General features: G+C 61.1%; 55 protein-coding genes (2 of these 55 running past the window's edge). 36 read left to right on the top strand and 19 right to left on the bottom strand.

The genetic code is table 11. The features are described 5' to 3' along the window. From BK665_RS00465 to BK665_RS00475, 3 genes are all read right to left on the bottom strand, one after another. Positions 1-164, bottom strand: the 5' portion of a protein-coding gene (locus BK665_RS00465) for a precorrin-8X methylmutase (RefSeq protein WP_123402356.1). It extends 463 nt beyond the left edge of the window; only the first 164 of its 627 coding nucleotides appear in the window; its start codon is at positions 162-164; the stop codon falls past the left edge of the window. Continuing rightward, complete coding sequence (cobG, locus tag BK665_RS00470; protein WP_123402357.1) at positions 157-1,458, bottom strand: precorrin-3B synthase; 1,302 nt, start codon at positions 1,456-1,458, stop codon at positions 157-159. Before cobG ends, BK665_RS00465 begins: the two co-directional genes overlap by 8 nt. A 194-nt stretch (positions 1,459-1,652) precedes the next feature. Continuing rightward, the gene (locus BK665_RS00475; protein ID WP_123402358.1) at positions 1,653-2,414 is read right to left on the bottom strand and encodes a hypothetical protein; all 762 of its coding nucleotides are present in this window, start codon (positions 2,412-2,414) and stop codon (positions 1,653-1,655) included. A gap of 233 nt (positions 2,415-2,647) precedes the next feature. Here BK665_RS00475 and cbiE point away from each other — a divergent pair, with 233 nt between their 5' ends. The 13 genes from cbiE (at position 2,648) to BK665_RS00545 (ending at position 16,556) form a co-directional block, all read left to right on the top strand. After that, a complete protein-coding gene (gene cbiE / locus BK665_RS00480; protein WP_123402359.1) occupies positions 2,648-3,859 on the top strand; it encodes a precorrin-6y C5,15-methyltransferase (decarboxylating) subunit CbiE in 1,212 nt (403 codons plus the stop codon). Beyond that, positions 3,852-4,949, top strand: a complete 1,098-nt coding sequence (locus tag BK665_RS00485; RefSeq protein ID WP_123402360.1) for a cobalt-precorrin-5B (C(1))-methyltransferase — start codon at positions 3,852-3,854, stop codon at positions 4,947-4,949. Before cbiE ends, BK665_RS00485 begins: the two co-directional genes overlap by 8 nt. Next, positions 4,946-5,674: a cobalt-precorrin-6A reductase gene (locus tag BK665_RS00490; protein ID WP_123402361.1), complete on the top strand. Its 729-nt coding sequence runs from the start codon at positions 4,946-4,948 to the stop codon at positions 5,672-5,674. The genes BK665_RS00485 and BK665_RS00490 overlap by 4 nt, the downstream gene beginning before the upstream one ends. Before the next feature lie 241 nt (positions 5,675-5,915). Beyond that, a complete protein-coding gene (locus BK665_RS00495) occupies positions 5,916-6,227 on the top strand; it encodes a hypothetical protein (protein WP_123402362.1) in 312 nt (103 codons plus the stop codon). Positions 6,228-6,274: 47 nt separating this feature from the next. After that, positions 6,275-6,673 (top strand): DUF2946 domain-containing protein, encoded by a 399-nt coding sequence (locus BK665_RS00500; protein ID WP_123402363.1) that lies wholly within the window; start codon positions 6,275-6,277, stop codon positions 6,671-6,673. A 48-nt stretch (positions 6,674-6,721) separates the two neighbouring features. Continuing rightward, the gene (locus BK665_RS00505) at positions 6,722-7,201 is read left to right on the top strand and encodes a copper chaperone PCu(A)C (RefSeq protein WP_123402364.1); all 480 of its coding nucleotides are present in this window, start codon (positions 6,722-6,724) and stop codon (positions 7,199-7,201) included. 20 nt (positions 7,202-7,221) lie between these two features. Then, positions 7,222-7,656, top strand: coding sequence for a DUF2946 domain-containing protein (locus tag BK665_RS00510; RefSeq protein ID WP_123402365.1), 435 nt, complete (start codon positions 7,222-7,224; stop codon positions 7,654-7,656). 190 nt (positions 7,657-7,846) lie between these two features. Beyond that, positions 7,847-9,922, top strand: a complete 2,076-nt coding sequence (locus BK665_RS00520) for a TonB-dependent copper receptor (RefSeq protein WP_375538917.1) — start codon at positions 7,847-7,849, stop codon at positions 9,920-9,922. Between the two features lie 128 nt (positions 9,923-10,050). Continuing rightward, complete coding sequence (locus tag BK665_RS00525; RefSeq protein WP_123402367.1) at positions 10,051-11,430, top strand: PepSY-associated TM helix domain-containing protein; 1,380 nt, start codon at positions 10,051-10,053, stop codon at positions 11,428-11,430. Positions 11,431-11,580: 150 nt separating this feature from the next. Next, positions 11,581-13,701 carry a TonB-dependent receptor gene (locus BK665_RS00530; RefSeq protein WP_123402368.1) on the top strand — a complete coding sequence of 707 codons (2,121 nt, stop codon included), beginning with the start codon at positions 11,581-11,583 and terminating at the stop codon, positions 13,699-13,701. 115 nt (positions 13,702-13,816) lie between these two features. Then, positions 13,817-14,605, top strand: coding sequence for an ABC transporter ATP-binding protein (locus BK665_RS00535; protein WP_123402369.1), 789 nt, complete (start codon positions 13,817-13,819; stop codon positions 14,603-14,605). Further along, on the top strand, positions 14,602-15,549 hold the full coding sequence (locus BK665_RS00540) for an ABC transporter substrate-binding protein (protein ID WP_123402370.1): 948 nt from the start codon (positions 14,602-14,604) through the stop codon (positions 15,547-15,549). Before BK665_RS00535 ends, BK665_RS00540 begins: the two co-directional genes overlap by 4 nt. Beyond that, positions 15,546-16,556 (top strand): FecCD family ABC transporter permease, encoded by a 1,011-nt coding sequence (locus BK665_RS00545; RefSeq protein WP_123402371.1) that lies wholly within the window; start codon positions 15,546-15,548, stop codon positions 16,554-16,556. Before BK665_RS00540 ends, BK665_RS00545 begins: the two co-directional genes overlap by 4 nt. 30 nt (positions 16,557-16,586) lie before the next feature. Here the strand turns inward: BK665_RS00545 and BK665_RS00550 are convergent, their stop codons facing one another. Then, on the bottom strand, positions 16,587-21,077 hold the full coding sequence (locus BK665_RS00550) for a hypothetical protein (protein ID WP_123402372.1): 4,491 nt from the start codon (positions 21,075-21,077) through the stop codon (positions 16,587-16,589). Positions 21,078-21,345: 268 nt separating this feature from the next. Between BK665_RS00550 and urtA the strand changes: the two genes are divergently transcribed. From urtA to BK665_RS00620, 12 genes are all read left to right on the top strand, one after another. Then, positions 21,346-22,611 carry an urea ABC transporter substrate-binding protein gene (gene urtA / locus BK665_RS00555; protein WP_123402373.1) on the top strand — a complete coding sequence of 422 codons (1,266 nt, stop codon included), beginning with the start codon at positions 21,346-21,348 and terminating at the stop codon, positions 22,609-22,611. Positions 22,612-22,774: 163 nt separating this feature from the next. Next, on the top strand, positions 22,775-24,277 hold the full coding sequence (gene urtB / locus BK665_RS00560) for an urea ABC transporter permease subunit UrtB (protein ID WP_123402374.1): 1,503 nt from the start codon (positions 22,775-22,777) through the stop codon (positions 24,275-24,277). Continuing rightward, the gene (gene urtC / locus BK665_RS00565; RefSeq protein ID WP_123402375.1) at positions 24,277-25,356 is read left to right on the top strand and encodes an urea ABC transporter permease subunit UrtC; all 1,080 of its coding nucleotides are present in this window, start codon (positions 24,277-24,279) and stop codon (positions 25,354-25,356) included. The genes urtB and urtC overlap by 1 nt, the downstream gene beginning before the upstream one ends. Then, on the top strand, positions 25,353-26,222 hold the full coding sequence (urtD, locus tag BK665_RS00570; protein ID WP_123402376.1) for an urea ABC transporter ATP-binding protein UrtD: 870 nt from the start codon (positions 25,353-25,355) through the stop codon (positions 26,220-26,222). The genes urtC and urtD overlap by 4 nt, the downstream gene beginning before the upstream one ends. 134 nt (positions 26,223-26,356) lie before the next feature. Continuing rightward, positions 26,357-27,055: an urea ABC transporter ATP-binding subunit UrtE gene (gene urtE, locus BK665_RS00580; RefSeq protein WP_123402377.1), complete on the top strand. Its 699-nt coding sequence runs from the start codon at positions 26,357-26,359 to the stop codon at positions 27,053-27,055. Positions 27,056-27,085: 30 nt separating this feature from the next. Then, positions 27,086-27,925 carry an urease accessory protein UreD gene (locus tag BK665_RS00585; RefSeq protein WP_123402378.1) on the top strand — a complete coding sequence of 280 codons (840 nt, stop codon included), beginning with the start codon at positions 27,086-27,088 and terminating at the stop codon, positions 27,923-27,925. Between the two features lie 161 nt (positions 27,926-28,086). Next, the gene (gene ureA / locus BK665_RS00590; protein WP_033055605.1) at positions 28,087-28,389 is read left to right on the top strand and encodes an urease subunit gamma; all 303 of its coding nucleotides are present in this window, start codon (positions 28,087-28,089) and stop codon (positions 28,387-28,389) included. A gap of 9 nt (positions 28,390-28,398) precedes the next feature. Next, entirely contained in the window at positions 28,399-28,932 is a 534-nt protein-coding gene (locus tag BK665_RS00595) for a GNAT family N-acetyltransferase (protein ID WP_123402379.1), read from the top strand. Positions 28,933-28,938: 6 nt separating this feature from the next. Beyond that, a complete protein-coding gene (locus tag BK665_RS00600; RefSeq protein WP_123402380.1) occupies positions 28,939-29,475 on the top strand; it encodes a GNAT family N-acetyltransferase in 537 nt (178 codons plus the stop codon). Beyond that, on the top strand, positions 29,472-29,780 hold the full coding sequence (locus BK665_RS00605; protein WP_092273970.1) for an urease subunit beta: 309 nt from the start codon (positions 29,472-29,474) through the stop codon (positions 29,778-29,780). The genes BK665_RS00600 and BK665_RS00605 overlap by 4 nt, the downstream gene beginning before the upstream one ends. A gap of 132 nt (positions 29,781-29,912) precedes the next feature. After that, positions 29,913-31,613 (top strand): urease subunit alpha, encoded by a 1,701-nt coding sequence (ureC, locus tag BK665_RS00610; protein WP_123402381.1) that lies wholly within the window; start codon positions 29,913-29,915, stop codon positions 31,611-31,613. Between the two features lie 262 nt (positions 31,614-31,875). After that, positions 31,876-33,000, top strand: a complete 1,125-nt coding sequence (locus BK665_RS00620; RefSeq protein WP_123402383.1) for a sensor histidine kinase — start codon at positions 31,876-31,878, stop codon at positions 32,998-33,000. A 133-nt stretch (positions 33,001-33,133) separates the two neighbouring features. On the opposite strand, the gene BK665_RS00625 is transcribed toward BK665_RS00620, so the two are convergent. Beyond that, on the bottom strand, positions 33,134-33,439 hold the full coding sequence (locus BK665_RS00625; protein ID WP_123402384.1) for a chaperone modulator CbpM: 306 nt from the start codon (positions 33,437-33,439) through the stop codon (positions 33,134-33,136). A 27-nt stretch (positions 33,440-33,466) separates the two neighbouring features. Continuing rightward, on the bottom strand, positions 33,467-34,417 hold the full coding sequence (locus BK665_RS00630; protein WP_123402385.1) for a DnaJ C-terminal domain-containing protein: 951 nt from the start codon (positions 34,415-34,417) through the stop codon (positions 33,467-33,469). A 299-nt stretch (positions 34,418-34,716) separates the two neighbouring features. Here BK665_RS00630 and BK665_RS00635 point away from each other — a divergent pair, with 299 nt between their 5' ends. Further along, positions 34,717-35,991, top strand: coding sequence for an Hsp70 family protein (locus tag BK665_RS00635; RefSeq protein ID WP_123402386.1), 1,275 nt, complete (start codon positions 34,717-34,719; stop codon positions 35,989-35,991). Positions 35,992-36,169: 178 nt separating this feature from the next. On the opposite strand, the gene BK665_RS00640 is transcribed toward BK665_RS00635, so the two are convergent. From BK665_RS00640 to BK665_RS00650, 3 genes are all read right to left on the bottom strand, one after another. Continuing rightward, on the bottom strand, positions 36,170-37,183 hold the full coding sequence (locus BK665_RS00640) for an AI-2E family transporter (RefSeq protein WP_123402387.1): 1,014 nt from the start codon (positions 37,181-37,183) through the stop codon (positions 36,170-36,172). 289 nt (positions 37,184-37,472) lie between these two features. Then, a complete protein-coding gene (locus BK665_RS00645) occupies positions 37,473-37,778 on the bottom strand; it encodes a PsiF family protein (RefSeq protein ID WP_003221193.1) in 306 nt (101 codons plus the stop codon). Between the two features lie 64 nt (positions 37,779-37,842). Beyond that, positions 37,843-38,637 carry an AraC family transcriptional regulator gene (locus tag BK665_RS00650; RefSeq protein ID WP_185076395.1) on the bottom strand — a complete coding sequence of 265 codons (795 nt, stop codon included), beginning with the start codon at positions 38,635-38,637 and terminating at the stop codon, positions 37,843-37,845. Between the two features lie 98 nt (positions 38,638-38,735). Between BK665_RS00650 and BK665_RS00655 the strand changes: the two genes are divergently transcribed. After that, on the top strand, positions 38,736-39,623 hold the full coding sequence (locus BK665_RS00655; protein ID WP_123402389.1) for a DMT family transporter: 888 nt from the start codon (positions 38,736-38,738) through the stop codon (positions 39,621-39,623). Between the two features lie 96 nt (positions 39,624-39,719). On the opposite strand, the gene BK665_RS00660 is transcribed toward BK665_RS00655, so the two are convergent. The 3 genes from BK665_RS00660 to BK665_RS00670 all read right to left on the bottom strand — a co-directional run bounded on the left by BK665_RS00660 (position 39,720) and on the right by BK665_RS00670 (position 41,652). Further along, positions 39,720-40,610: an esterase/lipase family protein gene (locus tag BK665_RS00660; protein WP_123402390.1), complete on the bottom strand. Its 891-nt coding sequence runs from the start codon at positions 40,608-40,610 to the stop codon at positions 39,720-39,722. Between the two features lie 97 nt (positions 40,611-40,707). After that, positions 40,708-41,013, bottom strand: a complete 306-nt coding sequence (locus BK665_RS00665; protein ID WP_007903452.1) for a DMT family transporter — start codon at positions 41,011-41,013, stop codon at positions 40,708-40,710. After that, a complete protein-coding gene (locus BK665_RS00670) occupies positions 41,014-41,652 on the bottom strand; it encodes an FMN-dependent NADH-azoreductase (RefSeq protein WP_123402391.1) in 639 nt (212 codons plus the stop codon). It lies immediately after the preceding gene. Positions 41,653-41,773: 121 nt separating this feature from the next. On the opposite strand from BK665_RS00670, the gene BK665_RS00675 reads away from it, so the two are divergent. Both BK665_RS00675 and BK665_RS00680 read left to right on the top strand, forming a co-directional pair. Further along, entirely contained in the window at positions 41,774-42,715 is a 942-nt protein-coding gene (locus BK665_RS00675; protein ID WP_123402392.1) for a LysR substrate-binding domain-containing protein, read from the top strand. Positions 42,716-42,806: 91 nt separating this feature from the next. Then, a complete protein-coding gene (locus tag BK665_RS00680) occupies positions 42,807-43,337 on the top strand; it encodes a ferritin-like domain-containing protein (protein WP_123402393.1) in 531 nt (176 codons plus the stop codon). A gap of 111 nt (positions 43,338-43,448) precedes the next feature. On the opposite strand, the gene BK665_RS00685 is transcribed toward BK665_RS00680, so the two are convergent. Then, positions 43,449-45,524, bottom strand: a complete 2,076-nt coding sequence (locus BK665_RS00685) for an AsmA family protein (protein ID WP_123402394.1) — start codon at positions 45,522-45,524, stop codon at positions 43,449-43,451. Positions 45,525-45,911: 387 nt separating this feature from the next. Between BK665_RS00685 and BK665_RS00690 the strand changes: the two genes are divergently transcribed. The 7 genes from BK665_RS00690 (at position 45,912) to BK665_RS00720 (ending at position 51,229) form a co-directional block, all read left to right on the top strand. Then, positions 45,912-46,460, top strand: a complete 549-nt coding sequence (locus tag BK665_RS00690) for a hypothetical protein (RefSeq protein ID WP_123402395.1) — start codon at positions 45,912-45,914, stop codon at positions 46,458-46,460. A gap of 164 nt (positions 46,461-46,624) precedes the next feature. After that, entirely contained in the window at positions 46,625-47,257 is a 633-nt protein-coding gene (locus tag BK665_RS00695; protein WP_123402396.1) for a TetR family transcriptional regulator, read from the top strand. A 251-nt stretch (positions 47,258-47,508) separates the two neighbouring features. Beyond that, complete coding sequence (gene ureE, locus BK665_RS00700) at positions 47,509-48,009, top strand: urease accessory protein UreE (protein ID WP_123402397.1); 501 nt, start codon at positions 47,509-47,511, stop codon at positions 48,007-48,009. Beyond that, a complete protein-coding gene (locus BK665_RS00705; protein ID WP_123402398.1) occupies positions 48,006-48,680 on the top strand; it encodes an urease accessory protein UreF in 675 nt (224 codons plus the stop codon). Before ureE ends, BK665_RS00705 begins: the two co-directional genes overlap by 4 nt. 23 nt (positions 48,681-48,703) lie before the next feature. Then, positions 48,704-49,318 (top strand): urease accessory protein UreG, encoded by a 615-nt coding sequence (gene ureG / locus BK665_RS00710; RefSeq protein ID WP_123402399.1) that lies wholly within the window; start codon positions 48,704-48,706, stop codon positions 49,316-49,318. A gap of 29 nt (positions 49,319-49,347) precedes the next feature. Next, positions 49,348-49,920: a HupE/UreJ family protein gene (locus BK665_RS00715; RefSeq protein WP_123402400.1), complete on the top strand. Its 573-nt coding sequence runs from the start codon at positions 49,348-49,350 to the stop codon at positions 49,918-49,920. 181 nt (positions 49,921-50,101) lie between these two features. Next, on the top strand, positions 50,102-51,229 hold the full coding sequence (locus BK665_RS00720) for an AGE family epimerase/isomerase (RefSeq protein ID WP_123402401.1): 1,128 nt from the start codon (positions 50,102-50,104) through the stop codon (positions 51,227-51,229). Positions 51,230-51,341: 112 nt separating this feature from the next. On the opposite strand, the gene BK665_RS00725 is transcribed toward BK665_RS00720, so the two are convergent. The 6 genes from BK665_RS00725 to BK665_RS00755 form a co-directional block, all read right to left on the bottom strand. After that, entirely contained in the window at positions 51,342-52,247 is a 906-nt protein-coding gene (locus BK665_RS00725) for a cation diffusion facilitator family transporter (protein ID WP_123402402.1), read from the bottom strand. A 174-nt stretch (positions 52,248-52,421) separates the two neighbouring features. After that, positions 52,422-53,192, bottom strand: coding sequence for an SDR family oxidoreductase (locus BK665_RS00730; RefSeq protein ID WP_054044081.1), 771 nt, complete (start codon positions 53,190-53,192; stop codon positions 52,422-52,424). A gap of 849 nt (positions 53,193-54,041) precedes the next feature. Next, a complete protein-coding gene (locus tag BK665_RS00740) occupies positions 54,042-54,758 on the bottom strand; it encodes an ABC transporter ATP-binding protein (RefSeq protein WP_123402403.1) in 717 nt (238 codons plus the stop codon). Beyond that, entirely contained in the window at positions 54,755-55,630 is an 876-nt protein-coding gene (locus BK665_RS00745) for an ABC transporter ATP-binding protein (RefSeq protein WP_123402404.1), read from the bottom strand. Before BK665_RS00745 ends, BK665_RS00740 begins: the two co-directional genes overlap by 4 nt. Next, a complete protein-coding gene (gene livM, locus BK665_RS00750; protein WP_123402405.1) occupies positions 55,627-56,910 on the bottom strand; it encodes a high-affinity branched-chain amino acid ABC transporter permease LivM in 1,284 nt (427 codons plus the stop codon). The genes BK665_RS00745 and livM overlap by 4 nt, the downstream gene beginning before the upstream one ends. A 3-nt stretch (positions 56,911-56,913) precedes the next feature. Continuing rightward, a protein-coding gene (locus BK665_RS00755) for an ABC transporter permease subunit (RefSeq protein WP_123402406.1) crosses the window boundary here: on the bottom strand, positions 56,914-57,319 show its 3' portion. 509 nt of this gene lie beyond the right edge of the window; only the last 406 of its 915 coding nucleotides appear in the window; the start codon falls outside the window, past its right edge; it ends in the stop codon at positions 56,914-56,916.

Here is a 57,319-nt window from a genome sequence, read left to right on the forward strand (position 1 = left end):
GAAAATTGCAGACCGTCGATGGCTTCGACCATGCCGCAGGCGTGGATCACCCGCACCGCGAGTTTTTCCAGGTCGGCCGGGATGCGCGAGAGGTTGGCCTCGGCACGAATGATCGCGAAGGAGTTGCGATAGATCTCCTGACCGTCGCGAATGTAATCAAGCATCTAGGGGGCTCCGTGAGCGGGCGTCGAGCAAGGTCGCGACCGCTTCAATAGTAAGGTTGCGTGCGTGCAGCGCGCCGAAACCCGGCAGCGCTGCATCGCGAAAATAGAGGTCGTAGTGACCGGGTGAAACCGCCAGCAAGGTGATGGGTGCAATGTGCGCGGCGGCGCAAGAACGCGGGCAGCCAGACAGGTGCACATCGAGAACCTGGCCGTGGCGTTGCAGCAACGCCGCCAGTTGCAGGGCATCGCTTTTGGTGTCGGCCAAGCCTTTGCCACAACCGGCGGAACCGGTGCAGGCAATCACATGGGCCAAGGCATCGTCGGCGCAACAGCGCAGGCCGAGGTTTTCCAGGCTGTGGATAACTTCGGCGGCGTTGTCTTCGTGGATATTGGGCAGCAGCAGACTTTGCCACGGCGTGAAGCGTAGCGTGCCGTCGCCCTGCTCCCGGGCCAGTTGTGCGGCGCCCCGGAGCATGGCGGGATCGAGCCGGCCAAGGGGAGGCACTGCACCGATATAGACGCGACCGGCTTCACGCTGTGGATGTGCGACAATGTGCAGGACGCCTGAAGTGCGCGGCACACGAATGACGGATCGTAGCGGCACACGTTCAGCCAGTTGCGCGACCAAACCGGCCTGCGGGTATTCGGCCAGCAAATGACGCATGCGGGTCTGCTCGGGGCGCGCCAGTTCAAGGAATAAATCGAGCACTGCGATCACCAGTGCGTGGCCGTGCTCCAGTTGCACCGCGCCCAGGGCAACGTCCGTCGGGCAGCCGGCCAGGCCGAACGCCAACAGGCACTCGCCATCGTGCTCGACGGCACTCAACCACAGGTCATGGTGATGTTCGAGCATCGCCAACCCTTCGCCGCCGTCGAGTTGCACGGCGAACTTGGCACTCAACCCGTGGAAACGCTCATGGCTTTGCAGGCTGGTGAGGATCTGTTCGGCCAACGGTCGCGTATCGAGCAACATCTGCCGATCAATCCCGGCGCTCGGGCTGAGCATCAGGTTGCGCACATCGTCGCCCGCCGCCGTGCGTGGCCCCAACCCGGCGGCCAGCAGACTGTCGATCAACGCAGCTTCTTCACGGCCAATCCCGCGAATCTGCAGGTTGGCGCGGTTGGTCGCCTCGATCACGCCGCCGGCGAAGCGCTGCGCCGCATGGGCGACGGCTTCCGCCTGATCGGCACTGATCGAGCCGCCGTTCAACTTGATCCGGCAGATGCCTCCGTCCAATGCCTGGACGATACGCAGCAACCCCGGGCAGGCCGAGGGGCGTAAGGCGGTAGACATCGGGCGTTCGTTCAAGGGGTGACCGGCTGGCTGGGAGTGCCTGAGGGGCGAAAAGCCGCCATTATGCCTGCTTTGCCCCCCAGCATGAAAAGCCGGCGGGCAGAATACCGTCGCAGCCATCTCATCACCGGCCGTATTCAGCTCTGGACATATTTGAGGACGGACTCTGGCCACGGGCTACACGGGGCCAGTTTTCAAACCGGAAAATTAAACTCGATGGCGTCCAATTGCTCCACCGCTTGTCGTAACTCCGCCCGGCTAGCGTCCATGTCCCGACGACCGATCGTAAAACGCTGCGCTCTAATATCCAGTTGAGACAGGGTGTGCTTAATTTTCCAGAACAGATAATCGGTACTCCACGAACTGACAATCAGGCGCATATCGGAGACCCAGAGCTCAACTCTTTTATCGTCGGTTATCGAAATCGGCAACACGCGCATATCGCCGTCTTTTCGAATACTCCCATTGAAGGCTTCACTCGTATCCTGATGGCTTTCAATCATCGATACCGCCTGCAGGCTTGCCTTTAACTTGTCAGCGCTGATATTCGATTTCATGACGTCTACCCACGCGTCCATCAGGCTTCCGCGATACTGTTTATCGATCTTTTCCACGGGCTGACCTTCAATAACCCAGCCAATGGACCATAACGTCCCGGTATAGTGTTCAAACCAATCCGCTGGATAGCGCTTGCGATTGGTTTTGGCATCCGCCCGTGACTCAGCATACGTAATACTGTCCTTTACAAAACGCTTGTCTTCTTTCGATAAACCCGCAAAAAAACTCATCACATTACTTTGCACCATCGAGGCACTTTGCCCGTCGGTTTCTTCTGATAAACCCAAGCCGACCCTGACACTCGAAGACTTCAAGGTTTTGACATCCTGGCTCGAAGAACCCTGCCCATCTTGTGCAACTTCTTTCACAGGCCCGCCACTTAATACAACTTCTTCCATGATCACACTGTCTCCTGACTGCTCTAACGAGTAATTAATAACTTGCAACACCGCCAAACTAACAACAAACATTTAGCAAGTTAACCATCAATGTTGTACATCGGATTTCGGGCGGGCCAGGCGCAAAGCCAATAACGCCACTCCCAATGTCAATGCACAATTGAAAGCGTCAGGCCCTGATGACCGCGTTATCATGCCGACTTTAAAAAATACGCTTCTGGTTGAGATACGACATGACACCCTGGCTGACAGTAATAGGCATCGCTGAAGACGGCTTCAAGGGCCTGGGCAAGAACGCCCGACGGGCGCTGCTGAGCGCTTCACGGATCATTGGTGGCCAGCGCCAACTGGATTTGCTGCCGGTGTGTATTCGTGGCGAGCGGCAGTTATGGCCGAGCCCGTTTTCCCTGGCTCCGGTGCTGGAGCGCCATGGCGAAGCGGTGTGCGTGTTGGCCAGTGGCGACCCGATGTTCTTTGGCGTCGGCGCCAGCCTTGCGCGGCAAGTGCCTGCCGAACAGATGCTGATCCTGCCGGCGCCCTCTTCTTGCTCCCTTGCGGCAGCGCGGATGGGCTGGCCGTTGCAGGAGGTGGTGACGCTGTCGGTGGTGGCTCGTCCGATTGCCGCGCTGAATGCGCAGCTGTTCAGCGGCGTGCGGTTGTTAGTGTTGAGCAATGACGGGCAGAGCCCGGCGGCCATCGCTCAATTGCTGCGCGAACGGGGTTTCGGGGCGAGCCGACTGACCGTCCTCGAACACCTGGGCGGCGGGGCCGAGCGACGTATCGAAGGGCTTGCCAGCGACTGGACCGTCACAGGCATTGCCGATCTCAACGTGATCGCCATCGAGTGCGTCGCCGACCCCGCCACCCCACGCCTGTCGCGCCTCGCCGGTTTGCCGGATTCAGCCTTCCAGCACGACGGCCAACTGACCAAACGCGATGTGCGCGCCATCACCCTCGCCCGCCTCGCGCCGACACCCGGCGAATTGTTGTGGGACGTCGGTGCCGGCAGCGGCTCGATCGGCATCGAATGGATGCGCGCTCACCCAAGTTGTCGGGCATTGGCCATCGAGGCCGATGACGGTCGGCAGTTGTTGATCGAACACAACCGCGAGGCGCTGGGTGTTCCGGGCCTGCAACTGATTCGCGGCAGTGCGCCGCAAGCCCTGGCCGGGCTCGAGCGCCCGGACGCGATTTTCATCGGCGGCGGCGTGACCCGCGACGGTGTACTCGATGCTTGCTGGGCAGCGCTGAAACCCGGCGGCCGATTGATCGCCAACGCCGTCACCCTGCAGAGCGAAATGACCTTGATGTCTTGGCGCGACCAGCACGGCGGTGAGTTGACCCGCATCCACATCGCCCAGGCCCAGCCCTTGGGCGAGTTCGATACCTGGCGCCAGGCGTTGCCGATTACCTTGCTTGATGTGACGAAGCCGCTCGATGCGTGACGAAACCGCCGAACAACCCGCGCCCCTGCGCAGCGGCCTGACCACCGGCAGTTGCGCCACCGCCACCAGCCTCGCCGCCGCACGCCTGTTACTCAGTGGCGCGACGGCGGACGCGGTAGAGATCGTTTTGCCCAAGGGCAAGCAGGTGCGGATGCGCCTGGAGTTCTGCCGCTTGATGGACGACGGCGCCGAAGCCGGAACCATCAAGGACGCCGGGGATGACCCGGACGTGACCCATGGCGCGCTGCTCTATTCCCACGTGCGTCTGGGCGCCGAACCCGGCATTCGCTTTATTGCCGGCCGTGGCGTCGGCACCGTGACCCGGCCCGGCCTTGTACTGAACGTCGGCGAGCCGGCGATCAACCCGGTCCCACGCAAGATGATCACCGAGCACCTGACGTCACTGGCCGAAGAGTTGAGCTACAGCGGCGGCTTCGAAGTGACGGTCAACGTCGAGAACGGTGAAGCCCTTGCGCTGAAAACCATGAACCCGCGCCTGGGGATTCTCGGCGGGTTGTCGATCCTCGGCACCAGCGGCATCGTCCGGCCGTTTTCCTGCGCGGCCTATATCGCTTCAATCCATCAAGGCATCGACGTCGCCAAAACCAACGGCTACCTGCACATCGCCGCCTGCACCGGCAACGCCAGCGAAGACACCATGCGCCGGGTCTACGACCTGCCGGAAATCGCCCTGATCGAAATGGGCGACTTCGTCGGCGCAGTGCTCAAGCACCTGCGCAAAGTGCCTGTGGATAAACTGAGCATTTGTGGTGGCTTCGGCAAGATCAGCAAACTGGCGGCCGGGCACATGGATTTGCACAGTCGCCATTCCAGCATCGACCTGCCGCAACTGGCCGAATGGGCGGCGGCGATTGGCGCCGATGAGGCGTTGCAACAAGCGATTCGCGAGGCCAATACCAGTCAGCAGGCATTGGCCATGGCCAGTGCAGCCGGCATCGCGTTGGGTGATGAAGTGTGCCGACACGCGCTGCAATTCGCCCGCAGCGTGGTGCCGACCCAGGTTCAAGTCGAGGTGTTTGCCATTGATCGCCAGGGCGGGATAGTCGGGCATGCAGGAGCTTTTCAATGAAACGTGTGTTGTTACTCGGCGGCGTGACAGAAGCGTTGGCCATCGCCCGGACGCTGGGGCCGGAACACATTTACAGCCTGGCGGGCGTTGGTCGCGTGCCGACGGATCTGACCTGTCAGGTGCGCGTCGGCGGTTACGGTGGCGCGCAAGGTCTGGCGCAGTTCATTCGCGATGAAGGCATCGAACTGCTGCTGGACGCCACCCATCCCTACGCCGCGCAAATCAGCCACAACGCCGCGACCGCCGCGCAATTAAGCGGCATCCCGTGCTGGGCGTTGCGACGTCCAGCCTGGCAACCACAGGCTGGGGATGACTGGCGGGAAGTCAGCGACTGGGCTGAACTGATCGAGGCGTTGAAACCCTTCCGCCGACCACTGTTCACCCTCGGCCGCGAGCCCTTGCAACACCTGGACGAAATCCCGCCAGAGCAATTCTGGACCTTGCGCGCACTCGACATTTACCCCGGCAACGAACGCTGCGAAGTCATCGGCGCCCGTGGGCCGTTTTTGCTCGAAGGTGAACGCGAGCTGTTCGAACGCTGGCAGATCGATGTGCTGATCAGCAAAAACAGCGGCAGCACCGCCACCGAACCGAAACTGGAAGTGGCGCGGGAACGTGGGGTGCCGGTGTTGGTGTTGAAGCGGCCGGAGTTGGCGGGGGTTGATCGGGAGTTTGGGGCTGTGGATGAAGTGCTGCGGGCGCTGAAAGAACGTGGATTGCGCTGAAAACTGCGAACGGCATCGGCCGCTTTCGCGAGCAAGCCCGCTCCCACACTGATCGCGTGAACACTGTAGATCTACTGTGGGAGCGGGCTTGCTCGCGAAGGCAATTTGACTGACGACACAAGGCTAAAGCCTACAAATCAACAGGACCTTACGCACAGCATCATCAAAACCAGCCGACTGACTTAGTCAGACTTCAACCGGTATGTTTTCGAGCACTTTAACTGAAGTGCCGGAGCCCCAAATGCCCGAAAAATTCTCCCGTTTCGATATCAAGGAGTTTCTCCTGTCACCCGCCGATATGTGCAACTACATCCAGGCTTGTGAAGTTGAAGACCCAGGCGATGGGAGCCTCAATCGTGTGGCGCTCATGGACGTCAAACACCTCATTCGCGCAAGAATTCAAAGAGACCCGCAATTCGCCCAGGCATTGCGAATCGAAGTCGCTACACTCTTTCATAACGGTCAGCCAGAACTAGCTCGCAGGTTCTTGCTCCTGTTGAATGAGGCGCTGCGACACCACACCGCACGCCGCTTTTTTACTTATCGGCCCTGATCAGGCTAAATAGCCGCGCCTGATCGCCCACCCACCGGATCTGTCCCATGTCCCGACAACGGCTCGCATTTGCCTGGATCGCCTGCTTTGCAGTGCTGTTCAATATGCTCGCCATGCCGATGACCGGTGCGATGGCGCAGTCGGCGAAGTCACCCGCCGAACAGTTGTTGTGGGGCAGTTTCTGCACGTCCAGCGGCACCAAAATGGTGGCGATTTCCCTGGGCACGCTGGAACAGAAAACCCCGCAAAACGACGATCATTCCAACATGCAGCATTGCTGGTGCTGCTCGGGTTCCGCGCCGTTGGTGGCGTTGCCGGGGCATGTGCCGCAGTTGTATTTCGCGCGATTCGAGGCCAATCGCAGCCTGCCCGTCGCCGTTCTCGATACGCCAACCCCGCGCCAGCAATGGCCGAGCCTCAACCCCCGCGCTTCCCCTCTGGTGTGATTCCTTCTCGCAATTGACCTGCGTTTTGAATCGTTCTGGAGAACTGCCATGTTGAACAAACTCATCGTCCTGGCCGCGTTGCTGCTGCCTGCCTGTTTTGCCAATGCCCATGAATACAAGGCCGGGGAGCTGGAAATCGCCCATCCGTGGTCGCAAGAGCTGCCACCGAACGCGCCGACCGTCGCGGCTTATTTCGTGATTCAGAACAACGGCAAAACCCCTGACCGACTGCTGAGTGTTGACTCGCCGATTTCGGGCGAAGCGCAGTTGCATGAGCACGTGATGCAGAACGACCTGATGAAGATGCAGCAAGTGTCGAGCGTAGAAATCCCCGCCGGTGGCAACGTCACGTTTGCGCCGATGGCCTATCACGTGATGCTGGTGAATCTGAAAGACCGCAGCCTGCTGAGCGACGGCAAGCGCTTCCCGTTGACCCTGCATTTCGAGAAGTCCGGCAATGTCACGGTGGAAGTCTCGGTGCAGAAAAAACCGCCGGAAGACATGCAGATGCACGCCCACGCCCAGTAATCGACTGAGCCGCAAACGCCATGCGCCCGCTTAGCGCCAGATCATCCGCACACCGCCGGCAGTCATCAGGACTGACCCGCGGCAGCTGGATCAGCCTGTTCGCCATGTTGATGATCTTTATCGGCCCACTGATTTCTCAGTCGATGCCGATGGATCAGGGCGCTCCAATGTCCATGAACATGTCCATGAGCATGTCGATGGACATGAGTATGGACGGCCATGGGGAGCAGGCTAAAGAACACTGCCCACCGCAAGCCGAACACCACGCGCTCTGGGAAAAATGCGGCTATTGCAGCCTGCTGTTCAATTGCCCGGCGCTCACCGGCGGGCAGACATTCACCGCATTCGATACACCACACGTAACGACCTTCACCACGCCTGCCATCCGCCTGAGCCACGCCCGGCAACCCATCTTTCCCGGTGCCCGAACCCGCGCCCCGCCGATCACCTCGTAAACACCCACCCCGATCTCACACGGTTTAAAAGATAGCCATCGCAACCTGTGGGAGCGGGCTTGCTCGCGAAGAGGGAGTGTCAGTCAGCATCCATGTCGCCTGACACGACGCCTTCGCGAGCAAGCCCGCTCCCACAGGGATTGCGCACGCTGCCGGCCGTGTCGTTTACGACTGTTCGATGGAAATTGTCATGTCCAGGTTTGCTGCTGACACACGCTTTATCTACACCCACGCCACCGCTGTCCTTTGCGGCGTGTTGCTGACCCCGATGGTGCTGGCCGACGACCACGCCGGCCACGCCGAAGAGCTGAGCCCGACGGTGATTACCGCCATCGCCCCGAGTTCGCCGCTGACCATCGTCACCAACCCCAAGGACCCGCGCCAACCGGTGCCGGCCAGTGACGGTGGCGACTATTTGAAAACCATCCCCGGTTTCGCCCTGGTGCGCAATGGCGGCACCAATGGCGATCCGGTGCTGCGCGGCATGTTCGGTTCGCGGCTGAACATCCTCACCAACGGCAGCATGATGCTCGGTGCCTGCCCGGGTCGGATGGACGCGCCGACCTCGTACATTTCCCCGGAAACCTACGACAAACTCACGGTAATCAAAGGCCCGCAAACCGTGCTCTGGGGCCCGGGCGCCTCCGCCGGGACCATCCTTTTCGACCGCGAGCCGGAGCACTTTGGTGAACTCGGCACCCGGGTGAACGCCAGCGTATTGGCCGGCTCCAACGGCCGTTTCGACAAAGTGGTGGATGCCGCTGCTGGCGGGTCGCAGGGCTACGTGCGAGTCATCGGCAACACCGCCCATTCCGACGACTACAAGGACGGCAACAACGACACCGTGGCGTCGCGCTACGACAAGTGGAACGGCGACGTCGCGGTGGGCTGGACCCCGGACGCCGACACCTTGCTGGAACTGAACGCCGGCAAGGGCGATGGCGAAGCACGTTACGCCGGGCGCGGCATGGACGGTTCGCAGTTCAAGCGCGAAAGCCTGGGCCTGCGGTTCGAGAAGTCCAACATCGGCGATGTGCTGGATAAGATCGAGGCGCAGGTCTACTACAACTACGCCGACCATGTGATGGACAACTACACCCTGCGCACGCCGTCCGGCACCGGGATGATGGCGGGGCCGATGGCTGCCAACGTCGACCGCCGCACTCTCGGGGCGCGGATCAAGGCGACCTGGCGCTGGGCCGATGTGCAATTGATCAGCGGCCTCGACGCGCAGACCAACGAACACCGCCAACGCAGCAGCATGGGCATCGACACCTACAAGGACCTGCCCTACACCAAGGACGCCGACTTCCATAACTACGGCGTGTTCAGCGAACTGACCTGGTACGCCGCCGACCGCGATCGCGTGATCACCGGTGCGCGAGTGGACCGCGCGAGCGCCAAGGATTTTCGGCAGACCACCGATGCCGGAATGATGAGCATGCCGAACCCGACCGCCGACAAAACCCGCGCCGACACCCTGCCCAGCGGTTTCGTGCGTTACGAGCATGACCTGGCAGACAGCCCGACCACGCTGTACGCCGGGCTCGGTCACGCCGAGCGCTTCCCGGATTACTGGGAGCTGTTTTCCCCCGACTCCGGCCCCGCCGGTTCGGTGAATGCCTTCGATTCAATCAAGCCTGAGAAAACCACCCAGCTCGACTTCGGCCTGCAATACAAAACCGACGACCTCGAAGCCTGGGCCTCGGGTTACGTCGGTCAGGTGCGCGATTACATCCTGTTCGACTACACGCCGGGGATGATGGGCGCGACCTCGCAAGCGCAGAACATCGATGCGCGAATCATGGGTGGCGAACTCGGTGCCGCTTACAAATTGACCTCGAACTGGAAAGCCGACGCGACCCTGGCCTACGCCTGGGGCAAGAACAGCAGCGACGGCAAGGCACTGCCGCAAATGCCGCCGCTGGATGCACGTTTCGGCCTGACCTACAGCGAAGACAACTGGAGCGCCGGGGCCTTGTGGCGTGTGGTCGCGGCGCAGAACCGCATCGACCAGAACAAGGGCAACGTGGTCGGCAAGGACTTCGACAAGAGCTCGGGTTTCGGCGTGTTCTCGCTGAACGGTGCGTACCGCATCAACAAGAACTGGAAGGTCAGCACGGGCGTCGACAACCTGTTCGGCAAGGCGTACGCCGAGCATTTGAACCTGGCCGGCAATGCCGGTTTCGGCTACCCGGCCAATGATCCACAAGCCATCAAAGAACCGGGGCGCACGCTCTGGACCAAGGTGGATATGAGTTTTTAAAAGCTTCGCGAGCAGGCTCGCTCCCACAGGGACAGCGCAAAAACCTGAAGGATGAGTTCGCTCGCGATGGGTTGCGAAGGAACCGCAAATAAACAACAAACAGAACCAAGCCACGCGGAGCACAACCGATGAAACAGCCCAAACCGAATTTCTACAACCTGGCCTGGCGTTGGCATTTTTACGCCGGTTTATTCGTCGCACCGTTCATGGTCATGCTGGCCCTGACCGGTCTCATTTACCTGTTCAAACCACAACTCGATCCGTTGATGTACGGCAGCCTGATGAACGTCCCCGCCGGGCATCAAACGGTGTCCGCCGATGACCTGCTCAAGCGGGTGAAAGCGGCGTATCCACAGGGTCAGGTCAAGCAATACCTGCCACCGGTCAACGCCGAGCGCAGCGCGCAATTTGTGGTGATCAACGACGGGCATGAGCTCAACGTCTTCATCGACCCGTATCACGGCGACATCCTCGGCGAGCAAGACGCCAAGAAAAACCTGCAAGCCCTCGCCCGGGCGATCCATGGCGAGCTGATGATCGGCACCGTCGGTGATCGGCTGGTGGAACTGGCCGCTGGCTGGGGCGTGGTGCTGGTGGTGTCCGGGGTTTTCCTGTGGTGGCCACGAGGTCAATTGGCCGGCGTGTTATGGCCACGGCTGAACAGTCGCGGACGCGTGCTGTGGCGTGATTTGCATGCGGTCACCGGGTTCTGGGGCGCGGCATTTTTGCTGGTGATGCTGCTCAGCGGCATGACCTGGACCGGTTTCTGGGGCAAGCAATACGCCGAGGTCTGGAACACCTTCCCGGCGGCGATGTGGGACAACGTGCCCAAGTCCGACGTCGAGGCCCGCAGCCTCAACAGCGCCACCCGCCAGACCGTGCCTTGGGCGATGGAAAACACGCCGATGCCGATGTCCGGCGACCACGCCGAACACATGGCCCACGGTGCCGCACCGGCCGGTCCCGCCGCGCCGACCATCAGCCTGCAAGACGTACAAAACATCGCCGTACAACGCAAGGTCGAGTCGGGTTACAGCATCACCCTGCCGACCACCGCCACCGGCGTGTTCACCATCGCCGTGTTCGCCGATGACCCACGCAACGACGCCACCCTGCACGTCGATCAATACACCGGCGACGTCCTCGCCGATGTGCGTTTCGAGCAATACGGCAGCGTCGCCCGCGCCACGGAAATCGGCGTGATGCTGCACGAAGGCAAGATGTTTGGTGCGTTCAATCAGATTGTGGTGCTGCTGATCTGCCTGATGATTCTGCTCAGCGCCGTCAGCGGCGTGGTGATCTGGTGGAAGCGTCGTCCGGACGGCAAGTTCGGCGTGCCGCCGCTGCGCCATGACCTGCCGAAATGGAAAACCGGGGTGGCAATCATGCTGGCGCTGGCAGTGATCTTTCCATTGGTGGGGGCTTCGCTGATTGTGGTGTGGGGGCTGGATCGGTTGCTGTTGTCGCGCTTCAATCGCCAACCTGAATCCGCCTCACCTTCATCATGAATCAACCGAGATGCGCGCATTAGAGGGATCTGTAGACTTCGCGCGCTTATCTCTCGGTGATTTTTAGTGTTACTGTATAACGCAAATGCACCGCCCCGCCCGCAACAGGAATGTTGCGGGTTTTCTTTGCAGAAGTGATTCACCGCCCCGATGAACAAGTACCTCTTGTCCAGTCTTTGCCTGCTCGCCCTGAACAACGACGCCCAGGCGCAAGCGCTGACATTGCCCACCGGCACCATCACCGCCACCGCCGTTGACGATGAAACCGTCAGCCTGAACACGCCGACCACCGCCGGTTCGCGCCTGAATCTCACGGCGATGGAAAACCCGGCCAGTGTCGAGAGCCTGACCGGCGAACAGATTCGCGCCCGGGGCGATCGCAGCGTGCAGGACGCGGTATCGCGCAGCACCGGCATCAGTCGCACCGGCACGCCGGGGGATGGCGGCACGTCGTTGCAGGCGCGAGGTTTTACCGGGCAGAGTTCGGTGATGCAGTTGTTTGACGGCAACCGTATGTACACCGGCATGGGCACCGCGACGTTCCCGGTGGACACCTGGTCGGTGGAGCGCATCGATGTGCTGCGCGGCCCGGCGTCGGTGTTGTACGGCGAAGGCGCGACAGGTGCGGTGGTCAACGTGATCCCGAAAAAACCCTTCGACGGCGAAATCGAAAACCACCTGCGGGTCGGCTACGGTTCCTACGACCGTCAGCAGCAAGCCTTCGACAGCGGCGGTTCGCTGACCGACACCCTGAGCTATCGCCTGAACCTCAATCGCCTGCGCAGCAATGGCTGGATCGATCGCGGCGATTCTGCCAGCGATTTCATCAGCGCCGCCGTGCGCTGGCAGGCGACTGATGATTTGTCGTTCACTCTGTCCCACGATTACGGCGATCAGAAGCCAATGAACGACTTCGGCACGCCGCTGATCAATGGCCGCTTCAAGGAAAGCCTGCGGGACAAGAACTACAACTTCAGCAACGACAAACAGCACTACAACGATCAATGGACACGGCTGACCAGCGACTGGCAGATTTCCGATAGCGTCAGTTCGAGCAACGAGTTGTATTACCTCAAGGCCCAGCGTCGCTGGCAGAACGCCGAGAACTACAACTTCAACCGCGACACCCAACAACTCAGCCGCAGCGGTTACTTCGGCATCGGCCACACCCAGGAACAGGTCGGTGATCGCCAGACCTTCACCTTCAAACACACCCTGTTCGGCCTCGACAGCCAGACCGTCACCGGCGTCGATTACAACCGCATCCGTTTCCAGCTCGACAGCAATTCACCGTTTAACGACGTGCTGCCGAACGGCCAACCGGTGGATCTGTATCACCCGCAACCGGGTCGCTTTGAAAGTGCTGATCCGTATCGCAGTCAGTTTCAATCCACGACGAAGCAGATATCTGTCTTCGCCGAAAACCGCACGCAACTGAGCGAGCGCTGGTCCGTGGTGACCGGTGTGCGCCGCGACTACGTGCATGTGGATCGCACCAACCTGATCGATGACAGCCAAAGCGACAAGACCCTGACCGGCAACAACTGGAAAGCCGGATTGGTATTCGCGCTGACCCCGGACACCTCGTTCTACGGCCAGTACGCCACCAGCACGGACGGCGTCGGCGGCTTGATTTCACTGAGCCCGAGCCAGCAGCAATACGACCTCGCCATCGCCAAACAAACCGAAATCGGTGTTAAGCAACTGTTCTGGGATCAGCGCGGCGAGTTCACGTTGGCGGCGTACCACATCGTCAAAAAGAAACTGCTGACCGACGACCCGGGCAACCCGACGCTCAAGCAACAGGTCGGCCAGCAATCGTCCAATGGCCTGGAAGCGAGCCTCGATCTGCAACTGCCACACGCCTGGCAACTGCAAGCCAATGCCGCCATCGTCAAAGCCAAGTACGACGATTTTGAAGAAGTGGTCAGTGGCGTAGCGGTGTCGCGCAACGGCAATCGCCCGGTAGACGTGCCACGGCGCACGGCGAATCTGTGGCTGAGCAAAGCCATCAACGATGACCTGAAGGCCGGGGCTGGCGTGCGTTATGTCGATGCGCGTTTTGCGGACATGGCGAATCAGAATGAGTTGCCGAGCTACACCGTGGTTGATGCCACGTTGTCCTGGCAGGCGCTGCGCAATACGACGCTGGGGTTGCAGGTGAACAATCTGTTTGACCGGCAGTATGCGCAAAGCCAATACAATGAGGGCCAGCAGTGGATCCTCGGTGAGCCGCGGTCGTTTTTCGTCACCGCAGATTACACCTTTTGATACAAGGGCCCCTTCGCGAGCAAGCCCGCTCCCACATTTGGAATACGGTCACATGTGGGAGCGGGCTTGCCCGCGAAGGCGCCATCAGCCACACCAAACATTTCAGAGTAAATGCATGACCGCGCTGAACCTCACCAACCTCGCCTGGACACCCCTGGGCCACGGCCACTGCCATCACCAGTTCCAACTGCGTGACGCCTCCCTGCACGTGGCCGCCGGTGAGTTCGTGGGGTTGATCGGCCCCAACGGCAGCGGCAAGACCAGCCTGTTGCGTTGCGCCTATCGCTTCAGCAAACCGGAAAGCGGCGAGGTCCAACTCGACCACCACAACGTCTGGAAACAGTCCTCACGCTGGTGCGCTCAACGCATCGCCGTCGTGCTGCAAGAGTTTCCCGATGCCTTCGGCCTCACCGTCGAAGAAGTCGTCGCCATGGGTCGCACGCCGCACAAAGGTCTGTTCGACGGTGACACGCTGGAGGACCGGAATCTCGCCACTCAAGCCTTGGAATCCGTCGGCCTCAAAGGCTTCGAAGACCATGCCTTCGCCACCCTCTCCGGCGGTGAAAAACAGCGAGTGATCCTCGCCCGCGCCCTGGCCCAGCAACCCCAATTGCTGATCCTCGACGAGCCGACCAACCACCTCGACCCACGCTATCAGCTCGAATTACTGCAACTGGTCAAACGCCTGAACATCGGCACCCTGGCGAGCATTCACGACCTCAATCTGGCCGCCGCTTTCTGCGACCGACTCTACGTGATCAACCACGGTCGTATCGTCACCAGCGGCACACCCAAAGAAGTCCTGACTGCCCCGCTGCTGCTTGATGTATTCGGCGTCGAAGCACTGATCGACGATCACCCCCTCCACGGCTACCCCCGAATCACCTGGATAACCCAACCATGACTGTGCGTTCCCTGCTGTGCCTCGCCCTGTTGCTGGGCAGTGCTCCGGCCTTCGCCGAAGCGACGAAATACCCGCTGACTGTCCAGAGCTGCAACCGCGAAGTGACGTTCAAGCAAGCGCCGAAACACGCGGTCAGCCACGACATCAACATGACCCAGATGATGCTCGCCCTCGGCCTCAAGTCGAGCATGGTCGGCTACAGCGGCGTCAGTGGCTGGAAGTCGGTAACCCCGGATATGCAATCGCTGCTCGACGGTTTGCCGGAGTTGGCAGCCAAGTACCCGTCGGTGGAAACCCTGCTCAACGCCAACGTCGATTTCTTCTTCGCCGGTTGGGACTACGGCATGCGCGTCGGCGGTGACCTGACCCCGCAAACCCTGCAACCGCTGGGCATCAACGTCTACGAGTTGACCGAGTCCTGCGCCTTCGTGATGAAGCGCCCGGCCGCGACCCTGGAAGACACCTACAACGACCTGCGCAACCTCGGCAAAATCTTCGACGTGCAGGACCGCGCCATTACCTTGATCGCCGAGATGCAGGCGCAAGTCGCCGCCGTGCGCAAGGATCTGCCGGCGGACAAGCCTCGCGTGTTCCTCTACGACAGCGGCGAAGACCGGGCCATGACGTCCGGGCGCCTGGGCATGCCGCAAGCGCTGATCGACGCGGCTGGCGGACAAAATATTCTCGATGATGTCGAGGCCAGTTGGACGCGGGTCAATTGGGAGAACGTGGTTGAGCGCAACCCGCAGGTGATCGTGATCGTCGACTACGGCGAAGTCACCGCCGAGCAGAAAGAGCAATTCCTGCTCAATAACAAAGCCCTGCAATCCGTAGACGCGATCAAGAACCAGCGCTTTATCGTCATCCCCTACGTGCAGGCCACGCCGGGGATCGACAACGTGCTGGCGGTGGAAACCCTGGCCAAAGGGTTCCACGGCGAATGATCGACCGTCGCTACGCCTTGCTGCTGACCGCCCTCGGCGCGCTGTTGCTCGTATCGTGCGTGGTGTCCCTGGGCTTCGGCCCGGCGCGGGTGCCGGTGGACGTGGTGTGGCGGATTTTGCTGCACAAACTCTTCACTGTCGGCGTGCCGGACTGGGCGGCGGGCCAGGAACATATCGTGTGGCTGATCCGTGTGCCGCGCATGTTGCTTGGGGCATTGGTCGGTGCCGGGCTGGCGCTGATCGGCGCGGTGTTGCAAGCGGTGACGCGTAATCCACTGGCCGATCCGCACCTGCTTGGCGTCACCTCTGGCGCCACGTTGGGCGCGGTGATTGTGGTGCTGCATGTCGGTGAAATTGTCGGCCTGCTGACCCTGCCGATTGCGGCGTTTATCGGCGCGTTGGCGAGCATGTTGATCGTGCTGATGATCGCCAATCGCAATGGGCGGCTGGACAGTGATCGGCTGCTGTTATGCGGCGTGGCGGTTTCGTTCGTGATGATGGCAATTGCCAATTTGCTGCTGTTCATGGGCGATCATCGCGCCAGTTCGGCGGTGATGTTCTGGATGCTTGGCGGGCTGGGATTGGCCCGTTGGGAGTTGCTCGCGGTGCCCGCCGCCAGCGTGTTGCTGGGTCTGGTGTTGTTGCTGGGAATGGCCCGGCCATTGAATGCGTTGATGGCCGGTGAACAGACGGCGGTGACCCTCGGACTCAATGCGCGCACCGTGCGGTTGCGGGTATTTTTGATTGCGTCGCTGATGACCGGGGTGCTGGTGTCGATCAGCGGTTCCATCGGGTTTGTCGGGTTGATGGTGCCGCACATTGCCCGACGCCTGGTCGGGGCTGAGCACCGGCGGTTGCTGCCGGTGTGCGTGTTGCTCGGCAGTGTCTTCCTGGTGTGGGTGGATGTCGCCGCCCGCACCCTGATCGCCCCGGAAGACCTGCCCATCGGCGTGGCTACTGCGGCCATTGGCGGGTTGTTTTTCATTGGCCTGATGCGCCGGCGCTGAGCCTCTGCTGCCAGAGGCTCAGCGACCCCTTTACAGCTCGTCGTGCTTTGGCTCCTGCGGCACGACCGGGTACGGCACCTGCGCCGGCCTGATCCGCCCCGGACGCTGCCAATACCCATCAATGTCCAAGACCTGCAGCCTGCTGATGTTGGTCAACAGTTTGAAGAAACGACTGACGCCCGCGCCCGGATCTTCATCCAGCAGCGTCGTTTCCTGCGCGGTGTAGTTGGGCGTGAACTTGAGCAAAGCACCACCGCGACTGCTCAGGTAACAACACGCTCCCGGCAGCGCATTCTTTTTCAACACGTCGACACTGAAGCGCAAATCGGCGAGTGCCAGGTTGTTCAGCAACTGCCGCTCTTCCTCAGTGGTTTGATTAATCACCCGGGTGATTTTGTAGAACTGATGCACCGCGCCCAGCCTGAAACCGTCGGGGAATTCGGGTATCGGCAAGGGCACTGCACCCGGCCCGCTGACCGGCGCAATCGGCCCGCCGGGCCCCGAATAAAACAGACGTGCCGCCGCATCGCTTTCGGGGCCATCCTCCAACGGTTCGATCGCCACACACCTATCGACATTCGGTTGCACCAAGACACCGCCCAGGTATTGCTTGCCCGTAAACGGCCCGAGCCGGTTTCCGGCATCCCGGGCAGCATCGTCGGCATGGGCGAACAGCGGCCCCAGCGCCAGCCGCTTTTCCCGTGGCCAGCGCACCAGTCCGATTCCGCTTTTCACGCCGTTGGCGTCCACGCGCAATGGCGACCAATAACGACTGCGCGCCAGCACCCGCAAGCCGCCGCTCTTGATCAGTTTGCGCACGTACTCGATCAGCGGTTCGGCCCCGGACTGGAGCTGAATGTCATACGCATGGGTGGCCGGAAAACTGGCCCATTCGGCCGCGAGGCGGTTGGCGCTGTAGTGCAACAACGCGCCGTCGGCACAGGACAGATAAAGTCCGTGATACGTGACACCTTGGGCACTGGACACCCGCAACGCATCCAGCGCCCGGGTCAGTTCCCGCACCGAGACGAAGCTGCGATGCAGGTCGCTCGGGTCGGCTGCCGAAGGGGTCGGCGCCAGCAGATACAACCCCTGCACCGCGAACCCCAACGGCAGCAAACCGTGTGGGAACACCCGCTCGACCGTCAGCGCACCGTCACTGGCCACCACGGGCAACGTGGCGACATAACTCGCCTCAGTCAGCGACTTGAGGAAGTAGCCGAACATCAATCGCTGACCGTTTTGCGCAAGGCGATGCACATGACGGGCGGCGTCATCGAGTTGGCTGAACAGCGGACTCAACGCCGGTTCGGCCACCGCAAATCGCTGCAACGTCGATACGGCAAGATCGGGAACGCTCCACTGCATCACGCGCCTCGGACTGCCCCACACCGCACTGCCCTCGACCACCTGCAACTGGCCGGCCTTCGCCAGCCGATCCACCAGATCACTGGGGTTCAGCGTGCCGCTGCGCATCTGCAATTCCAACGGGGTTTGCCGTTGCTGCAACACACTGGGCACAGCCAGCGCCTGGGCCAGTTGTTGTGCCGATGGACCCGTGCCATGGCGGTAACGGATCAGGCTGCCATCCAGGCCGATCAGGTATTCGTCACCCGGAGACAGGCGCGTGCCACTGATCGGCGTCGAAACAATGGCCGCCAGAAAATCAGTGGAAAACAGATTCAGGTACAGCGCTCGCTGCTGACTGGACAAGGCGAAAACCGGCTCGACCCGACGCCGCGAATGATAACGAGCGACCACCGTACTGCCGGCCAGAAACAGGCCCTGGTCCGCCAGCTCATCCAGGCGAATCCAGTTGGGTGCAAAGTCTTCGACATCCACCGCCACCGGCAGGGTGGCGACAAACCGGCCATCGCGACGGCGCAACACCAGGCCAGCGTAAACCCGCTCGCGGTCCTGCCCGATCCGCGTCATGGCGTAGCGCACCGCATCGTCCTGCCAGAGAAATACTGGGCTGAGCTGACGTCGCTGAATCAGGGCAAAAGGTTTCCATTGCGCCGACACCGCCCCCCGCTCGTCCCAACATTCGCTGGTGACCCGGACCTGCAACTCGCCACCCGTTGCGATCCGGCCCATGACCGACAAATAGGGCGCGGTGTCACGGCTCATCAGTGCCAGTAAATCCCCGGCCCCGGTGCCGCCCTGCGCAAGGTCGAACAATGTCGAAGTGCTTGAATAGCGGTAGCGCAGCAAGGCACCGTCGAGGGTGGCGATGTACAGCGAAAGGTCCTGATGATGAGTCAGGCGTTGCGTGCCCTGGTCGTCGTAAAGTGCGGCGAACAGATCGCTCAGGGCCATGAAGTGCCGGGCAAACCAGGCATCGGCGGTCGACAGGCCTCGTGGTAGCCAACTGGCGGCGTAATAGACGCAGTGGGTGCGGAACTCGTCGATCAGTACCGGGGCGCCAAAGTCGCTCGACTGACTCAAGCGATTCAAGTCCTTGGCCGCCACGGTTTCGGTGGCCACGTACTCCTGCCGCGTCTTGTGCTTGAGGATAAAACCCAGCCCGCCGCTGGCCGCCCGATAATCGCCACGGGCGCGTTGGCGGGCGTCGAGCACGGCCAGTTCCGCCGTGGCGAACCTTGCCCCCAATCTCGGCGCCAGTGCCTGTTTCTGCGCACCGCCGCCCAACACCCGACCGCGTTCGCCCCACAGGTCACTGCCGACAATGACCTGCAGTTCGCCGCTGGCCGCCAGTTCCGCCATCAAGTCCGACACGGGCAGCGGATCCGTCGCGAGGCGCTCGCTCAACCGCGCACGAGCGCTCAACCCGCGCTCGTCTTCGCGATAGGCCAGCAAGCTGTCGGCGGCCCCGGAGAGATAAGCGACGCTGACCGCGTTGCGGCTGTCCAGCAATAAACGAACGTCGTCACGGGTGAACATCTGCGCCGCTTCGCTACCCTCGCTGTGTCGGGCATCGCCCTGCCAGCGCGAGGCGTACATTCCGTGCAACGCGTAACCGGCCGCCAGCACCAGCGGCGCACCGGTGTTATCCCGAGGGCACAGTCGATCCAGGGTAAATCGGGGGCCGTAGGCCGGCACCGGCAACGTCGCGACAAAGCCGTTATCCGCCGATTGCAGGATCAGCCCGACATACGCCTGGTCACGCAGGCTGCCGATGGTCTGGTGGGCAAACCGCGCCGCGTCATCGGCGGTGACGAACACCGGGCTCAAACGTTGTGCCCCGGCGTAGGGCTGCCACCCGGCGCCGACACGCCCGCCGACATCCCACAACGGGCTGCCGTGGATCACCGACAGCTCGCCATGGCTCGCCACTTGGCGCACATAGTCCGAAGGCTTGAGCGCGCCGCTGCTCAATTGCCGGTTGAAGGAAGCGCTGTCCCTGAGCGGTTGTTCCGCCACCGTGAGCGCCGGTTCGTACTGCAACACCGCCCCATCGCGCGTCCAGGTGTACACCCGCAATTCATCGCCGTACTGGCGCCGATGACTGTTTTCATGAGCAAAACGGAGGCCGTCCGCCAGTTCGTCCGGGGCGAAGAATTGCTCGTACAGCCAAGGTTCCTGAAGGCTGTCGGTGGTGTCGGCGCGAGAGATGAAATACACGCCGTCCAGTTCGTAACCCAGCGGAGCGGCCAATTTGAGCTGGTTGATATCGTCAAAGTGCAGCATGCGCATCATGTCGATGGTCGCGCTGGTGGACGCTATCGGATAGGTGGCGATCCGCTCGCGACTGCCGGCGGCCCGCAGGACAAACCCCAGGTAGCGCACGTTCGGCTCAAGGCGTTGCGCACTGCCGGCCGCAATGATCGCCTGACTTGTGTGATTGGCGACCGGGGCAAAGAAGGTGATTTCGTCCTTTATGCTGATGCTGCGCACGGGTTTGCCGAGGGTCCAGGTGTCCGGCACGGTGCCTGCCCGAGCGCCCCACACCGTATTGGCGATCAGCACACGCAAGGTGCCGATCCGCGCCAACTGCTGGATCAATCGTTCGATATCGCTGAAGGGCCCAGGGCGGGTGACACCGGGCGTGAAGAGTTGCCGTTCCCGGTCCGGCGCCGTGGATTCGTACTTGATCAGTGAGCCGTCAGGCCCTGACAAGTAATGGCGTTCCCCATAGGGGCCGGGATCCTGGGCAAAACTCAACAAATGCCCGAAGAAGAAAAAGCCGAGGTACAGGGTGATCTGCTCTTCGGTCCAGTCCGGGTGCACCCGCCGGGTCTCGGCATGGTCGGCCGCGTGGGACACGAAATAGGCCACCCCTACATAACCCTCGGGCACCACGTATTGCCGGGTGGCCGGGTCTTTGGTCAACAGATCATCGAAGTCGAAAAACAGTGTGTGCTTGCCGGGGACTGGCAGCGTCGCCCGGTACATGCCGTCGCCGCTTTGCACAATCACCGCGCCGCACGCGCGATCACGCGGTTGAGCGATTTGTTGATGCGCCCAGTACGCCGCATCGTCCGCGCTGATGAAGGCCGGGCCCAGGGCCGCAAAACCCACGGCATCGGTGGGCAAGGAAGGAATTGATGTGCTGTCCATACGCAACTCGCCTGAAGAGGAGCCCGCATGATCAATATTCCCAAAGCACCCCGTGCGGTACATATCTATCGCTGTCGCCCCAATCTGGCGCATCCGGGCGCACCAGCGCATCCTCGACGTGCCTTGCTGGTGCGCCGCCGTCCTCTCGCAACCGCTCTAACACGACATTTCCTTGCCAAAACCCGACCAGGCACAGCCCTTGCTAAAGACCTGTCAGTAGTCCGCCTCTGCCAATCAAAAAAATACTAATGTTCATGGAGATCGCACAATGAAGCGTCGCAGCTTGATCAAGGCTTTCACACTCACGGCAAGCATTGCCGCGATGGGCATGACCTGGACGGTCCAGGCCGCCGAGACCATCAAGGTCGGCATCCTGCACTCCCTGTCCGGGACCATGGCGATCTCCGAAACGTCCCTCAAAGACATGGCGTTGATGACCATCGACGAGATCAATGCCAAGGGCGGTGTGAACGGCAAGATGCTGGAACCGGTGGTGGTCGACCCGGCGTCGAACTGGCCGTTGTTCGCCGAAAAGGGCCGGCAGTTGCTGACCCAGGACAAAGTGGCCGTGGTGTTCGGTTGCTGGACCTCGGTGTCACGTAAATCGGTACTGCCGGTGTTCGAAGAACTCAACGGCCTGTTGTTCTACCCGGTGCAGTACGAAGGCGAAGAGATGTCGCCGAACGTGTTCTACACCGGCGCCGCGCCGAACCAACAAGCGATCCCGGCGGTGGAATACCTGATGAGCGAAGAAGGTGGCAGCGCCAAGCGCTACTTCCTGCTCGGCACCGACTACGTCTACCCGCGCACCACCAACAAAATCCTGCGTTCGTTCCTGCACTCCAAAGGCGTGGCAGACAAGGACATCGAAGAGGTCTACACCCCGTTCGGCCATGCGGATTACCAGACCATCGTGGCCAACATCAAAAAATTCTCGGCCGGTGGCAAGACAGCGGTCATCTCCACGGTCAACGGCGACTCCAACGTGCCGTTCTATAAAGAACTGGCCAACCAGGGCTTGAAAGCCACCGACGTACCGGTGGTGGCGTTCTCGGTGGGCGAAGAAGAACTGCGCGGCATCGACACCAAACCGCTGGTGGGCAACCTCGCGGCGTGGAACTACTTCGAGTCCGTCGAAAACCCGCAGAACAAAAAATTCGTCGCTGACTGGAAAGCCTACGCCAAGAAACACAACCTGCCGGGCGCCGACAAAGCGGTGACCAACGACCCGATGGAAGCCACCTACGTCGGCATCCACATGTGGGCGCAAGCGGCGGAGAAAGCCAAGTCCACCGACGTCGATAAAGTCCGCGAAGCCCTGGCCGGGCAGACTTTTGCCGCGCCGTCGGGTTACACGCTGACCATGGACAAGACCAACCACCACCTGCACAAACCGGTGATGATCGGCGAGATCCAAGCGGATGGGCAGTTCAACGTGGTGTGGCAGACCGAAGGCCCGATCCGTGCCGAGCCGTGGAGCCCGTTTATCGCGGGTAACGACAAGAAGCCGGATTATGCGGTGAAGAGCAACTAAGCCACTGGATGTCAGAGCTCGGGCACGGAGCCCGGACCTGACACAACTCCCTGTGGGAGCGGGCTTGCTCGCGAAGACGGCGGCACATCCAACCTCAATGTGACTGTCCCACCGCATTCGCGAGCAAGCCCGCTCCCACAATGTCCGCGCAAGGCGACTCTCTATGCCCACCGCCCTCTACCGCCTCATCCTCGCCCTCGCGCTGCTGTTGCCGATGGCCACCCACGCCAGCGACGCCGAAGACTTCGTCGCCGCCAATCCGGTGCAGCAAGCCAAGCTTCTGGAAACCTGGGCCGCGCAGCCCGATCCGGCCCGTGTCGAACTGATCAACGCCCTGCAACAAGGCGAGTTGACCATCGACGGCCAACCGAAAACCCTGCGCCTGAATAACCGCCTGCGGGGTCTGATCGACACCGCGTTGGCCAGCCACCAATTGCTCGCCGCCGACCCGAAAACCCGTTTGAGCGCCGCGCAGCAATTGCAGAAAAGCGCCAAACCGGCGCAGCTGAAATTCCTCGACCAGCAACTGGCTGGCGAAAAAGATGAAAGCGTCCATGCCGCCCTGAGCCTGGCCCTGGCCAACCTGCAACTGGTGGACACCGACCCCGCCGTGCGCCTCGCCGCCGTGCGTTTGCTCGGCGAAACCGGCGACCCGCTGGCCCGCACACGCCTCGAAGGTTTGCTTGAACCCGGCGTCGAAGCCGATGCCGGCGTACGCACTGCCGCCGAAACCAGCCTGGCTCAAGTCAAACGCAAATTGTTGATCGGCGAATTGCTTGGCCAGGCGTTCAGCGGCATGTCCCTGGGCTCGATCCTGCTGCTCGCCGCCCTCGGCCTGGCGATCACCTTCGGCCTGCTCGGCGTGATCAACATGGCCCACGGCGAGATGCTGATGCTCGGCGCCTACTCGACCTACGTCGTGCAACTGATGTTCCAGCGCTTCGCTCCGCAAGCCATCGAGTTCTACCCGCTGATCGCCCTGCCAGTGGCGTTTTTCGTCACCGCCGCCATCGGCATGGCGCTGGAGCGTACGGTGATTCGTCACCTTTATGGCCGTCCATTGGAAACCTTGCTCGCCACTTGGGGCATCAGCCTGATGCTGATTCAGTTGGTGCGTTTGCTGTTCGGCGCGCAGAACGTCGAAGTCGCCAACCCGGCGTGGCTCTCGGGCGGGATTCAGGTGTTGCCGAATCTGGTGCTGCCGTACAACCGCATCGTGATCATCGCCTTCGCGCTGTTTGTGGTGGTCCTCACTTGGCTGCTGCTGAACAAGACGCGCCTGGGCCTGAACGTGCGTGCCGTCACCCAGAACCGCAACATGGCCGCTTGCTGCGGCGTGCCGACCGGGCGGGTGGACATGCTCGCCTTCGGCCTCGGCTCGGGCATCGCCGGCCTTGGTGGCGTGGCGTTGAGCCAGATCGGCAACGTCGGCCCGGACCTCGGCCAGAGCTACATCATCGACTCGTTTCTGGTGGTGGTGCTCGGCGGTGTCGGCCAGTTGGCCGGTAGCGTGCTGGCGGCGTTTGGCCTCGGCATCGCGAACAAGATTCTCGAACCGCAAATCGGTGCCGTACTTGGCAAGATCCTGATCCTCGCGCTGATCATTCTGTTTATCCAGAAACGTCCGCAAGGCCTCTTCGCATTGAAAGGACGGGTGATCGACTGATGAACCAGCCCCTGCTCGTTACCGCTACACAAAAGGCCGGACCGAGAGTCACGATCGCCGTGGGTGCGGTGATTCTTGTTCTGCTGTTGGCGTTGCCATTGATGTCGCTACTGTCGCCCGTCAGCGTGTTCCACGTCTCGGCTTACACATTGACCTTGGTGGGCAAAATCCTCTGTTACGCCATCGTCGCCCTCGCCCTCGATCTGGTCTGGGGTTACGCCGGTTTGCTGTCCCTCGGGCACGGTTTGTTCTTCGCCCTCGGCGGCTACGCCATGGGCATGTACCTGATGCGCCAGGCCTCGGGCGATGCCTTGCCGGCATTCATGACGTTTCTGTCGTGGACCGAGTTGCCGTGGTACTGGACTGGCACCAGCAGCTTTCTCTGGGCCATGTGTCTGGTGGTGTTGGCACCGGGATTGTTGGCGTTGGTGTTCGGCTTTTTCGCCTTCCGCTCGCGGATCAAAGGCGTGTATTTCTCGATCATGACCCAGGCCCTGACCTTCGCCGGCATGCTGCTGTTTTTCCGCAACGAAACCGGGTTTGGCGGTAACAACGGCTTCACCAATTTCCGCACGATTCTCGGGTTTGGCATTACCGAACCGGGGACGCGCGCGGTGTTGTTTTTCGCCACGGTGGTGTTGCTGGTGGCGAGCCTGTTTATCGGCTGGCGCCTGGCGCAGAGCAAGTTTGGCCGGGTGTTGACCGCATTGCGCGATGCGGAAAACCGCCTGATGTTTTGCGGCTACGACCCCCGTGGTTTCAAGCTGTTCGTGTGGGTGTTGAGCGCGGTGTTGTGCGGCTTGGCCGGTGCGCTGTATGTGCCGCAGGTCGGGATCATCAACCCGAGTGAAATGTCGCCGACCAACTCGATTGAAGCGGCGGTTTGGGTAGCGCTGGGCGGTCGCGGCACGCTGATCGGGCCGTTGCTCGGCGCTGGTGTGGTCAACGGCATGAAGAGCTGGTTCACCGTGGCGTTCCCGGAATACTGGCTGTTCTTCCTCGGGGCCCTGTTCATCATCGTGACCTTGTATCTGCCCAAGGGCGTGATCGGTCTGCTGAAGAAAAGGGGCGAACAATGAGAATCACACCAACGGCGGAATTCATGCTCGAACCTGTGTTTTTCCCGGTAGAGCCCAACAAGGACGCCGGCACCAGCCGCGACAACATCGGCTTCGGCCAAAGTGTCGGTCCCGGTCTTGATACGCGCCACGGCACGATCCTGACCCTGGAAGACATCAGCGTCAGCTTCGATGGCTTCAAGGCGCTGAACGCTCTGAACCTGTACATCGGCGTCGGCGAACTGCGCTGCATCATCGGCCCCAACGGCGCGGGCAAGACCACGTTGATGGACGTGATCACCGGCAAGACCCGCCCTAGTCACGGCAAGGCCTGGTTCGGTGAAACCCTGGACCTGACGCAGATGAGCGAAGTGCAAATCGCCCAGGCCGGCATCGGTCGCAAGTTCCAGAAGCCGACGGTGTTCGAAGCCTTGAGCGTGTTCGAAAACCTGGAGCTGGCACAGAAAACCGACAAATCGGTGTGGGCCAGCCTGCGGGCGCGTCTGACCGGCGAGCAAAAAGATCGCATCACCGAAGTCCTGGAAACCATCCGCCTGACCACCTCGGTCAATCGACCGGCGGGGTTGTTGTCCCACGGTCAGAAGCAGTTTCTGGAAATCGGCATGTTGCTGATGCAAGACCCGCAATTGCTGCTGCTCGATGAGCCGGTGGCGGGCATGACCGACGCCGAAACCGAATTCACCGCCGAGCTGTTCAAAAGCCTGGCCGGCAAGCATTCGCTGATGGTGGTGGAACACGACATGGGCTTCGTCGGCTCGATTGCCGACCACGTCACGGTGTTGCATCAGGGCAGCGTGCTGGCCGAAGGGTCGCTGGAACAGGTGCAGGACAATGAGCGCGTGATCGAGGTTTACCTCGGCCGCTAGACCTGTAAACACCGACCCAATGTGGGAGCGGGCTTGCTCGCGAAAGCGGTGTGTCAAACACCACAAATGTTGAATGTAAGTCCGCATTCGCGAGCAAGCCCGCTCCCACAGGGGGATTTGAGGAGATTCTGGACATGCTGCAAGTCGAAAAACTGCACCAGTACTACGGCGGTAGCCACATCCTGCGCGGTCTCTCGTTTGAGGTGAAGGTCGGCGAAGTCACGTGCCTGCTCGGGCGCAACGGCGTGGGCAAGACCACCCTGCTCAAATGCCTGATGGGCCTGTTGCCGTCCAAGGAAGGCGCGGTGAACTGGGAAGGCAAACCGATCACCACGTTCAAGCCGCATCAACGGGTGCACGCCGGGATCGCCTACGTGCCCCAGGGCCGGGAGATTTTCGGACGGCTGACGGTTGAGGAAAACCTGCTGATGGGCCTGTCGCGCTTCCCCGGCAGCGAAGCCAAGGAAGTCCCGGCCTTCATCTACGAGCTGTTCCCGGTGCTGCTGCAAATGAAGCAACGCCGTGGCGGCGACTTGTCCGGTGGTCAGCAGCAACAATTGGCGATTGGCCGCGCACTGGCCAGCCGCCCGCGCCTGCTGATCCTCGACGAGCCCACCGAAGGCATCCAGCCGTCGGTGATCAAGGAAATCGGCGCGGTGATCAAGAAGCTCGCGGCCCGGGGCGACATGGCGATTTTGCTGGTGGAACAGTTTTACGATTTCGCCGCCGAACTGGCCGATCAATACCTGGTGATGTCCCGGGGTGAGATTGTGCAACAGGGTCGCGGTGAAAATATGGAAGCCGAAGGTGTGCGCGGACTGGTTACGATCTAACCTGTAGCGTCCTAACGATAATTAGAAATCATGAATTTACCTGTCCCCACTGTCCTGTTTACCCCGAGCTGGCACGCCGAGCTAGAGCTGGGCTATGCCCGTTTCGGCGACAGCACACGCCCGGTCTTGCGCCGGCATCAAGGCCCGCTGCGGGTGCAAAAGCACCTGTACGCCGAAGGGCCAGAGGTCTGCCAGCACATCATCGTGCATCCGCCGGGCGGGATTGCTGGCGGTGATCGGCTGGACATCCGCGCCAGCGTCGGCACCGATGCCTGGGCACAAATCACCAGCCCTGGTGCCGCCAAGTGGTATCGCGCCACCGGTCCCGCTTATCAGCAGCTGGACTTGAACGTGGCGGCCGGTGCGACACTGGAATGGTTGCCCCAGGAGACGATTATCTTCAGCGCCGCCCAGGCCGAACTCAGCACCTCGATCAACCTTGAAGGCGATGCCCGGTTGTTCTATTGGGACGTGGTGGCGCTGGGTCGACCGGCCAGCGGCGAGCGTTTCGATGTCGGGCATTTCCAGGCCAGGCTGGACATCCGCCGCGACGGCCAGTTGCTCTGGCACGAACGTCAGCGCATTGTCGGGAACGATGGCTTGCTCGACTCACCGATTGGGCTGGATGGGCAACCGGTGTTTGCGACGTTGCTGGTGACCGGGGAGATTGATAGCGATTTGCTGGAACGTTGCCGCTCGCTGCCCCATGACGTGCGCGGGGATCTGACTCAATTGCCGGGGCTTTTGGTGGCGCGGTGTTTGGCCAGTGAGGCGTTGTTGGCACGGGGTTGGCTTATTGATTTGTGGCGATTGCTGCGGCCGGCGCTGCTTGGCCGAGAAGCCGTCCCACCACGAATATGGAGCACCTGAAACACAATCCAAATGTGGGAGCGGGCTTGCTCGCGAAAGCGGTGTGTCAGGCAACAAAAATGTTGAATGTAAGTCCGCTTTCGCGAGCAAGCCCGCTCCCACAGGGGTTGTGTGTTTACAGATCCGAATACCTTTTTTATCTGCCCAGATGGATTCCAACGATGGACCTGACCCCACGCGAAAAAGACAAGCTGTTGATCTTCACCGCCGGCCTCGTCGCCGAGCGGCGTTTGGCTCGCGGCGTGAAACTCAATTACCCGGAGGCCATGGCCTACATCTCCGCCGCGCTGCTCGAAGGCGCCCGTGACGGTCGCACCGTGGCCGAGCTGATGCACTTCGGCACTACCCTGCTGAGCCGCGAACAAGTGATGGAAGGCATCCCGGAAATGATCCCGGAGATCCAGGTCGAAGCGACGTTCCCCGACGGCACCAAACTGGTCACCGTCCACCAACCGATCGCTTGAGGCCGCGCCATGACTTATCTGATTCGCGATGCGCTGCACGCCGACCTGCCGGCGATCCGCGACATCTACAACGATGCGGTGCTCAACACCACCGCGATCTGGAACGAACAGGCCGTGGACCTGGGCAACCGCCAGGCCTGGTTCAGCGCCCGGCAAGCCCAGGCTTATCCGATCCTGGTGATCGTCGACGGTGACAACGCGGTACTGGGCTACGCTTCATTCGGTGACTGGCGGCCGTTCGACGGGTTTCGCCACACCGTCGAACACTCGGTCTACGTGCGCAGCGACCAGCGCGGCAACGGCCTCGGCCCGCAATTGATGACCGAGCTGATCGAACGCGCCAAAGGCTGCGACAAGCACGTGATGGTCGCCGCCATCGAAAGCGGCAATGCCGCCTCTATCCGTTTGCATGAACGCGCCGGTTTTATCATCACCGGGCAAATGCCCCAGGTGGGCACCAAGTTCGGCCGCTGGCTGGACCTGACCTTCATGCAACTGACCCTCAATCCTGGCGCGGAGCCGCCAATCGCCAACAAGGAGTGACACTCGATGAACGCCGCCCAACTGCGCCGCGTGAATGTTGAAAGCTTTGCGCACTATCGCCAGGGTTTGATCGATTTGCTGCTGGACGCCGTGGGTTACGGCGCCAGCGTCGGCTTCATGGCCGACCTCGATGCCACGCAGGCCCGAGCCTACTTCGATGAGGTCCAGGCCAACCTGAACCAGGGCAATGTGCTGCTGTGGGTGGTGGTCAAGGACGAGCAGGTGCAAGCCAGCGTGCAACTGACCCTGTGCCAGAAAGCCAACGGCCTGAACCGCGCTGAAGTGCAGAAATTGCTGGTGCGTGAACACGCCCGTCGCCGTGGTCTGGGCCAGCAATTGATGAGCGCCCTGGAACTCGCTGCCCGCCAGCACAAGCGCGGCATGCTCTACCTCGACACCGAGGCCGGCTCCCCCGCCGAAGACTTCTACAAGGCGTTGGGCTACACCCGCGCCGGCGAGATCCCCGATTACGCTTGCGACCCCGCCGGCAACTATCGGCCGACCGCTCTCTACTACAAGATTCTGCAAGGAGTGAATGGATGATTCCCGGTGAATACCAGATCCAGCCCGGCGACATCGAACTCAACGTTGGCCGTCGCACGATTAGCCTGAAGGTGGCCAACAGCGGCGACCGGCCGATCCAGGTCGGCTCCCATTACCATTTTTTCGAAACCAACGACGCCCTCACCTTCGACCGCGCCGCCAGCCGAGGCATGCGCCTGAACATCCCGGCCGGCACTGCCGTGCGCTTTGAGCCGGGGCAGAGCCGCGAGGTTGAGTTGGTCGACCTGGCCGGGCATCGGCGGGTGTTCGGGTTTGCCGGGCGGATCATGGGTGACCTCGACTGACCGATCGTTCCCACGCTCTGCGTGGGAATGCATCCCGTGACGCTCCGCGTCACATAACGGCGGACGCAGAGCGTCCATGGCGGCATTCCCACGCAGAGCGTGGGAACGATCATTGAATCCCAAGGCAAGCACATGAAAATTTCTAAACAGGCCTACGCCGACATGTTCGGCCCCACCGTCGGCGACAAGGTGCGCCTGGCCGACACCGAGTTGTGGATCGAGGTGGAAAAAGATTTCACCACCTACGGCGAAGAAGTGAAATTCGGCGGCGGCAAAGTCATCCGCGACGGCCAGGGCCAGAGCCAGTTGCTCGCGGCCGAAGTGGTCGACACGGTGATCACCAACGCCCTGATCATCGATCACTGGGGCATCGTCAAGGCTGACGTCGGCCTCAAGGACGGGCGCATCGCTGGCATCGGCAAGGCCGGCAACCCGGACGTGCAGCCCGACGTGACAATCGCCATCGGCGCCAGCACCGAAGTCATCGCCGGGGAAGGCATGATCCTCACCGCCGGCGGCATCGACACCCACATCCACTTCATCTGCCCGCAGCAGATCGAAGAAGCGCTGATGAGCGGCGTGACCACCATGATCGGCGGCGGCACCGGACCGGCCACCGGCACCAATGCCACGACTTGCACCTCCGGGCCGTGGCATCTGGCGCGCATGCTCCAGGCAGCGGATGCGTTCCCGATGAACATCGGCCTCACCGGCAAGGGCAACGCCAGCCTGCCGGAGCCGTTGATCGAACAGGTCAAGGCCGGCGCCATCGGCCTCAAGTTGCACGAAGACTGGGGCACCACCCCGGCGAGTATCGACAACTGCCTGACCGTCGCCGATCAGTACGACGTGCAGGTGGCGATCCACACTGACACCCTCAACGAATCCGGCTTCGTCGAAACCACCCTCGCCGCGTTCAAGGGCCGCACCATCCACACCTACCACACCGAAGGCGCGGGCGGCGGGCATGCGCCGGACATCATCAAGGCCTGCGGCTTCCCGAATGTGCTGCCGAGTTCGACCAACCCGACCCGGCCGTTCACCCGCAACACCATCGACGAACACCTCGACATGCTGATGGTCTGCCATCACCTGGACCCGAGCATTGCCGAAGACGTGGCCTTCGCTGAAAGCCGCATCCGCCGCGAAACGATTGCCGCCGAAGACATCCTCCACGACCTCGGCGCGTTCTCGATGATCAGTTCCGACAGCCAGGCCATGGGCCGGGTCGGCGAAGTCATCACCCGCACCTGGCAGACCGCCGACAAAATGAAAAAGCAACGCGGCCCGCTGCCCCAGGACGGCGAAGGCAACGACAACTTCCGCGCCAAGCGCTACATCGCCAAATACACCATCAACCCGGCGATCACCCACGGCATCAGCCATGAAGTGGGCTCGATTGAAGTGGGTAAATGGGCTGACCTGGTGCTGTGGCGCCCGGCATTCTTCGGCGTGAAACCGACATTGATCCTCAAGGGCGGCGCCATTGCGGCAAGCCTGATGGGCGACGCCAACGCCTCGATTCCGACGCCGCAACCGGTGCATTACCGCCCGATGTTCGCCAGCTACGGTGGCTCGCTGCATGCCACGAGCCTGACGTTTATCAGCCAGGCTGCGCAGGACGCCGGATTGCCCGAAGCCTTGGGCCTGAAGAAGAAAATCGCCGTGGTCAAAGGTTGTCGCGAAGTGCAGAAAACCGACCTGATCCACAACGACTACCTGCCGAACATCGACGTCGACCCGCAGACCTATCAGGTCAAGGCCGATGGGGTGTTGCTGTGGTGCGAACCCGCAGAAACCCTGCCCATGGCCCAGCGTTACTTCCTGTTCTGACACCCCACAAAAAACCATTGTGGGAGCGGGCTTGCTCGCGAAGGCGGCAGCACAGTCAACATCACTGTGCCCGACACACCGCTTTCGCGAGCAAGCCCGCTCCCACAGGGAGTGGGTGTACATGCCCGGGCACCCCACAATCCCAAAACCCGGCTATATATAAATACCACCGGGCGCCTCTCCATTTGTGCGGTGTTTCCCTGACCGGGAAGGCGCTAAGATGCGTGTCACTTTCCGCCGTCACTGCTCAGGATTCCGCTCCATGCGCTTAAGCGAATTCATCGTGGTAGAGGTCGATCGTGTCGTCGATGAATGGGAGCAGTTCGCTCGCGCGATCACGCCTGACGACAACCTGGATCGCGTCACCCTGCGCGATCACGCCCGCGCCATCCTGCTGGCCGCCGCACGGGACATGAATACTGCGCAAACCGCCCAGGAGCAGGCCGCCAAGGCCAAGGGCGACGGCCCGGAGAAAACCCCCAGCCTGGATAAGGCCGCCGCCAGCCATGGCGAGTTGCGGCACAACGTCGGGTTTGACCTGGTACAGATGACCTCCGAATTCCGTCACTTGCGCGCGTGCGTGATCCGGTTGTGGGTCAACAGCCTGCAATCCCCGGACCTGGCTTATTTTCAGGACATGATCCGTTTCAACGAAGCCATCGACGAAGCCCTGGCCGAATCGACGGCGGCCTATGCCGATCAGGTCAATCATTCCCGGGATATTTTCCTGGCGATCCTCGGCCACGACCTGCGCGCACCGTTGCAAGCGGTGAGCATGTCCACCGAGATGCTGATGCGCAAAACGAAGCTTGAAGGCGATGCCCTGGCCTGTGCACACCACATCAAGCGCGGCACCCGACACATGGCGGCGATGGTCAGCGATTTGCTGGAGCTGGTGCGCAGTCGCCTGGGCAAGAGCCTGCCCATCGAACCGAAACCGATGGACCTGGCCGATGCCGCACACGAAGCGATTGCCCAGGCCTGCGCCGGCAATCCCGAATGCGATCCGACCATCACCGTGCAAGGCGATACGCGCGGCACTTGGGATGCCGGGCGAATCAGTCAATTGCTACAAAATCTGATCGGCAATGCGTTGCAGCATGGCTCGAACAAGCACGATGTCACGGTGGTGCTCAGCGGCGAGGTCGAAACCGTGCGCCTGACGGTGCATAACTATGGCGTGCCGATCCCGGAAGACGCGATCACCACGATCTTCGATCCTCTGGTGCGCAGCGCCGATGAAGAACTCGGGCAGCCGTCGACCAGCCTTGGCCTGGGGCTGTTTATCGTCAAGGAAGTGGTGAATGCCCATCAGGGCACGATCGAGGTCACGTCCAATGAAGTGGATGGGACGTTGTTTACGGTGGTGTTGCCCAGGAAGGTTTGAATCAGGCAGACCGCGTTATCGTTTTTCGCGAGCAAGCCCGCTCCCACAGGGTTTGCGGTGTGCATAAATCCCCGGTGGAAGCGGGCTTGCTCGCGAAGGCGTCAGAACAATCACCACAAAAACTTCAAAACAGCTACTCAACCACCAACCGCCCTAACCGCTGCTTGAGCATCCGGTTTTCAGCCCGCAGTTGCTGCACTTCTTCCAGCAAGTCCAGCGCCAGCGCGACGCCTTCCCATTCCAGCTCCAGATCGCGCCGCAGCTTGGCGGCGCGTTTGGCCAGGATCAGTTCGTAATCGTTGAAACGCCAGTCCTTGGGCGCGGAGCCCTGAGGTTCGAGGATGCCGTGTTCGACGATTTCGATCACGTAGACGTCCGACAGGTCGGTCGCCTCACAGAATTCTGCCATGTCCAGATGAACGATCAGGGGACTGCTCATTGTCAGTAGCTCCAGGGTTCTAGCGGATCAAAAGTTTTCCCTTGGGTCGAACGCAGCTTTCTTCGCCAGCTCTTGCCACAAGGCCTTGACCTCATCGTCCGAGGCTTTCGGCATCACGGCCTTGAGCTGCACGAACAGGAAGCCACGCTCGCCCTTCTTGTTCAGCAAACCGTGGCCCTTGGCACGCATGCGCTGGCCGTTCTGGCTGCCGGCCGGGACCTTGAGGTTGATCTTGCCGGTCAGGGTCGGCACCGCCACTTCGGCACCCAACGCCAATTCCCATGGGGCCAGCGGCAAGGTGATGATCAGGTTCTCGCCTTCCACATCGAATTTCGGGTGCGGCGCGAAGCGGATGATCAGGAACAGGTCGCCATTGGCGCCGCCACCGGTGCCCGGAGCGCCCTGGCCCTTGAGGCGAATTCGCTCGCCGTCGGTCACACCGGCCGGGATCTTCACGTTCAGGCTTTTCGGCGTGTTGCTCACATGCTGGCCGGCCGCGTTGTATTGCGGCACCTGGAAGGTGACCTTCTTCGATTCGTTCGAGAGGGTTTCTTCCAGAAAAATTCCAAGTTCCATTTCCACGTCTTGCCCTCGACGTCCGGCACTGCGACGCGACTCTCCACCCCCAAAACCAGGCCCACGGTTGCCGAAGATCGAACTGAAGAAGTCCGAAAAATCGCCCGTGTCCTGACCGCCACCGAAACCACCGCCGCCACCACGCCCCTGCCAGCCTGGCGGGCCTTGGAACGGTTGGCCGTGCTGGCCGTATTTGCGCAAGTCGTCGTACTCGGCACGCTTGTCCGCACTTTTCAGCGCTTCATAAGCTTCCGAGGCGTCCTTGAACTTGGCCTCGGCGTCCTTTTCCTTGCTGACGTCGGGGTGGTATTTGCGGGCCAGCTTGCGATAGGCGGCTTTAATCGTCTTATCGTCAGCGGTCGGTTCCACACCGAGAATCTTGTAATAGTCTTTGAAGTCCATCTAAGGATCACCATCCGTTATCAAAATCGCGCCGCTACCCCAGCAGCATGCGCTCATTGGCAGCCACCAGGTTGACCGATCTCAAGGTTGTGACCGGGCAGCGCATCAGAAGTTTATCGGCAGCGGCGGGCGGTTCTTGCGACCGCCAAATGGCTGCCAGGGTCGATGCAGACAAGTTTGGGGCATCGGGCCAGCTTATCAAGGCGCTATTCGTGGTGATTTAGCGGATAGTCGGCCTTCGAATCTTCGCCGCACTGGCATACACTGCGCGGCCGTTTTTTAACCGGAACTCGAAAGACATGAAAAACGCATCCCCAGCCCGTGCCTGTGGTATCGACTTCGGCACGTCCAACTCCACCGTCGGCTGGCTGCGCCCCGGCATGGAAACGCTGATCGCGCTGGAGGACGACAAGATCACCCTGCCCTCGGTGGTCTTCTTCAACATCGAAGAACGCCGCCCGGTGTACGGCCGGCTGGCGCTGCACGAGTACCTGGAAGGCTATGAAGGCCGGCTGATGCGCTCGCTCAAGAGCCTGCTGGGCTCCAAGCTGATCAAGCACGACACCAGCGTCCTCGGCACGGCGATGCCGTTCAAGGACCTGCTCGGCCTGTTTATCGGCCAGTTGAAGAAACGCGCCGAAGCCGCCGCCGGTCGCGAGTTCGAAGAAGTGGTGCTGGGTCGCCCGGTGTTTTTCGTCGATGACGATGAAATGGCCGACCAGGAAGCGGAAAACACCCTGGTGGACGTGGCCCGCGCCATTGGCTTCAAGGATGTGTCATTCCAGTACGAACCGATTGCCGCCGCGTTCGACTACGAGTCGACCATCGAAAAAGAAGAGCTTGTCCTGATTGTGGACATCGGCGGTGGTACGTCCGACTTCTCCCTGGTGCGCCTGTCCCCTGAGCGGCGCATGCACGACAACCGTCACGACGACATCCTCGCCACCGGCGGCGTGCACATCGGCGGGACCGATTTCGACAAGCAACTGAGCCTCCAAGGCCTGATGCCGCTGTTCGGCTACGGCAGCCGCATGAAGAGCGGCGCCTACATGCCCACCAGCCACCACATGAACCTGGCGACCTGGCACACCATCAACTCGGTGTACTCGCAAAAGTCGACCCTGGCCCTGGGCAGCATGCGCTACGACATCGAAGACACCGGCGGCATTGATCGCCTGTTCAAGCTGATCGACCAGCGTGCCGGCCACTGGCTGGCCATGGAAGTGGAAGAAACCAAGATCCAGCTGACCCACGCCGACAGCCGCCATGTGCCGCTGGACCGCATCGAGCCAGGCCTGAGCGTGGAACTGACCCGCGCCCTGTTCGAATCCGCCATCGACAACCTGCTGGAGCGCGTGCGCAACAGCGTCACGCAACTGCTCAACGATGCCAACGTGCGGGTTGATCAGGTCGATACGGTGTTCTTCACCGGCGGTTCCAGCGGCATCCCGGCACTGCGCAACAGCGTCTCGGCGATGCTGCCGAATGCGCGGCATGTGGAAGGGAATATCTTTGGCAGCATCGGCAGTGGTTTGGCGATTGAGGCGATGAAGCGTTACGGGTCGATGGATTGATCTGAAACCGGGTCGCGCCCTTCGCGGGCAAGCCCGCTCCCACATTCGACCGCATGATCGTTCCCACGCTCTGCGTGGGAATGCAGCCCGGGACGCTCCGCGTCCCATTCGAGAGCTGGAACGCGGAGCGTCCCTTGAGGCATTCCCACGCGGAGCGTGGGAACGATCATCTACCCAATCAAACCATCCCCACCAACTTCAACTCACTCTTCAGATACGCGTAATAAATCGGCCCCGCCACCACCCCCGGCAGGCCGAACGCGGCCTCGAACACCAGCATTGCCAACAGCAACTCCCACGACTTGGCACTGATCTGCCCGCCGACGATGCGGGCGTTGAGGAAGTATTCGAGCTTGTGGATAAAAATCAGATAACCCAACGCCGCCACCGCGACCCAGATCGACAGCGACAGACCGACGATGGTGATCAGGGTGTTCGACATCAGGTTGCCGATTACCGGCAGCAGGCCGAGCAGGAAGGTCAGGACGATCAGGGTTTTGGTCAGCGGCAGCTTGATGCCGAACATCGGCAGGATCACCGCCAGGAAAATCCCGGTGAAGAAGGTGTTGAGCAGGGAAATCTTGATCTGCGCGAACACGATGTTGCGAAACGCCTGGACCAGCAGGTGCAAGCGGTCGAACAACGCGGCGGCCAGCGGCTTGCGCTTGGTCACGTCGGGCACGCGCTGCAGGGCGATGATCGCGCCCAGCACCATGCCGATCAGCAACGTCACGAACATGTGCGCCGCATCCTTGCCCACCAGTTGCAAGTCGCTGAGGTGTTTGCTCATCCATTCGCCGATGGCCACACGGAATTCGGCAGCGCTGGCCGGCAGGTAAACATCGATGAACGGCGGCAGTTGCCCGCGGGCGCGGTCAACCACGTGCATGAATTTGTCGAGGGAAGCGCCGGGGTTTTCCGCTTCGTGCAACAGGAAGCTGATAGCGCCGGCAAAGATCAGCGCCAGCACGCTGACCACCAAAGTGCCCAGCAACGCCACCGCCAACCAACGGGCGCGGCGGCCTTCGATCAGCCGCTGCAATTGCGGCGTGAGCATGTTGACCAGTTCGAACACCAACAGCCCGGCCAGCAGGCTGGGTAACAGGCGCAGCGGGATGACCAGCAGCAATCCACCGAAGATGATGACCCAACTGATTAACAGCAAGACGTGACGTTGAGAAAACGTTGGCATACAGCCTCAAAACGAACGGCGTAAAAGGATGGGCAGTCTGCCAGCGATCCGGGGCCAGCACTAGGGATTGTGTAGGTCGACCTTGGTCGGGGGACTGACGGCTTTTTGCAGTGCCCTGACTGGCCTCTTCGCGAGCAGGCTCGCTCCCACATGAGTCCGGCAAACATAGATCCAATGTGGGAGCGGGCTTGCTCGCGAAAGCGGTGTGTCAGTCGCCATCAACTTAACTGTTACACCGCATTCGCGAGCAAGCCCGCTCCCACACAATGATCGTGTTTATCCCGACGGCTTATTTTTTCTTCAGGCAATCACTCATGAAGGTTTTGCGCGCATCGCCCGTGAGGGCTTTGGTTTTGGCGTCGGCGTTGCAGGTCTTCATTTTCTCTTGCTGCGGGGTCAGGACTTTCGCGTCATTGGCCGCCGGGGCGGCTTTGAGGCAGGTGCTCATGAATGTCTTGCGCTCATCGCCCTTGAGGCTTTTCGCGGTAGCGTCGGCATTGCAGGTGGTCATTTTGTTCTGTTGGGCCGTGGCGGCGAAGCCCTGGGAGCAGAGCAGCAAACCGATCATCAACAAAGGGACACGCAACATCTTCATGGAGTTTTCTCCTTGTTGCCGCACCGATGGATGCGGCCTCGCCCTGAAGTGTAGACAAAGGCTGTTACACCTTCCTGCCGTCGAGATGACTGCGTCGATACTGCTCCGGCGTGCACCCGGCCTGGCGCGCGAACATCGCAATAAACGCCGATCCGGTGCTGTAGCCCATGTCGAAGGCGATTTCCTGGATGCTGCGTGGGCTGTCCAGCGCTTCGATGGCGGCGAGAAAGCGCAGGCGCAACCGCCATTCGCCGAAACTCATGCCCAATTCCCGCACGAACTGGCGGGCCAGGGTGCGTTCGCTGACATGAATCTGCGCCGCCCAATCTGCCAATGGCCGGTTATCCCCCGGCTCGGCCTGCAACGCTTCGAGTATCCCGAGCAGCCCCGGACTGCTGGCGTAAGGCAGATAACAGGCGTGCTCGGGCGCTTGTTGCAGTTGATCCACCAACACTTGCGCCAAACGCACATCGGTTTCGCGCTCGGGAATCTTCACGTCCCGGGCAGCGAAGTCCTTGAGGATCGCTTTGAGAATGTCGCTGATGGCCAGGGTGCAGGCCTGTTGCGGCAAGTCCCGGCACAGCAATGGCGCCAGGCACACCGCACGGTAGTTGATCGGCTGGTTGCTGTAGAAACTGTGCTCGGTGTGCGGCGGCACCCAGACCGCATACTGCGGCGGCGACATAAAGCGGCTGTTGCCGATTTCCATGTGCAACACGCCGCTGGACGAATACTCCAGCGTGCCCCACGGATGGCGGTGGGCCGAGGCGTATTCGTGGGTGTCGAAGTCGGCGTAACGGAAGTACACCGGGGCCGGCAGTTCGCTGAAATCCAGCAGATCGATGTGTTTGCGGGTCATGCTGTCCGTCATCAGGGGCAGGTTGTCTGGATTGGAGTATAGGCTTGCATCCAGACAAGCGGATAATTGCCCCTCATCAACGCTCTGGTTTTCCGCTTATGCAATACGCTTATCCCCTGCTGGCCATTCTGATCTGGGCCGGCAATACCGTGATCACCAAAATGTCGGCTGGCGCGATTTTCCCCGCCGAGATCGGCTTCTATCGCTGGCTGCTGGCCGGGATTCTGTTCACGCCGTTCATGCTCAAACCGGTGATCGCCCACTGGCCACTGATCCGCCCGAACCTGGGCAAGATTTTCATCCTCGGCGTGCTCGGCATGGCGGTCTATCAGAGCCTGGCGTACTTCGCGGCGAGCCTGACCACCGCCACCAACATGGGCATCATCCTGTCGCTGATGCCATTGATGTCCCTGGCCATGGCGATTATCAGCCTCGGCCAGCGCCTGACCGCCGGCGCCCTGGCCGGCGCGGTGCTGTCGTTCGCCGGCGTGCTGGTGGTGGTGTCATCCGGCAGTCTCAGTTCATTGCTGGAACACGGGGTGAACCTGGGCGATGCGATGATGCTGATCGCGACCCTGGCCTACGCGATCTACAGCACGCTGCTGAAGAAATGGCAGTTGCGCCTGCCGCCGCTGGTGTTGCTGTATTTGCAGGTATTGGTGGCGGTGGTGGTGCTGTTTCCGCTGTTCGCGGTCTCCTCGAAAACCGGCCTGACGCAGCAGAACATTCCGCTGGTGCTCTACGCCTGCCTGCTGGCCTCGATGATTGCGCCGCTGGCGTGGATGCAAGCCGTGGTGCGCCTGGGCCCGAGCCGCACCACGCTGTTTTTCAATCTGCTGCCGGTGATGACCGCGTTGATTGCGGCGGTGGTGCTGCATGAACAGTTGGCGCTGTATCACCTGGTGGGTGGGGTGTTGACGTTGGGTGGGGTGATTCTTTCGGAGCGGTGGACCACCGTTTTGGGCCGCAGGATTGGCGTTGCCTGAACCGACGCTTTCGCGAGCAAGCCCGCTCCCACCTTTGGAATGCATTCCCTTGTGGGAGCGGGCTTGCTCGCGAAGAACGATGACGCGGTCTACCGGCTAAACCCCCGCCGCTTTTAATCGCGCCGCATGCTCGATAAACAACCGCACCGGCTCCGCGCCCTTCCCCACCAACCCCAGCGACTGATTGACGATGTCGAAGTGATCCATCGGGTATTCATCACCAATCACCGTCCCCAGGTGCGAGCTGTAACGCCCGACCATCCCGTCGCAATGCCCCTTTTCCCGCACAAAGGTCGTGGCGAATAACCGGCAAAACCGATTGGTCCCGTCGAACAGATTGCCGCCACGATCGGTCTTGCCCGGTTGCAAGGTCCCGGACCAGGAGTAATAACGCACGCCGTTGACCTCTTCCGGCCCGTGCCCGCCCCAGGTTTCAGGCAAACCCTGTGGGTATTGCTGGTTGAACAGCGCCACGCCTGCCGTGGTCAAGGATTCGTGGGACGCATGAATGTCCACCGGCAGTTTCGGCCCGCGATAGCCGGTTTCCATCAGGCTCATCAACGCGCCAATGATTCGCAGTAAAAACGCGAGCAAACGCCCCTTGGCACTGTCAGCCGGATAGTGCTTGTGCAGGTAATCCGCCAGTTCCGAACCATGATTGGGTCCGGCCACCGAGGTCACCGAAGCGACCCGGTCCGGGCGCTTTGCGGCGGCATAACGGGCAGTCAACGAGCCCTGGCTGTGGCCGATCAGGTTGACCTTCTCGGCACCGGTTTCCCGCAGGATCTCGTCGATCCGCGCCAGCAACTGCTCGCCGCGCACTTCGGTGGAATTGAGCGGCGATACCTGCACCGCGAACACCACCGCACCACCGCGGCGCAACGCCGAGATGATTCCGTACCAGTACGGGTAGAGCAGCAAACGGATAAACCCGAGCATTCCCGGGACCAGCACCAACGGGTAACGCGTGGCGGAACCTTGCGACATGGGCGGACATCCTTGTAATCGGTGAGGTGACGCAAGGCGGGATGCAAGACATCCGCCAAGCATCGCCAGCGAAGATGACCAGTCTATGACAACCGCGTTACTTCAGCCCAACCACCCCTGCCACGATCAGCCCCACCGAGACCAGTTTCAGCGCCGTCAGGCTTTCGCCCAACAACGCAAACCCGAGAAACACCGTGCCCAGGGAACCGATGGCAGTCCAGATCGGATAGGCGATGCTCACCGGCAACTCGCGCATGGCCAGGGTCAGGAAATAAATCCCGCCCACCGCTGCCACGACTGTGATCACCGACGGCCAGAGCCGGGTGAAGCCTTCGGCGTACTTCATGCCCATGGCGAAGGTGACTTCGAACCCGGCAGCGATCAGCAAGAACAGCCAGGCCATTTAGAACTCCCTGGCCAGCGCCAACAGACGCTGTTCGGCCTCGGCAACGGAAACCTGGAACGTCCGCTCGGCCGACTCTTCACCCTCGGTGGCGACCACTGTGATGTCGGTGATGCCAATAAAACCCAACGCCGTGCGCAGCAGCGTGTCGGCGTGGTTCATCGCCTCCAACTCTCCGCCCGGCCCGAAACCGAAGCCACCGCGACTGGTGACAATCAGCACTTTTTTGCCCTGCACCAACGGCGCGTACTGCGCCACGCCATTGTCCAGGGTGTGATTGAAGGTCAGGCCGAGGCGCACGATTTGATCGATCCAGGCCTTGAGGCCACTGGGCACGCTGAAGTTGTGCATCGGCGTGGAAATCACCAGCAGATCGTGGCCGAGCAATTCCCCCACCAGTTGATCACTCAAGGCCAGGTCAGCCTGCATCGACAACGGCCGGGCTTCGGGCTCGGGATAAAACGCAGCGGCGATGAACGCCTCGTTGACCGGAGGAATCGACGCCCGCCCGACCTCACGCCGGGTCAACCGCGACTGTGGATGACGGGCCTGCCACGCCGCCAAAAACACCTCGGCCAGGCGCCGGGAGTGGGAACGCTCACCACGGGGGCTGGCATGAATCGCAAGAACTGTGCTCATCTGATTCTCCTGAAGGACTACACTCAAACCGCTTGTGGCTTGCAGCGTGCGGCTTATTCCTGCTTCGCTCAAATGAGCAAAAATCAGTCAGGATGAATCCATTTCATCCGTGGAGTATTGAATGTTCGCCTCGCTACCGCTGACCGCCCTGCGCGCCTTCGAATCCGCTTCGCGCCTGCTGAGTTTCAAGGCTGCCGCCGAAGAACTTTCGGTGACGCCCACGGCGATTTCCCATCAGATCCGCTCATTGGAGAGCTGGCTCGGCATTGCCCTGTTCGAACGCCTGCCCCGGCAAGTACGCCTCACCGATGGCGGCGAGCGTCTGTTCCAGAGCCTGCACGGCGCCTTGCTGGAAGTGGCGCAAAGCGTCGACACCCTGCGCCCGCAACGCAGCGGCGCGAGCCTGACGATCTCCACCACCGCCGCGTTCGCCGCGCTGTGGCTGGTGCCACGACTCGGACGTTTTTATGCCCGGCACCCGAACATCAGCCTGCGGCTCGACACCCATTGCGAAGTCATCGATCTGCACCAAGACGCCAGCGTCGATCTGGTGCTGCGCTACAGCCTCGGCGACTACCCGAACCTGTATGGGCAGTGCCTGTTCGACGAATCCTTCGGTGTATATGGCTCTCCCGAACAGGTCGCATTGGCTTCCAGTCGAGTGCCCACGCTGATCAGCGTGCGTTGGCACAACTCCAAGCTTTACGCCCATGGCTGGGAGGCGTGGTGTGCGCAGTCGGGCGAGAGCTGGCTGAGCGGACAACCGGCCGTGCGCGAATACGACGAAGAGCATTACGCCCTGCAAGCGGCGATTGCCGGGCAAGGGCTGGTGCTGGCGAGCAATATCCTGGTGTCCGAAAGCGTGGCCAGCGGGTTGCTGGTGGCTTACAAGGGCGAGGTTCAGGTCGATGGCGCCGGTTACAGCGCGCTATGTGTGCCCGGGCGCGAACGGCACCCGCCGGTGCGGGCGTTTTTTGAATGGCTGCGTGAAGAGGCGCGGCTGTCGGGGCACACCTTGCGTGATCCAGATCAACAGAGGCTGACCGCTGGCTCAATTACATAAAACTTTCTGCAACGCTCATCACTCACACCTTAAGTAGCGATCACGTCCTCAGAGGCGTGACGCAAACCGGATTAGCCTCCAGGAGATCGAGATGAGCGACATGCATTTGTCTGATAAAACCACCCTGCGCGAGCGGGCCCGCAAGAACGTCGAAAACGGTGCCGTGACCGAAGGTTACAGCGCCGACCGCGAAGAAGTGCTGCGCCTGCTCAACGAATCGCTGGCCACGGAATTGGTCTGCGTGTTGCGCTACAAGCGTCACTACTTCATGGCCAACGGCCTCAAGGCCCACGTGGCCGCCGACGAATTCCTCGAACACGCGACCCAGGAAGCCGAACACGCCGACCGCTTGGCCGAGCGTATCGTGCAACTGGGCGGCGAGCCGGAATTCAACCCCGACCTGCTGTCGAAAAACTCCCACGCCCAGTACGTGGCCGGGAATAACCTCAAGGAAATGGTCTACGAAGACCTGGTCGCCGAGCGGATCGCCATCGACAGCTACCGCGAGATCATCCAGTACATCGGCGAAAAAGACCCGACCACCCGGCGCATCTTCGAAGACATCCTGGCCCAGGAAGAAGAGCATGCCGATGATATGGCCGACATTCTGAAAGATTTGTAGCGCCTGTCGGGCAGCCTTCGCGAGCAAGCCCGCTCCCACATTAGATCTGTGAACACCGATCCATTGTGGGAGCGGGCTTGCTCGCGAAGGCGTCTTAATAGAAGCCGAAAATCACTTGGTTGACTTAACGGTCACAGGCGCCTTGCCCGCCTTCATCTGCTCCAACAACGGCGCACACTGGTTCGGCTCGCCACCACTGGGCGCCACCAGCGCCAATAACCCCGCCGCCGGTGCGGCGATCACGCCCAGCGCCACCATCCCCGCCCCGCGCAGCATCAGCGGCACGGCTTTCACGCCGGCATCCGGTTTGATGAACTTGCCCCGCACATACAGCGGCGAACGCAGAGAAATCAGACGCCAGCCCTTGGATTCCGGGGTGACGGTCAAGTCCAGTTGTTCCGTGGCCATGTTCGCGGTGCCATCGATGTAGATGATCGCGTTCTCGGTATCGAACACAAACAAATGGGTGGTCGCCAGGCCGGTCTTGATGTCGAAGTCCGCCGCCGCACAATTGATCTTCACTTCCTTGTCGCCAAAGATCTTGCCCACCACGTAGTTGCCGACGTTGAGCCCCGCCAGTTCCATCAACTCGCGGCTGATGGCGCCATCGTTGATCAGCATTTTCAGCTTGCCGTTGGAACTGCCCAACAACTTGGCCACCGAGTTGCCGCGACCGGCGATATCAGCATCGCCGTTCAATTCGCCGAAACTGGTTTTCATCGGTTCGAAAGTCGGGAACAACTGCTTGAGCTTGAAACCGCGAGCGGTGAGCTTGGCCTGGCCTTCCAACGGTTCGGTGCGGCCATTGAGGCGAATCTGCGCGTCGAGCTTGCCGCCGGCCACGCCGAAACGCAGGGGCTCCAGGCTGAGCAAGCCATCGGTCAGCACCAGATGCGTATAAAGGTCAGTGAACGGCAGTTTCTCGCTGTGGACGATGCGTTTGCCGGTGAATTCGACATCGGCGTCCATATCCCGCCAGCGCTCGGTCTTGAACTCCTCGACCGGCAACACCTTGTCCGTCGGTTGCTTGCTTTCACCGCCACGGGCCTTTTGCTTGGCGTTGGAATCGGCGCCGATCAGCGGCGCAAGGTCGGCAAACAGCAATTGATTGGAGACCAGCGCGCCGCTGAGTTTTGGCCGTGGCTGGCTGGCGACGTAGGCCAGGTCGCCATGAATGTCGCTGTCACCGATCTTGCCGTTGAAGCCCTCGTAGCGAAACTGCGCGCCGGCGGGGTCATGCAGTTTGGCGGTCAAGTGGCCGTCGGTGGCGTAGGGCGGCGAGTCCGGCAGGGTGACGCCGGTCAATGGGTAAAGATTGGCCAGGCTGCTGCCGGCGAGTTTCAGGCGCAGGTCCAGCGCGCCGAGGTTCAGCGGATCGGTGAGCGTGCCTGCCAGCTCGACGCTGGTGTCGGCGATCTTGGCCTGGGCTTGCAGCGGAAACGGCTTGGCCGCGTCCTGCAAGGCCAGCAGGCCACCGATCTTGCCTTCCCCGGTCAGTTTCTGTTGGTGGTATTGGCCTTTCACTTTGAAGGCGAAGGCATAGTCCTGGGGTGCGCCGCCCTTTTCCAGCGCGGTTTTCGCCGCTTTGTCGCCGACGATATCGCTGAATGGGATCGGTTTGCCGAGCGGGTCGATCAGCACGTCGAGTTGGGTTTTCAGGCTTTGGTCGTCGAGGGTGACGTGGCCCTTGTCGAAACCGATGGCGCCGATGTCCACCACCCAGTTCGAGGGTTCGGCGTTGGGGTCCTTGGGGTCGAACTTGAAGGTCCAGTTGGCGCGACCGTCGGCCAGGCGTTGGAGGTCGGCGTTGGGCTCGGTCAGGTCGATGCGCGGAATGACCACGCGCTGGGCCAGCAACGCCAGCGGCGAGATGCGCAACTCGACGCGTTTGAGGGTGACCATCTGCGGCTGCTTCGACCAGTCCGGGTTGCCCAGGCTCAAGTCCTCGGCCACCACGTGCGGCCACGGCACCCAGGCGCGCCAGCCACCTTCATCGAGTTCGCGCCGCCACACCACCGCGAGGTTGCCATTAATGGCGAACGGGCGATGCAACTCTTCGGAGACTTTGGCGTTGAGGGGCGGTTTGATCCGGTTCCAATCGAAGAACACGATGACCAGAACCAGTATCGCCAGCAGGACAACAAGGGTGGCGAGGGTCCAGCTGATTATTTTTGAAGTGCGCGTCATTGCACAGGGCTCCTGAATACGACTGAGCGCCTGACTGCGACGCACGTTTTGAAACGTTAGGCCAGAACCGGCCTGCCATGAAGCTACGACTGGAAAACGGCTCGCAGGTTTAACTGAAAATGCCTCTTAACGCTCAAATAATCGGCCGCCGACAAAGTGCGCCCGCTTCCAGCGTTACCGTCCCCGCACTTTTGTGCGGCACGAGTGGGTCGAAAATACCCACCTCGGTGCAAAACCGGTCGCCGGAGAGGCCCGTTCTAGAGCCTCCGCACGGAACAATCAATTCTGTTGATTATTACCATTGCGTTTATGAACTTTTATATCGACTTATCGAGAGTAGCATTGCCCTCGTACCCACTTTATCGCCCTCCCAAGGAGCAACCCATCATGAAACGCCAATTACTGCTTAGCCTGACCCTCTCGATGCTAGCCAGCACCGCTTTTGCTCTGCCAGCCGCTGATCAGGCCACACCGCAAGTCAAAACCAGCCACTCCGTATTCAGCCAAACCGTCGCAGCCGATGGTTCGGATCGCACTCCACAGGGTCAAACCCTGGCTGAAAACGGTCGTAACCGCCTCGAAGAAAAAGGCCTGGTTCAAGATGGCTCGGACCGCACCCCACAAGGTCAAGCCCTTGCCGAAAACGGTCGTAACCGCTTAGAAGAAAAAGGTCTGGTTCAAGATGGCTCGGACCGTAACCCACAAGGTCAAGCCCTGGCTTCTGACGGTTCGGATCGCACTCCACAAGGCCAGACCCTCGCTGCTGATGGTTCCGACCGCACCCCACAAGGCCAGACCCTCGCTGCTGACGGTTCCGACCGCACTCCACAAGGCCAGACCCTCGCTGCTGATGGTTCGGACCGCACTCCACAAGGCCAGACCCTTGCTGAAGGTGGTGGTGACCGTGTAATCGAACGCAACAGCGCTGTGAGCTGAGCCCATGGCGGCCCTGAAAAAAAGCCCAATCCCTGGATTGGGCTTTTGACTTTTATAGCGCCACGCAACTTCCTCGCTTGAACCCGCCCCCCGATCCCCGTTCGACGCCGGCAAAGCCGATTTGCTAGAGTGCGCCGCTGTCCTGTCCAGAAAACACCCTTGCGATGCTGCCCCGCGCCGAACAGAAACAACAGACCCGCAGTGCCCTGATGGACGCCGCTCGCCATTTGATGGAGTCCGGCCGAGGATTCGGCAGCCTGAGCCTGCGCGAAGTGGCGAAAACCGCCGGGATCGTGCCCACCGGTTTCTACCGGCATTTTGCCGATATGGACGAACTGGGCCTGGTGCTGGTCAGCGAAGTCGGCCAGACCTTCCGCGAAACCATTCGCCTGGTACGCCACAACGAATTCGTCATGGGCGGCATCATCGATGCCTCGGTGCGGATCTTCCTCGATGTGGTCAGCGCCAACCGTTCGCAATTCCTGTTTCTCGCCCGCGAGCAGTACGGCGGCTCGATGCCGGTGCGCCAGGCCATTGGCCGCTTGCGCGAAGACATCAGCTCTGACCTCGCCTGCGACCTGTCGCTGATGCCAAAGCTGCAACACTTGGATATCGACGGGTTGAGCGTCATGGCTGACCTGATCGTGAAAAGCGTGTTCGCCACCCTGCCCGACATCATCGACCCGCCGCTTGAAGCGTTGCCGGAACACCTGACGCCCCAGGCGAAGATTACGCAGCAATTGCGCTTCATCTTTATCGGCCTCAAACACTGGCAAGGTTTGGGAAGCACCGAATAACCCCTGTGGGAGCGGGCTTGCTCGCGAAGGCGGCTTGTCAGTCAACGTAGATGTTGAATGTTATGCCGCCTTCGCGAGCAAGCCCGCTCCCACATTTGGTGCATGAAGAATCCTTCACGCACCAATCTGACCCAAAACCCCGCAACATCCTGCAACAACTACTACTCTCCGACAGGGTTTTCCTACGCATCGCCCCGATTGGCAAGCCCCTTGCTCTAGCCTGAGCATTGTCCTTTGCTGGAAGCTTTCCGATGCTGGTGATTCATCGCAGAATCGACCCTCAACCCGTCTGGGCCGCCGAGTTACACCTGACCTTCGAAGCCCGGAGCAAAAGCCGCCTGCGCTGTTTCAGTGCCGAGCAGGAAGACGTCGGATTATTTCTGGAGCGTGGTCAGCCGCCGCTGTATGACGGCGAATGCCTGCAGGCCGAAGATGGCCGCATCGTTCGCGTCTGCGCCCGCCCCGAACAACTGCTGCACGTCACCTGCGCCAATGCCTTCGAACTGACCCGCGCCGCCTATCACCTCGGTAACCGCCACGTCGCCCTGCAAGTCGGTGACGGCTGGCTGCGTTTGCTCGACGATTACGTGCTCAAGGCCATGCTCGAACAGCTGGATGCCAAGGTCGATAACATCGAAACACCGTTCCAGCCGGAACACGGCGCCTATGGCGGCGGCCATCATCACTCGCGGCACGGCGACGAAGATTTCAACTACCCGCCGAAACTGCATCAGTTCGGCGTACGCCTATGAACCCAGCCTGGGCGCTGTTGCGCCTGGCCAGTCCGCAATTGCCGATTGGCGGCTACAGCTATTCCCAGGGTCTGGAAATGGCGGTGGATAACGGTCGGGTGACCGATGCCGCCAGCGCCAGGCGCTGGATCAGTGATCAATTGCTGCTCAACCTCGCGCGTTTCGAAGCGCCGTTGCTGCTCGCCCATTGCGTGGCCGCCGCAGAAGAGAACTGGGCTGAACTGCTGCAACGCTGCGAAGAACATCGCGCCAGCCGCGAAACCCGCGAGTTGCATCAGGAGAGTCGGCAGATGGGCTATTCGTTGCAGCAACTGCTCAACGGCTTGCCGGAACTGGATGCGCCAGCCCGGGCCTTTCTTGAACAACGTCCTGAACCGCACCTGGCCCTGGGCTGGGCGCTGGCCGCCCGCGCCTGGGGGATAAGTCCGCAAGACGCCCTGGCCGCGTGGCTCTGGAGTTGGCTGGAAAACCAATTGGCGGTGTTGATGAAAACCCTGCCCCTGGGCCAACAAGCCGCCCAGCGCCTGACCAGTCAACTGCTGCCGCTGCTGCAAGAAGCCCAGCACAACGCCACCCGCATCAACCCCGAACACTATGGCAGCGCCGCTTTCGGCCTGTCCCTGGCATGCATGGCCCATGAGCGCCAGTACAGCCGTTTGTTTCGCTCCTAGGGCCCTTTATTTTGGAGAAGCATATGAACACACAACCCCTGCGCGTCGGCATCGGCGGCCCGGTCGGCTCCGGCAAAACCGCCCTGACTTTGGCCCTGTGCCTGGCCCTGCGTGACCGCTACAACCTGGCGGTGGTGACCAACGACATCTACACCCGCGAAGACGCCGACTTTCTGGTGCGCAACGAAGCATTGGCACCGGAACGCATCATCGGCGTGGAAACCGGCGGCTGCCCGCACACGGCGATCCGCGAAGACGCTTCGATCAACCTCGAAGCCGTGGACCAGTTGAACCGGCGCTTTCCGGGGCTGGACCTGATCATTGTCGAGTCCGGTGGCGACAACCTTTCGGCGACTTTCAGCCCGGAACTGTCCGACCTGACCATCTACGTGATCGACGTTTCGGCCGGCGACAAGTTGCCGCGCAAGGGCGGGCCGGGGATCTGCAAATCCGATTTGCTGGTGATCAACAAGGTCGACCTCGCGCCCCTGGTCGGTGCATCGCTGGAGCTGATGGACAGCGACACCAAGCGCATGCGCAACGGCAAGCCATTCGTCTTCAGCAACCAGAAGACCGGCCTGGGCCTGGAAGACATCATCGCCTTTATCGAACGCCAGGGCCTGCTGACCGCAGCCTGATCACGACTTATCAACAAGGAAGCTTATCCATGACACTGAAACGCATCCTGGGCGCCCTGGCCCTGCTGCTGACCCCCGCCATCGCTTTCGCCCACCCGGGCCACGGCGACAACGGTTTGATCGCCGGCATCAGCCACCCGATTGGCGGCATCGATCACCTGTTGGCGATGGTCGCGGTGGGTTTGTGGGCCGCGCAGCAGAAAGGCGCGGCACGCTGGGCGCTGCCCTGCACATTCGTCGGCACCATGCTGATCGGCGGTTTGCTTGGGTTTGAAGGGCTGAACCTGCCGGCGCTGGAAAGCGGGATTGCTGCGTCGGTATTGGCGCTGGGTCTGGCGGTGGCATTGGCGGTGCGTCCACCGTTGAGCGTGGCGGTTGGGGCAACGGCATTGTTTGCGCTGTTCCATGGCGTGGCCCATGGGCTGGAGTTGCCGGATATGTCGAGCCCTTGGGCATATGCCGCTGGTTTCGTAGCGGCGACGGCGGCGTTGCATGGCTTGGGTTATGCGGTGGTTCGCGTGCTGCCTCAAGCGGCGGCGCCGTTGATTCGCGTGGCGGGGGCGGCTTCGGCGGCGACCGGGGTTTGGTTGTTGGCCGGTTGAATTTCGAGCGCCTGTGAAGGCCCCTTCGCGAGCAAGCCCGCTCCCACAGTAGATCTGCGTATGCAAGACCAATGTGGGAGCGGGCTTGCTCGCGAAGGCGGCCTGACAGACACCGCCTCTCTCAAGCCGGCCTCTCTGCTACCATGTCGCGCAATCGCCCCTGCCGTGACGACGCCAGCCAATGCCCCATGCTTCCCGCTCTGCCTCCCAGCCTGAATTGACCGCCCTGTTCGCTTCGGTGCAACAGCACTTCCAGGATGTGATCGTGCCACTCTGGCAAGGCCCCGGCTGGAACGCCGGCATGGCGCTGCCCTATGAGGCGCTGGACGGCGGGCATCAACCGCTGGCGCCGCAACGCTACCGCGCCATGGCCTGCGCCCGGCAGTTGTATCTGTTTTCCAGCCTGATCGGCCAGGTGCCGGCGGCCGAAGAACGCGCAGCGGCGCTGTTCCGTTCCTTGCAGCAGCATTTCCACGATGCCGAGCACGGTGGCTGGTTCTACAGCATCGACCCGCAAGGCGCGCCGCTGGATCAGCGCAAAGACCTCTACACCCACGCTTTCATCCTGTTCGCCTGCGCCCATTACTGGGACAAGGTTCGCGAGCCGCTGGTGGAATCAGTGCTCAATGCCGCGCTGGAAGTCGTGGCCCAACGCTTCGCCACGGACGACGGTCTGTACGAAGCTTGCCTGGACCGGGACTGGGCTTCGCTCCAGACCGGACCGTTGCAAAACCCGCTGATGCATTTGGCCGAAGCCTTCCTCGCCACCCTGTCTGTGCGCGAAGACGCAGGCGCCCAAGCCGCGCTCATCAAGTTATGCACAGCCATGCAGCAGCAATTCGTCGATCCGCAGACCGGTGTACTGATGGAAAAACCGCTGGGGGCTGTGGATAACTGGTTTGAACCGGGGCATCAGTTCGAATGGTATTTCCTGCTGGCATCCTCGCCGTTGCTGCGGGGCTCGAAGCTGCATGCCTCGCTGGACCGGGCCTTTGCGCTCACTGAGCAATTGGGTGTCGATCCACAGACAAGTGCTGTGCGGGCGATGCTCGATCTTGAAGGCTGCCCGAAGGATGGCACCGAAAGGATCTGGGCCCAGGCTGAATACCTGCGGGCGCTGACGTTGCGCCCGGACAGCGAAGCGGCTGTGCTGCGCCAGTTGCAGGCGTTGCAGCAGCGGTTTCTGCATGCTGGTGGCTGGTATGAGTGTCGTGATGAGGAAGGTGAAGTCAGCCGCAAGGACATGCCGTCGACCACGCCTTATCACTTGGCGACTTGTTATCGCGGGTTGGTTGAATATTTGCGCTGAGTTCGAGATCGCTTTCGCGGGCAAGCCTCGCTCCTACAGGTTTTGTGTACGCCGCAATCCTGTAGGAGCGAGGCTTGCCCGCGAAGAGGCCCTCAAATCGGTCACCGTCTAATCACGCAATCCACTTCCGATCCCCGGTAAAGCTGATGGTCAGCCACCGCGCCGCATCCGCCTGGCCCAGCTTCGCGGAAATATCCTCGCGCAGCACGTCCAGTTGCCCCACGCTTTCCAGTCGGTAATCCGCCGGCAACACCACATGAATCTCAATAAACCGCGCCCGTCCGTGCTTTTGCACGTAGGAGCTGTAGTCGTCGAAACCATGCTCGACCTTGGCCGCGTCCATCACCTGGCGCACTTTGTCGTTCAGTTTATCCGGGGCAATCCCCAGCACATCCCGTAGCGCCGGTCGCAGGATCTTGAACGCCGGGGGCAGCATGCTCAGGGCCAGCAGAATCAGGATCAGCGGGTCGACGTAAACCGCCCACTCGCCGTAACCCTGGGACTTGAGCAGCAGCGCCGTGAGGAAACTCACCAGCAGGCCCACGGACAACATCGCGTCCACCAGCCAACTGATGTTGTCGAACTGGATCAGCGTCGATTTGAGCTTGCGATTGCGATGACGAACGTAGAAGAAATACGCGAACTCGACGACGGTAAACACCGCCGCATAGATGATCACCAGTCCCAACTCGATCTCGCGGCCGCCATTGATGATGCCGAACACGCCGTTGAGAAAGGCATAGATCGCGATCAGGAACAGGAAGCTGCCTTCGATCAGCAGCACCATGGGCTCCAGGTGCCAGAAGCCGAACTGGAAGCGGTGATTACTTTCTTTGGCAATGAGCTTGGCGGTGATCAGCATCAGGACCTTGATAAAGGTCGCGATCAACGAGAAAAAACCATCGAACAGGATGGATTGGGCACCCGAAACAAAACCGGTGACGATCCCGGCGATCGCCACGGCGAACATCAGGATGGTCGATTGTTTGAGCAGTGACTGCTCACCTCGGTTACTCACGTAGCCTCCTCTGAAAACCCTGGGAACCGCGGGGTGCGGTGGGGTTGTTGGGTGGGGAGTCTACCTTATGCTTTGTTTTGGCCGTTCTGGCCTCTTCGCGAGCAAGCCCGCTCCCACAAGGGAACGCATTCCAATGTGGGAGCGGGCTTGCTCGCGAAGAACGCTAACGCGGTCTTACGCCTTGCCACCATTACGCTCAATGGAGAACCCGGCCCAGGTCTGGCTTACCGGCATCAGCTCCAGGCTGTTGATGTTGATGTGCGCCGGAGCATTGAGAACCCAGAAAATGGTGTCGGCAATGTCCTGCGGCTGGATCGGCTCGGCACCGGCGTAGGTGGCGTTGTAACGCTCCTGATCACCGGCAAAACGCACCAGGGAGAATTCGCTTTCGCACAGGCCCGGCTCAATGTTGCTGACGCGTACGCCCGTGCCTTGCAGGTCGCAGCGCAGGTTCAGGGAGAACTGTTTGACGAACGCCTTGCTCGCGCCATACACGTGGCTGCCCGGGTACGGGTAGTTGCCAGCGATGGAGCCGAGGTTGACGATGCCGGCGCCACGGCCATGGGCGATCAGTCGCGGCAGCAGCAGGCGAGTGCTGTACATCAGGCCTTTGATGTTGGTATCGACCATGGTGTCCCAGTCGTCCAGATCACACTTGGGCGCCGGGTCCACGCCCAAGGCCAGGCCGGCGTTGTTGATCAGCCCGCGCAGCTTGGCGAAGGATGGCGGCAGGTTGGCAATCGCTTCCTCCATGGCCTTGCGATCACGCACGTCGAGCACCAGGCCATGGACCTCGGTCTGCTTCGACAACTCGGCGCACAGGGCGTTGAGGCGCTCTTCACGACGGCCTGTCAGCACCAGTTTCCAACCCGCTTCAGCAAAACGACGGGCACAGGCTTCGCCAAAACCGGACGTCGCGCCGGTGATAAACAGGGTGTTGGACATCGTGTTCTCCTTGCTTCGGCTGCTCGGCAGCCATTGGAATAGAAAATCAGCCGCCAGCATGCCCGGCGCGGCGCTGACCGGCAACCTCGTTCCCCGGTGTTTTCTGTACAAAAAACAACCAGCCGAAGCGGCGCCTTACCCACCGTGGCTTGCAGCCATGTGCGCGCACGTTATCCACAGGCCGGTCCACAGTCTTTGGGGGCAAGTGCAAAAGCTGCAAGCCGCTGTGTATAAGGCTTTGCGAGCAGCACAGAAAGTTTTTTGCTTGACCCTCGCAGGTGCGCCGTGTAGCCCCAAGGCATTTTGCACGATTACCCCCTCACCCCGACGATGGCGCCAAGCCAGCAACGACGGCCCTCAGCCGAGTCTTTCCAGAGTTTAACCACAGACTTATCCACAGGCTGGCACTGCTGAATCCGGCGCTTTTGACCAGCAACAAAAAGGTTGACAACGGCAGTCTTCAGTCCCGGAAAAACGCCTGATCAAAAAATAACCATCCGTCTGAAACCCACGGTTTAAAAGGCGTCCAGCCAGCTACTCCCACGTTATTCACAGCCAGCTCCACAGCAAACGGGGACAAGTCAAAACTGTGACAAAACAACTATTTGCAGCGGCTTTATGTCGCGGTTTCAGAGCTTGCGAATATTGTTTTCCACAATTTCCAGAAAGCCCGACGCGGCCCCTTGTGGGAGCGGGCTTGCTCGCGAAGGCGGTGGCACATTCGGCATCAATGTGACAGATACACCGCTTTCGCGAGCAAGCCCGCTCCCACAGGGGATGGTGGTGTATTGGAGGCGTAAAAAAGCCCCGGCGATTTCTCGCCGGGGCTTGGTATTTACAACTGCGAACTCAATGCCCGCCGAGATAAGCGTTACGCACTTCCTCGTTCACCAGCAGCTCCTTGCCAGTACCGGTGAGGCGGATTTCACCGTTAACCATCACGTAAGCCCGGTCCGACAGCTTGAGCGCGTGGTTGGCGTTCTGCTCGACCAGGAAGATGGTCATGCCGGTTTTCGCCAGTTCCCGCAGGGTCGAGAAGATCTGTTTCACCACGATTGGCGCCAGGCCCAGGCTCGGCTCATCCAGCAGCAACAGCTTGGGCCGGCTCATCAGCGCACGGGCGATGGCGAGCATTTGCTGTTCGCCGCCGGACATGGTCATAGCCCGCTGGGTACGTCGCTCTTCGAGCCGCGGAAACAGCTCGAACATGCGTTGCATGTCTTCCTTGGCGTACTTGTCGCCAATCGGGATGGTGCCCATCAGCAGGTTTTCCTCGACGGTCATGTCGGGGAACACCCGCCGCCCTTCCGGCGACTGCGCGATGCCATGGGACGCGATGTAGTGCGACGACTTGTGGGTGATGTCCACACCCTGATAGATGATCTGCCCGTCAGCCGCCCGGGGCTGACCGAAGATCGACATCAGCAGGGTCGACTTGCCGGCACCGTTGGAGCCGATCAGGCTCACGGTTTCGCCTTCGTTGATGTGCAGCGAGACTTTCTTCAGGGCCTGGATCGGCCCGTAAAACACGTCCAGATCCTTCAATTCGAGGATGGGTTGGCTCATAGCACCACTTCCTCTTCATCAGCGCCCAGGTAGGCCGCAATCACTTTCGGGTCGTTGCGAATGGCATCAGGCCCGCCCTCGGCGATGACGATGCCGTGGTCCAGCACCACGATGTGGTCGGAAATGCTCATGACCATGCCCATGTCGTGTTCGATCAGCACCACGGTCAAATCGTGCTCATCGCGCAGCAGCCGGATCATCGCGCTCAGCGCTTCGGTTTCCTGCGGGTTGAGGCCGGCGGCCGGTTCGTCGAGGCAAATAATCTGCGGCCGGGTGCACATGGCCCGGGCGATTTCCAGGCGACGTTGCTGACCGTAGGACAGCTCGCCCGCCAGACGGTTGGCGCAGTCCACAAGATCCACCACTTCCAGCCAGTAGAAGGCGTGGTCCAGCGCATCGCTTTCGGCTTTGCGGTAACCCTTGGTGTTGAGGATGCCGGCCAGCATGTTGCGGTTGACCCACATGTGTTGGGCCACCAGCAGGTTTTCCAGCACCGACATTTCCTTGAACAGGCGAATGTTCTGGAAGGTCCGCGCCAAACCGGCACGGTTCACCAGGTGGGTGCCGCCGAACATCTTGTAGTACAGACGACTGAGGAAGGATTTCGGCGAAACGAAATCCACCGGTTTGAACGACTCGCCCAGCAACTGGATAACGTTGGTTTTCTCGCCACGCACACTGAGTTCGATCTTGCCGCCGGAGGCCTTGTAGAACCCGGTCAGGCAGTTGAACACGGTGGTCTTGCCGGCGCCGTTGGGGCCGATCAGGGCGAAGATCGAGTTGCGGTGGACTTTGAGGCTGACATCGCTCAACGCCTTGATGCCGCCGAAGTGCATCATCAGCTTCTCGACCGAGAGTACGACTTCGCTCATGGCGCTACTCCTTTACGCGGGGTCACACCGGTACGGCTGATCCGAATCAGGCCGCGCGGTCGCCAGATCATCATCAACACCATCAGGATGCCGAACAGCAGCACGCGGTATTCCGCGAAGCCGCGCAACAGCTCCGGGGCCACGGTCAGCACGAAGGCAGCGATGACCACGCCAATGGTCGAGCCCATGCCGCCGAGCACCACGATGGCGAGGATCAGGGCCGATTCAAAGAAGGTGAAGGAGGTCGGGTTGACGAAGCCTTGGTAGGTGGCAAAGAACACACCCGCCAAACCGGCGGTCGAGGCACCGATGGTGAACGCCGAAAGCTTGACCAATACGTGGTTCAGGCCCATGGAGCGGCAGGCGATTTCGTCTTCACGCAGGGCTTCCCAGGCGCGACCGACCGGCATCTTGACCAGACGATGCTTGATGTACAGCACGGCCAGAACCACCAGGAACAACACCGCGTAGATGAAGTAGTACTTCACATCCGGGTTGTAGGCGATGCCGAAGAACTCATGGAACGGCACCCCGCCGTCCTTCGCCCTTTTCCCGAATTCCAGACCAAAGAAGGTTGGCAACGGTGCCGGCATGCCGTTCGGGCCGCCGGTCAGGGACAGCCAGTTGTTGAGGATCAAGCGGATGATTTCACCGAAGCCCAGGGTCACGATCGCCAGGTAGTCACCGTGCAGGCGCAGTACCGGGAAACCGAGGATGCAACCGGCCAAACCAGCGGTGATCGCCGCCAGCGGCAACACTGTCCAGAACCCCAGCCCCAGGTATTGATAACCGAGCGCCAGGCCATAGGCACCGATGGCATAGAACGCCACGTAACCCAGGTCGAGCAGGCCGGCCAGGCCGACCACGATGTTCAGCCCCAGACCCAGCAACACGTAAATCAACCCGAGGATGACCACACCCAGCAGGTAGGAGTTGGAGAAGAACGGGAACACCACGGCAATGACGATCACCAGTGGCACGATCCAGCGCAAACGGGTTTTGTAATCGGGCGGCAGTACATGAACCCCGGAACCGGTGCTTTCAAAACCTTCGAGGATTTTCAGGCCCTTGGGGGTTTGCAGGAACAGGCTCAGGGCAAAACGGCCAGCCATGACGATGGCGACAATCCACGCCACACGGGTCGGTTGCAGGTTGAAGCCGTAGCCGTCGAGGACTACGCCGACAATCGGGCCGAACACAATCAGGGCAACGAGGCCGGCAAGAATCGCGTCAACCAGGCTTCTTTTGAGATCAATGGTTTTTTTAGTGGTTGAAGACATCGCTTACACCTTCGACACAAGAGGACGGCCGAGCAGGCCTTGGGGCCGAAAGACCAGAACGAGAACGAGCAGCGAGAAGCTGAAGACGTCTTTGTAGTCCGAGTTCACCAGGCCCGAGAACAGCGACTCGGAGATCCCGAGGATGATCCCGCCGAGCATCGCCCCAGGCAGCGAACCGATGCCACCGAGTACCGCGGCAGTGAACGCCTTGATCCCGATGACGAAGCCTGCGTAGAAGTCGAACGTGCCGTAGTTCATGGTGATCAGCACGCCAGCCAGGGCCGCCATCGCTGCACCGATGATGAACACGTAGGAAATCACGCGGTCGGTGTTGATCCCCAGGATCGAGGCCATCTTGCGGTCTTGCTGGGTAGCGCGGCACATGCGGCCGAGCTTGGTGTACTTGATG

Origin of the sequence: Pseudomonas frederiksbergensis (genome assembly GCF_003732665.1) — a bacterium.
GTDB classification, from domain to species: Bacteria; Pseudomonadota; Gammaproteobacteria; order Pseudomonadales; family Pseudomonadaceae; genus Aquipseudomonas; species Aquipseudomonas frederiksbergensis_G.

Bases quoted from the DNA above. Each gene is read 5' to 3' on its own strand.
- cobG (WP_123402357.1), bottom strand. From the start codon at position 1,458: ATGTCTACCGCCTTACGCCCCTCGGCCTGCCCGGGGTTGCTGCGTATC.
- BK665_RS00475 (WP_123402358.1), bottom strand. From the start codon at position 2,414: ATGGAAGAAGTTGTATTAAGTGGCGGGCCTGTGAAAGAAGTTGCACAA.
- cbiE (WP_123402359.1), top strand. From the start codon at position 2,648: ATGACACCCTGGCTGACAGTAATAGGCATCGCTGAAGACGGCTTCAAG.
- BK665_RS00485 (WP_123402360.1), top strand. From the start codon at position 3,852: ATGCGTGACGAAACCGCCGAACAACCCGCGCCCCTGCGCAGCGGCCTG.
- BK665_RS00490 (WP_123402361.1), top strand. From the start codon at position 4,946: ATGAAACGTGTGTTGTTACTCGGCGGCGTGACAGAAGCGTTGGCCATC.
- BK665_RS00495 (WP_123402362.1), top strand. From the start codon at position 5,916: ATGCCCGAAAAATTCTCCCGTTTCGATATCAAGGAGTTTCTCCTGTCA.
- BK665_RS00500 (WP_123402363.1), top strand. From the start codon at position 6,275: ATGTCCCGACAACGGCTCGCATTTGCCTGGATCGCCTGCTTTGCAGTG.
- BK665_RS00505 (WP_123402364.1), top strand. From the start codon at position 6,722: ATGTTGAACAAACTCATCGTCCTGGCCGCGTTGCTGCTGCCTGCCTGT.
- BK665_RS00510 (WP_123402365.1), top strand. From the start codon at position 7,222: ATGCGCCCGCTTAGCGCCAGATCATCCGCACACCGCCGGCAGTCATCA.
- BK665_RS00520 (WP_375538917.1), top strand. From the start codon at position 7,847: ATGTCCAGGTTTGCTGCTGACACACGCTTTATCTACACCCACGCCACC.
- BK665_RS00525 (WP_123402367.1), top strand. From the start codon at position 10,051: ATGAAACAGCCCAAACCGAATTTCTACAACCTGGCCTGGCGTTGGCAT.
- BK665_RS00530 (WP_123402368.1), top strand. From the start codon at position 11,581: ATGAACAAGTACCTCTTGTCCAGTCTTTGCCTGCTCGCCCTGAACAAC.
- BK665_RS00535 (WP_123402369.1), top strand. From the start codon at position 13,817: ATGACCGCGCTGAACCTCACCAACCTCGCCTGGACACCCCTGGGCCAC.
- BK665_RS00540 (WP_123402370.1), top strand. From the start codon at position 14,602: ATGACTGTGCGTTCCCTGCTGTGCCTCGCCCTGTTGCTGGGCAGTGCT.
- BK665_RS00545 (WP_123402371.1), top strand. From the start codon at position 15,546: ATGATCGACCGTCGCTACGCCTTGCTGCTGACCGCCCTCGGCGCGCTG.
- BK665_RS00550 (WP_123402372.1), bottom strand. From the start codon at position 21,077: ATGGACAGCACATCAATTCCTTCCTTGCCCACCGATGCCGTGGGTTTT.
- urtA (WP_123402373.1), top strand. From the start codon at position 21,346: ATGAAGCGTCGCAGCTTGATCAAGGCTTTCACACTCACGGCAAGCATT.
- urtB (WP_123402374.1), top strand. From the start codon at position 22,775: ATGCCCACCGCCCTCTACCGCCTCATCCTCGCCCTCGCGCTGCTGTTG.
- urtC (WP_123402375.1), top strand. From the start codon at position 24,277: ATGAACCAGCCCCTGCTCGTTACCGCTACACAAAAGGCCGGACCGAGA.
- urtD (WP_123402376.1), top strand. From the start codon at position 25,353: ATGAGAATCACACCAACGGCGGAATTCATGCTCGAACCTGTGTTTTTC.
- urtE (WP_123402377.1), top strand. From the start codon at position 26,357: ATGCTGCAAGTCGAAAAACTGCACCAGTACTACGGCGGTAGCCACATC.
- BK665_RS00585 (WP_123402378.1), top strand. From the start codon at position 27,086: ATGAATTTACCTGTCCCCACTGTCCTGTTTACCCCGAGCTGGCACGCC.
- ureA (WP_033055605.1), top strand. From the start codon at position 28,087: ATGGACCTGACCCCACGCGAAAAAGACAAGCTGTTGATCTTCACCGCC.
- BK665_RS00595 (WP_123402379.1), top strand. From the start codon at position 28,399: ATGACTTATCTGATTCGCGATGCGCTGCACGCCGACCTGCCGGCGATC.
- BK665_RS00600 (WP_123402380.1), top strand. From the start codon at position 28,939: ATGAACGCCGCCCAACTGCGCCGCGTGAATGTTGAAAGCTTTGCGCAC.
- BK665_RS00605 (WP_092273970.1), top strand. From the start codon at position 29,472: ATGATTCCCGGTGAATACCAGATCCAGCCCGGCGACATCGAACTCAAC.
- ureC (WP_123402381.1), top strand. From the start codon at position 29,913: ATGAAAATTTCTAAACAGGCCTACGCCGACATGTTCGGCCCCACCGTC.
- BK665_RS00620 (WP_123402383.1), top strand. From the start codon at position 31,876: ATGCGCTTAAGCGAATTCATCGTGGTAGAGGTCGATCGTGTCGTCGAT.
- BK665_RS00625 (WP_123402384.1), bottom strand. From the start codon at position 33,439: ATGAGCAGTCCCCTGATCGTTCATCTGGACATGGCAGAATTCTGTGAG.
- BK665_RS00630 (WP_123402385.1), bottom strand. From the start codon at position 34,417: ATGGACTTCAAAGACTATTACAAGATTCTCGGTGTGGAACCGACCGCT.
- BK665_RS00635 (WP_123402386.1), top strand. From the start codon at position 34,717: ATGAAAAACGCATCCCCAGCCCGTGCCTGTGGTATCGACTTCGGCACG.
- BK665_RS00640 (WP_123402387.1), bottom strand. From the start codon at position 37,183: ATGCCAACGTTTTCTCAACGTCACGTCTTGCTGTTAATCAGTTGGGTC.
- BK665_RS00645 (WP_003221193.1), bottom strand. From the start codon at position 37,778: ATGAAGATGTTGCGTGTCCCTTTGTTGATGATCGGTTTGCTGCTCTGC.
- BK665_RS00650 (WP_185076395.1), bottom strand. From the start codon at position 38,637: ATGACCCGCAAACACATCGATCTGCTGGATTTCAGCGAACTGCCGGCC.
- BK665_RS00655 (WP_123402389.1), top strand. From the start codon at position 38,736: ATGCAATACGCTTATCCCCTGCTGGCCATTCTGATCTGGGCCGGCAAT.
- BK665_RS00660 (WP_123402390.1), bottom strand. From the start codon at position 40,610: ATGTCGCAAGGTTCCGCCACGCGTTACCCGTTGGTGCTGGTCCCGGGA.
- BK665_RS00665 (WP_007903452.1), bottom strand. From the start codon at position 41,013: ATGGCCTGGCTGTTCTTGCTGATCGCTGCCGGGTTCGAAGTCACCTTC.
- BK665_RS00670 (WP_123402391.1), bottom strand. From the start codon at position 41,652: ATGAGCACAGTTCTTGCGATTCATGCCAGCCCCCGTGGTGAGCGTTCC.
- BK665_RS00675 (WP_123402392.1), top strand. From the start codon at position 41,774: ATGTTCGCCTCGCTACCGCTGACCGCCCTGCGCGCCTTCGAATCCGCT.
- BK665_RS00680 (WP_123402393.1), top strand. From the start codon at position 42,807: ATGAGCGACATGCATTTGTCTGATAAAACCACCCTGCGCGAGCGGGCC.
- BK665_RS00685 (WP_123402394.1), bottom strand. From the start codon at position 45,524: ATGACGCGCACTTCAAAAATAATCAGCTGGACCCTCGCCACCCTTGTT.
- BK665_RS00690 (WP_123402395.1), top strand. From the start codon at position 45,912: ATGAAACGCCAATTACTGCTTAGCCTGACCCTCTCGATGCTAGCCAGC.
- BK665_RS00695 (WP_123402396.1), top strand. From the start codon at position 46,625: ATGCTGCCCCGCGCCGAACAGAAACAACAGACCCGCAGTGCCCTGATG.
- ureE (WP_123402397.1), top strand. From the start codon at position 47,509: ATGCTGGTGATTCATCGCAGAATCGACCCTCAACCCGTCTGGGCCGCC.
- BK665_RS00705 (WP_123402398.1), top strand. From the start codon at position 48,006: ATGAACCCAGCCTGGGCGCTGTTGCGCCTGGCCAGTCCGCAATTGCCG.
- ureG (WP_123402399.1), top strand. From the start codon at position 48,704: ATGAACACACAACCCCTGCGCGTCGGCATCGGCGGCCCGGTCGGCTCC.
- BK665_RS00715 (WP_123402400.1), top strand. From the start codon at position 49,348: ATGACACTGAAACGCATCCTGGGCGCCCTGGCCCTGCTGCTGACCCCC.
- BK665_RS00720 (WP_123402401.1), top strand. From the start codon at position 50,102: ATGCCCCATGCTTCCCGCTCTGCCTCCCAGCCTGAATTGACCGCCCTG.
- BK665_RS00730 (WP_054044081.1), bottom strand. From the start codon at position 53,192: ATGTCCAACACCCTGTTTATCACCGGCGCGACGTCCGGTTTTGGCGAA.
- BK665_RS00740 (WP_123402403.1), bottom strand. From the start codon at position 54,758: ATGAGCCAACCCATCCTCGAATTGAAGGATCTGGACGTGTTTTACGGG.
- BK665_RS00745 (WP_123402404.1), bottom strand. From the start codon at position 55,630: ATGAGCGAAGTCGTACTCTCGGTCGAGAAGCTGATGATGCACTTCGGC.
- livM (WP_123402405.1), bottom strand. From the start codon at position 56,910: ATGTCTTCAACCACTAAAAAAACCATTGATCTCAAAAGAAGCCTGGTT.